Annotated in this window: 58 protein-coding genes, 3 tRNA genes and 4 pseudogenes (1 of these 65 cut by a window edge); 39 read left to right on the top strand and 26 right to left on the bottom strand. The window is 55.9% G+C overall.

Going from position 1 to position 55717, the window contains the following annotated elements; all coding sequences use genetic code 11:
• Window positions 1–339: 339 nt before the first annotated feature.
• Window positions 340–1602 (bottom strand): FliC/FljB family flagellin, encoded by a 1263-nt coding sequence (locus GJV78_RS17385; protein ID WP_155109533.1) that lies wholly within the window; start codon window positions 1600–1602, stop codon window positions 340–342.
• 317 nt (window positions 1603–1919) lie between these two features.
• Here GJV78_RS17385 and fliD point away from each other — a divergent pair, with 317 nt between their 5' ends.
• The 4 genes from fliD to amyA all read left to right on the top strand — a co-directional run bounded on the left by fliD (window position 1920) and on the right by amyA (window position 5683).
• The gene (gene fliD / locus GJV78_RS17390) at window positions 1920–3335 is read left to right on the top strand and encodes a flagellar filament capping protein FliD (protein ID WP_155109534.1); all 1416 of its coding nucleotides are present in this window, start codon (window positions 1920–1922) and stop codon (window positions 3333–3335) included.
• Between the two features lie 9 nt (window positions 3336–3344).
• On the top strand, window positions 3345–3755 hold the full coding sequence (gene fliS, locus GJV78_RS17395) for a flagellar export chaperone FliS (protein WP_155109535.1): 411 nt from the start codon (window positions 3345–3347) through the stop codon (window positions 3753–3755).
• Window positions 3755–4120: a flagellar protein FliT gene (gene fliT, locus GJV78_RS17400; RefSeq protein ID WP_155109536.1), complete on the top strand. Its 366-nt coding sequence runs from the start codon at window positions 3755–3757 to the stop codon at window positions 4118–4120. Before fliS ends, fliT begins: the two co-directional genes overlap by 1 nt.
• Window positions 4121–4195: 75 nt before the next feature.
• On the top strand, window positions 4196–5683 hold the full coding sequence (gene amyA, locus GJV78_RS17405; RefSeq protein WP_155109537.1) for an alpha-amylase: 1488 nt from the start codon (window positions 4196–4198) through the stop codon (window positions 5681–5683).
• A 40-nt stretch (window positions 5684–5723) separates the two neighbouring features.
• On the opposite strand, the gene yedD is transcribed toward amyA, so the two are convergent.
• A complete protein-coding gene (gene yedD / locus GJV78_RS17410) occupies window positions 5724–6137 on the bottom strand; it encodes a lipoprotein YedD (protein ID WP_155109587.1) in 414 nt (137 codons plus the stop codon).
• Between the two features lie 181 nt (window positions 6138–6318).
• Here yedD and yedE point away from each other — a divergent pair, with 181 nt between their 5' ends.
• The gene (gene yedE / locus GJV78_RS17415) at window positions 6319–7524 is read left to right on the top strand and encodes a selenium metabolism membrane protein YedE/FdhT (protein ID WP_155109538.1); all 1206 of its coding nucleotides are present in this window, start codon (window positions 6319–6321) and stop codon (window positions 7522–7524) included.
• The gene (gene yedF / locus GJV78_RS17420) at window positions 7521–7754 is read left to right on the top strand and encodes a sulfurtransferase-like selenium metabolism protein YedF (protein ID WP_155109539.1); all 234 of its coding nucleotides are present in this window, start codon (window positions 7521–7523) and stop codon (window positions 7752–7754) included. Before yedE ends, yedF begins: the two co-directional genes overlap by 4 nt.
• Window positions 7755–7975: 221 nt before the next feature.
• Here the strand turns inward: yedF and GJV78_RS17425 are convergent, their stop codons facing one another.
• Genes GJV78_RS17425 through GJV78_RS17440 form a run of 4 tightly spaced genes read right to left on the bottom strand, consistent with a single transcriptional unit; the run spans window position 7976 to window position 11509 of the window.
• Window positions 7976–8668: a 2'-5' RNA ligase family protein gene (locus GJV78_RS17425; RefSeq protein WP_155109540.1), complete on the bottom strand. Its 693-nt coding sequence runs from the start codon at window positions 8666–8668 to the stop codon at window positions 7976–7978.
• A gap of 47 nt (window positions 8669–8715) precedes the next feature.
• A complete protein-coding gene (locus GJV78_RS17430; RefSeq protein WP_155109541.1) occupies window positions 8716–9426 on the bottom strand; it encodes an MgtC/SapB family protein in 711 nt (236 codons plus the stop codon).
• Between the two features lie 15 nt (window positions 9427–9441).
• A complete protein-coding gene (locus GJV78_RS17435; protein ID WP_155109542.1) occupies window positions 9442–10680 on the bottom strand; it encodes an MFS transporter in 1239 nt (412 codons plus the stop codon).
• Window positions 10681–10693: 13 nt separating this feature from the next.
• Window positions 10694–11509, bottom strand: coding sequence for an MBL fold metallo-hydrolase (locus GJV78_RS17440; RefSeq protein WP_155109543.1), 816 nt, complete (start codon window positions 11507–11509; stop codon window positions 10694–10696).
• 320 nt (window positions 11510–11829) lie between these two features.
• On the opposite strand from GJV78_RS17440, the gene GJV78_RS17445 reads away from it, so the two are divergent.
• On the top strand, window positions 11830–13992 hold the full coding sequence (locus GJV78_RS17445; protein WP_155109544.1) for an extracellular solute-binding protein: 2163 nt from the start codon (window positions 11830–11832) through the stop codon (window positions 13990–13992).
• A gap of 26 nt (window positions 13993–14018) precedes the next feature.
• Here GJV78_RS17445 and GJV78_RS17450 read toward each other — a convergent pair whose 3' ends face one another.
• Window positions 14019–14519 carry a hypothetical protein gene (locus GJV78_RS17450; protein ID WP_155109545.1) on the bottom strand — a complete coding sequence of 167 codons (501 nt, stop codon included), beginning with the start codon at window positions 14517–14519 and terminating at the stop codon, window positions 14019–14021.
• A gap of 172 nt (window positions 14520–14691) precedes the next feature.
• Complete coding sequence (gene fliE / locus GJV78_RS17455) at window positions 14692–15006, bottom strand: flagellar hook-basal body complex protein FliE (protein ID WP_155109546.1); 315 nt, start codon at window positions 15004–15006, stop codon at window positions 14692–14694.
• Window positions 15007–15222: 216 nt separating this feature from the next.
• On the opposite strand from fliE, the gene fliF reads away from it, so the two are divergent.
• The 13 genes from fliF to fliR all read left to right on the top strand — a co-directional run bounded on the left by fliF (window position 15223) and on the right by fliR (window position 25796).
• Complete coding sequence (gene fliF, locus GJV78_RS17460) at window positions 15223–16905, top strand: flagellar basal-body MS-ring/collar protein FliF (RefSeq protein WP_155109547.1); 1683 nt, start codon at window positions 15223–15225, stop codon at window positions 16903–16905.
• Window positions 16898–17896: a flagellar motor switch protein FliG gene (fliG, locus tag GJV78_RS17465; protein ID WP_155109548.1), complete on the top strand. Its 999-nt coding sequence runs from the start codon at window positions 16898–16900 to the stop codon at window positions 17894–17896. The genes fliF and fliG overlap by 8 nt, the downstream gene beginning before the upstream one ends.
• Complete coding sequence (fliH, locus tag GJV78_RS17470; RefSeq protein ID WP_155109549.1) at window positions 17889–18593, top strand: flagellar assembly protein FliH; 705 nt, start codon at window positions 17889–17891, stop codon at window positions 18591–18593. Before fliG ends, fliH begins: the two co-directional genes overlap by 8 nt.
• The gene (gene fliI, locus GJV78_RS17475; RefSeq protein WP_155109550.1) at window positions 18593–19966 is read left to right on the top strand and encodes a flagellar protein export ATPase FliI; all 1374 of its coding nucleotides are present in this window, start codon (window positions 18593–18595) and stop codon (window positions 19964–19966) included. The genes fliH and fliI overlap by 1 nt, the downstream gene beginning before the upstream one ends.
• Before the next feature lie 18 nt (window positions 19967–19984).
• Window positions 19985–20428, top strand: coding sequence for a flagellar export protein FliJ (fliJ, locus tag GJV78_RS17480; protein ID WP_155109551.1), 444 nt, complete (start codon window positions 19985–19987; stop codon window positions 20426–20428).
• Entirely contained in the window at window positions 20425–21606 is a 1182-nt protein-coding gene (gene fliK / locus GJV78_RS17485; protein ID WP_155109552.1) for a flagellar hook length control protein FliK, read from the top strand. Before fliJ ends, fliK begins: the two co-directional genes overlap by 4 nt.
• A gap of 103 nt (window positions 21607–21709) precedes the next feature.
• A complete protein-coding gene (gene fliL / locus GJV78_RS17490; protein ID WP_155109553.1) occupies window positions 21710–22177 on the top strand; it encodes a flagellar basal body-associated protein FliL in 468 nt (155 codons plus the stop codon).
• Between the two features lie 4 nt (window positions 22178–22181).
• Window positions 22182–23186, top strand: coding sequence for a flagellar motor switch protein FliM (gene fliM / locus GJV78_RS17495; RefSeq protein ID WP_155109554.1), 1005 nt, complete (start codon window positions 22182–22184; stop codon window positions 23184–23186).
• Window positions 23183–23596, top strand: coding sequence for a flagellar motor switch protein FliN (gene fliN, locus GJV78_RS17500; RefSeq protein WP_155109555.1), 414 nt, complete (start codon window positions 23183–23185; stop codon window positions 23594–23596). Before fliM ends, fliN begins: the two co-directional genes overlap by 4 nt.
• A gap of 2 nt (window positions 23597–23598) precedes the next feature.
• Window positions 23599–23979, top strand: a complete 381-nt coding sequence (gene fliO / locus GJV78_RS17505) for a flagellar biosynthetic protein FliO (RefSeq protein ID WP_155109556.1) — start codon at window positions 23599–23601, stop codon at window positions 23977–23979.
• Window positions 23979–24716 carry a flagellar type III secretion system pore protein FliP gene (gene fliP / locus GJV78_RS17510; RefSeq protein ID WP_155109557.1) on the top strand — a complete coding sequence of 246 codons (738 nt, stop codon included), beginning with the start codon at window positions 23979–23981 and terminating at the stop codon, window positions 24714–24716. The genes fliO and fliP overlap by 1 nt, the downstream gene beginning before the upstream one ends.
• 9 nt (window positions 24717–24725) lie before the next feature.
• A complete protein-coding gene (gene fliQ, locus GJV78_RS17515) occupies window positions 24726–24995 on the top strand; it encodes a flagellar biosynthesis protein FliQ (protein ID WP_155109558.1) in 270 nt (89 codons plus the stop codon).
• A gap of 6 nt (window positions 24996–25001) precedes the next feature.
• Complete coding sequence (gene fliR, locus GJV78_RS17520; RefSeq protein WP_167519626.1) at window positions 25002–25796, top strand: flagellar biosynthetic protein FliR; 795 nt, start codon at window positions 25002–25004, stop codon at window positions 25794–25796.
• A 3-nt stretch (window positions 25797–25799) separates the two neighbouring features.
• Here fliR and dsrB read toward each other — a convergent pair whose 3' ends face one another.
• The gene (dsrB, locus tag GJV78_RS17525) at window positions 25800–26003 is read right to left on the bottom strand and encodes a protein DsrB (protein WP_155109560.1); all 204 of its coding nucleotides are present in this window, start codon (window positions 26001–26003) and stop codon (window positions 25800–25802) included.
• 85 nt (window positions 26004–26088) lie between these two features.
• On the opposite strand from dsrB, the gene yodD reads away from it, so the two are divergent.
• Complete coding sequence (yodD, locus tag GJV78_RS17530; protein ID WP_155109561.1) at window positions 26089–26316, top strand: YodD family peroxide/acid resistance protein; 228 nt, start codon at window positions 26089–26091, stop codon at window positions 26314–26316.
• Between the two features lie 422 nt (window positions 26317–26738).
• Here yodD and GJV78_RS17535 read toward each other — a convergent pair whose 3' ends face one another.
• Both GJV78_RS17535 and GJV78_RS17540 read right to left on the bottom strand, forming a co-directional pair.
• The gene (locus GJV78_RS17535; RefSeq protein ID WP_155109562.1) at window positions 26739–26921 is read right to left on the bottom strand and encodes a YodC family protein; all 183 of its coding nucleotides are present in this window, start codon (window positions 26919–26921) and stop codon (window positions 26739–26741) included.
• A gap of 315 nt (window positions 26922–27236) precedes the next feature.
• On the bottom strand, window positions 27237–28148 hold the full coding sequence (locus tag GJV78_RS17540) for a DUF808 family protein (RefSeq protein WP_155109563.1): 912 nt from the start codon (window positions 28146–28148) through the stop codon (window positions 27237–27239).
• Between the two features lie 156 nt (window positions 28149–28304).
• Between GJV78_RS17540 and yedA the strand changes: the two genes are divergently transcribed.
• Window positions 28305–29228 (top strand): drug/metabolite exporter YedA, encoded by a 924-nt coding sequence (gene yedA / locus GJV78_RS17545; protein ID WP_155109564.1) that lies wholly within the window; start codon window positions 28305–28307, stop codon window positions 29226–29228.
• Here the strand turns inward: yedA and GJV78_RS17550 are convergent.
• The 4 genes from GJV78_RS17550 to drpB all read right to left on the bottom strand — a co-directional run bounded on the left by GJV78_RS17550 (window position 29216) and on the right by drpB (window position 32234).
• Complete coding sequence (locus GJV78_RS17550) at window positions 29216–29683, bottom strand: very short patch repair endonuclease (RefSeq protein WP_155109565.1); 468 nt, start codon at window positions 29681–29683, stop codon at window positions 29216–29218. The two genes, yedA and GJV78_RS17550, sit on opposite strands and share 13 nt — an antisense overlap.
• Window positions 29664–31097 (bottom strand): DNA cytosine methyltransferase, encoded by a 1434-nt coding sequence (locus GJV78_RS17555; RefSeq protein WP_155109566.1) that lies wholly within the window; start codon window positions 31095–31097, stop codon window positions 29664–29666. The genes GJV78_RS17550 and GJV78_RS17555 overlap by 20 nt, the downstream gene beginning before the upstream one ends.
• A 75-nt stretch (window positions 31098–31172) precedes the next feature.
• Entirely contained in the window at window positions 31173–31868 is a 696-nt protein-coding gene (locus tag GJV78_RS17560; RefSeq protein ID WP_155109567.1) for a phosphohydrolase, read from the bottom strand.
• 90 nt (window positions 31869–31958) lie between these two features.
• On the bottom strand, window positions 31959–32234 hold the full coding sequence (drpB, locus tag GJV78_RS17565; protein WP_155109568.1) for a cell division protein DrpB: 276 nt from the start codon (window positions 32232–32234) through the stop codon (window positions 31959–31961).
• A gap of 613 nt (window positions 32235–32847) precedes the next feature.
• Between drpB and ompC the strand changes: the two genes are divergently transcribed.
• Window positions 32848–33987, top strand: coding sequence for a porin OmpC (gene ompC, locus GJV78_RS17570; protein ID WP_155109569.1), 1140 nt, complete (start codon window positions 32848–32850; stop codon window positions 33985–33987).
• Window positions 33988–34851: 864 nt separating this feature from the next.
• Window positions 34852–35196: an anti-adapter protein IraM gene (gene iraM / locus GJV78_RS17575; protein ID WP_155109588.1), complete on the top strand. Its 345-nt coding sequence runs from the start codon at window positions 34852–34854 to the stop codon at window positions 35194–35196.
• Between the two features lie 353 nt (window positions 35197–35549).
• On the opposite strand, the gene GJV78_RS17580 is transcribed toward iraM, so the two are convergent.
• A tRNA-Ser gene (locus tag GJV78_RS17580) sits at window positions 35550–35639 on the bottom strand.
• A 93-nt stretch (window positions 35640–35732) separates the two neighbouring features.
• On the opposite strand from GJV78_RS17580, the gene mtfA reads away from it, so the two are divergent.
• The 3 genes and pseudogenes from mtfA to GJV78_RS23690 form a co-directional block, all read left to right on the top strand.
• Window positions 35733–36524, top strand: a complete 792-nt coding sequence (gene mtfA, locus GJV78_RS17585; protein ID WP_155109570.1) for a DgsA anti-repressor MtfA — start codon at window positions 35733–35735, stop codon at window positions 36522–36524.
• Between the two features lie 100 nt (window positions 36525–36624).
• Window positions 36625–36700: transfer RNA gene (locus GJV78_RS17590), tRNA-Asn, on the top strand.
• A 157-nt stretch (window positions 36701–36857) separates the two neighbouring features.
• A pseudogene (locus GJV78_RS23690) lies at window positions 36858–36971 on the top strand (Arm DNA-binding domain-containing protein); the annotation flags it as partial.
• A 39-nt stretch (window positions 36972–37010) separates the two neighbouring features.
• Here GJV78_RS23690 and GJV78_RS17595 read toward each other — a convergent pair.
• Entirely contained in the window at window positions 37011–37313 is a 303-nt protein-coding gene (locus GJV78_RS17595) for a helix-turn-helix domain-containing protein (protein WP_155109571.1), read from the bottom strand.
• Window positions 37314–37317: 4 nt separating this feature from the next.
• Window positions 37318–37679, bottom strand: a pseudogene (locus GJV78_RS17600) (type II toxin-antitoxin system RelE/ParE family toxin).
• Between the two features lie 163 nt (window positions 37680–37842).
• Between GJV78_RS17600 and GJV78_RS17605 the strand changes: the two are divergent.
• On the top strand, window positions 37843–38043 hold the full coding sequence (locus tag GJV78_RS17605; protein WP_155109572.1) for a hypothetical protein: 201 nt from the start codon (window positions 37843–37845) through the stop codon (window positions 38041–38043).
• A gap of 47 nt (window positions 38044–38090) precedes the next feature.
• On the opposite strand, the pseudogene GJV78_RS17610 reads toward GJV78_RS17605, so the two are convergent.
• Window positions 38091–38180: pseudogene (locus GJV78_RS17610) on the bottom strand (helix-turn-helix domain-containing protein); the annotation flags it as partial.
• Window positions 38177–38369, bottom strand: a pseudogene (locus GJV78_RS23695) (hypothetical protein); the annotation flags it as partial. The pseudogenes GJV78_RS17610 and GJV78_RS23695, both read right to left, overlap by 4 nt.
• A gap of 94 nt (window positions 38370–38463) precedes the next feature.
• Between GJV78_RS23695 and GJV78_RS17615 the strand changes: the two are divergent.
• On the top strand, window positions 38464–39021 hold the full coding sequence (locus GJV78_RS17615) for a nucleotidyltransferase family protein (RefSeq protein WP_155109573.1): 558 nt from the start codon (window positions 38464–38466) through the stop codon (window positions 39019–39021).
• Between the two features lie 214 nt (window positions 39022–39235).
• Here GJV78_RS17615 and GJV78_RS17620 read toward each other — a convergent pair whose 3' ends face one another.
• Window positions 39236–39475, bottom strand: a complete 240-nt coding sequence (locus tag GJV78_RS17620; RefSeq protein ID WP_155109574.1) for a hypothetical protein — start codon at window positions 39473–39475, stop codon at window positions 39236–39238.
• A gap of 40 nt (window positions 39476–39515) precedes the next feature.
• Between GJV78_RS17620 and GJV78_RS17625 the strand changes: the two genes are divergently transcribed.
• Window positions 39516–39591: transfer RNA gene (locus tag GJV78_RS17625), tRNA-Asn, on the top strand.
• A 165-nt stretch (window positions 39592–39756) separates the two neighbouring features.
• On the top strand, window positions 39757–41019 hold the full coding sequence (locus tag GJV78_RS17630) for a tyrosine-type recombinase/integrase (RefSeq protein WP_155109575.1): 1263 nt from the start codon (window positions 39757–39759) through the stop codon (window positions 41017–41019).
• 78 nt (window positions 41020–41097) lie between these two features.
• On the opposite strand, the gene GJV78_RS17635 is transcribed toward GJV78_RS17630, so the two are convergent.
• Both GJV78_RS17635 and GJV78_RS17640 read right to left on the bottom strand, forming a co-directional pair.
• The gene (locus GJV78_RS17635; RefSeq protein ID WP_024155018.1) at window positions 41098–41358 is read right to left on the bottom strand and encodes a helix-turn-helix domain-containing protein; all 261 of its coding nucleotides are present in this window, start codon (window positions 41356–41358) and stop codon (window positions 41098–41100) included.
• Window positions 41359–41465: 107 nt separating this feature from the next.
• Window positions 41466–41750 (bottom strand): helix-turn-helix domain-containing protein, encoded by a 285-nt coding sequence (locus tag GJV78_RS17640; protein WP_064001135.1) that lies wholly within the window; start codon window positions 41748–41750, stop codon window positions 41466–41468.
• 143 nt (window positions 41751–41893) lie between these two features.
• Here GJV78_RS17640 and GJV78_RS17645 point away from each other — a divergent pair, with 143 nt between their 5' ends.
• Window positions 41894–42121 (top strand): helix-turn-helix domain-containing protein, encoded by a 228-nt coding sequence (locus GJV78_RS17645; RefSeq protein ID WP_063809688.1) that lies wholly within the window; start codon window positions 41894–41896, stop codon window positions 42119–42121.
• 172 nt (window positions 42122–42293) lie between these two features.
• Here the strand turns inward: GJV78_RS17645 and GJV78_RS17650 are convergent, their stop codons facing one another.
• The gene (locus GJV78_RS17650) at window positions 42294–42437 is read right to left on the bottom strand and encodes a hypothetical protein (RefSeq protein WP_153276710.1); all 144 of its coding nucleotides are present in this window, start codon (window positions 42435–42437) and stop codon (window positions 42294–42296) included.
• Between the two features lie 614 nt (window positions 42438–43051).
• Here GJV78_RS17650 and GJV78_RS17655 point away from each other — a divergent pair.
• The 5 genes from GJV78_RS17655 (at window position 43052) to GJV78_RS23700 (ending at window position 50903) form a co-directional block, all read left to right on the top strand.
• Window positions 43052–43936, top strand: a complete 885-nt coding sequence (locus GJV78_RS17655; RefSeq protein ID WP_155109576.1) for an integrase domain-containing protein — start codon at window positions 43052–43054, stop codon at window positions 43934–43936.
• A gap of 136 nt (window positions 43937–44072) precedes the next feature.
• Window positions 44073–49175, top strand: coding sequence for a hypothetical protein (locus GJV78_RS17660; protein WP_155109577.1), 5103 nt, complete (start codon window positions 44073–44075; stop codon window positions 49173–49175).
• Between the two features lie 346 nt (window positions 49176–49521).
• The gene (locus GJV78_RS17665; RefSeq protein WP_155109578.1) at window positions 49522–49830 is read left to right on the top strand and encodes a hypothetical protein; all 309 of its coding nucleotides are present in this window, start codon (window positions 49522–49524) and stop codon (window positions 49828–49830) included.
• The gene (locus GJV78_RS17670; protein ID WP_155109579.1) at window positions 49827–50408 is read left to right on the top strand and encodes an Imm57 family immunity protein; all 582 of its coding nucleotides are present in this window, start codon (window positions 49827–49829) and stop codon (window positions 50406–50408) included. The genes GJV78_RS17665 and GJV78_RS17670 overlap by 4 nt, the downstream gene beginning before the upstream one ends.
• A 147-nt stretch (window positions 50409–50555) precedes the next feature.
• Window positions 50556–50903: a fatty acid desaturase gene (locus GJV78_RS23700; protein WP_330998821.1), complete on the top strand. Its 348-nt coding sequence runs from the start codon at window positions 50556–50558 to the stop codon at window positions 50901–50903.
• 156 nt (window positions 50904–51059) lie between these two features.
• Here GJV78_RS23700 and GJV78_RS24035 read toward each other — a convergent pair whose 3' ends face one another.
• Window positions 51060–51731: a GH3 family domain-containing protein gene (locus tag GJV78_RS24035; protein ID WP_330998822.1), complete on the bottom strand. Its 672-nt coding sequence runs from the start codon at window positions 51729–51731 to the stop codon at window positions 51060–51062.
• Window positions 51732–52208: 477 nt separating this feature from the next.
• On the opposite strand from GJV78_RS24035, the gene shiA reads away from it, so the two are divergent.
• Both shiA and GJV78_RS17690 read left to right on the top strand, forming a co-directional pair.
• On the top strand, window positions 52209–53537 hold the full coding sequence (gene shiA, locus GJV78_RS17685; RefSeq protein ID WP_155109580.1) for a shikimate transporter: 1329 nt from the start codon (window positions 52209–52211) through the stop codon (window positions 53535–53537).
• Window positions 53538–53684: 147 nt separating this feature from the next.
• On the top strand, window positions 53685–55139 hold the full coding sequence (locus GJV78_RS17690) for an AMP nucleosidase (RefSeq protein ID WP_155109581.1): 1455 nt from the start codon (window positions 53685–53687) through the stop codon (window positions 55137–55139).
• A gap of 163 nt (window positions 55140–55302) precedes the next feature.
• On the opposite strand, the gene GJV78_RS17695 is transcribed toward GJV78_RS17690, so the two are convergent.
• On the bottom strand, window positions 55303–55717 hold the 3' portion of the coding sequence (locus GJV78_RS17695) for a hypothetical protein (RefSeq protein ID WP_155109582.1). It continues 308 nt past the right edge of the window; the window shows 415 of its 723 coding nt (coding positions 309–723); its start codon lies off the right edge, out of view; its stop codon occupies window positions 55303–55305.

Here is a 55717-nt window from a genome sequence, read left to right on the forward strand (position 1 = left end):
TCATCAGCGACAGGCTGTTAGTGTTGATTACTGCCATAGTTGAGTTTCCTTAATAACGTGTTTAATTTCAGGCCACTGGCCCACGGCTCCTGCGCCGCTATCCAGATTATCGACAGCCAAAAACGAACCTTTAGCCTTTTTTATCTGAGGCACTTACCCCTCTGCCGGAGCAAACGCCAGGGCGGTAAAAGCACCACGATCGGTAAGAGGTCGAATCAGGCAGGTGTGCGCCCTGCGCGTGAAAAGGGTGGGATGCGGAGGCGCGTCAGGCCGGTGGTGAAGAACAAATAAAAGGCAGCCAGGCTGCCTTTAATGAGATCGAGGGTACTGACCGGGGGATTAACGCAGCAGGGAGAGCATGGTCTGCGGCACCTGGTTGGCCTGCGCCAGCACCGACGTACCGGCCTGCTGCAGGATCTGCGCGCGGGACATATTGGACACTTCCGTCGCGTAGTCAGAATCTTGGATTCGGCTGCGGGCGTCGGTCAGGTTGTTAACCGTGTTGTTCAGGTTGGTGATGGTTGATTCAAAACGGTTCTGGGAGGCACCCAGGATACTGCGCTGGGTGTCAACGGCCTTCAGCGCGGCGTCGATGTCCGCCAGCGGGCTGCCGTCGGTTTCGCCTTTGTTGTTAACGGTGCCGTTCAGCACGTCAAAGCCCTTGGCCGCCACGGTACGCATATTGCCGTTAACCACCGCGCCAGGGACGGCTTCCGCAGCCTTAGTACCCGCAGCCTTAGCAGTGTCAACGGTTCCGGACATTTTGCTTTGTACAGCATTCAGAACAGCGGTAGTTTGTGCCTCTGTCGGCGTGGCTGCGCCGTAATAAGCCGCTAACGCAGTATGATCGGTAGAAGAGAGCGTTGCGGAGGCATCGATACCTGCCGCTTCTTTATAGGCCACTAACGCCGCATCTTTAGCTGCGCCGGCGGCGGCGGAAGTATAGGTTGCATAAGCGGCCTTACCTGCAGTTATCTGATCTGTGTAGGCCTTTTTGCTCGCGGTGTCATACTTACCTTTAGCGTCATCCAGTGCCGCCTGGTTGGTATTAATTGCCGTGCCGGAGGTGCCGTTGTCACCGGCCGCGGCCAGGTTCCAGCCCGCGCTGGAGCCGATTTCAATATTGATCTGCTCGCCGTCTTTCGCGCCCACCTGGAAGTCATAGCTCTGGGCCGTGCCTTCACGGTTATCAAGAATTTTAATACCGTTGAAGTCGGTCTGCTTGGTGACGCGGTTGATCTCCTCCATACGCTGGTTGACTTCCGCCTGGATGGAGTCGATATCGGAGGCGGAGTTGGAGCTGTTCTGCGCCTGCACCGTCAGGTCGCGAACGCGCTGCAGGTTGTTGTTGATTTCGCTCAGCGCGCCTTCCGCGGTCTGGGACAGGGATATCCCGTCGTTGGCGTTACGGGCGGCGACGGACAGGCCGTTGATGTTGGAGGTAAAACGGTTGGCGATCGCCTGGCCGGCGGCGTCATCCTTCGCGCTGTTAATACGCAGACCGGAAGACAAACGCTCAATCGCGGTGCCCAGAGCAGACTGAGATTTATTCAGGTTGTTCTGGGTCATCAGCGACAGGCTGTTAGTGTTGATTACTGCCATAGTTAAGTTTCCTTAATAAAGTTTTAATTTCAGGCCACTGGCCTACGGCTCCTGCGCCGCTATCCAGGTTATCGACTCCCATAAATGAACCTTTAGTTTTTTTTATTTGTCGGCCTCATTCCGGCAGCGCGCCGGTCCCCCGTAGCCGGAAAAGATAAATAAACCTGAATACCGCGCGATCAGAGCGGCACCGAGCCGCGGAATACCCGGCGAAAAAACCTTCTTATTCCGCAATTGGCCGCCATATCTTTTTGCTAAACTTTTCACATTAATTGCCGATACAAGTTCCACGGGTTCTTATTCAAAAGGAAAATGAAATGGCAAGTATTAGTGCTCTTGGAGTCGGCTCAAATCTGGATCTTGGTGCGCTTCTGGACAGCCTGAAGTCCAATGAACAACAAAGGTTGACGCCGCTCACTTCACAGCAGTCCTCTTATAAGGCGCAGCTGACAGCATGGGGCGTGGTAAAGAGCGCGCTGCAAAAAGTGCAAACCGCAAGCGACGCGCTGATGAAGGCCGATAAGATCGCCACCACCTCAGTAACCAGTAAAAATACCGCCTTTACTGCCACCACCGAGGGCGGCGTCCCGGCGGGCAATTATTCAATCGAAGTCATAAAAATGGCGCAGTCCCAGACGCTGACGTCAAAAGAATTTTCCAGCAATAAAGAACAGATTGGCGGCACAACGGCCTCTGACTCGCGCACCATTACCATCACCCAGCCGGGCCAGGACGATCCGATGGTCATCACGCTGACCGACGATGAGACCTCGTTAACCGGCATTCGCGATGCCATCAACAAACAAAACGGCAGCGTTACCGCCTCCATTGTTAAAGCGGATGACGACTCCTACTATTTATCGCTGACCTCCAGAGAGACCGGCGAGGCGAACACCATGACCGTAACGGTGACCGGCGACGATACGCTGAAGCAAAATCTCGCCTACGATCCCAACGCCGCCTCGGGCAACGGGCTGACGCAGACGGTGCAGGCCTCCGATGCGGAAGTCAAAATTAACGACATCACCATCAAGCGCAGCAGCAACACCATTAAGGACGCGCCCGAAGGGCTGACCCTGACGCTGCTGAAAGAGACCGAAGCGGACAAGCCGGAGACCCTGACCCTTACCCGCGATAATACGGCGATGAAAGAGGCGATTCAGAAGTTTGTTGACGCCTACAACTCTTTACAGACCACCATCGCGTCGCAGACCAAGTACACCGCGGTCGATCAGGGGAGCGATAGCCAGGACGCCAGCAACGGCGATCTGATGGGCGACGGCACCCTGCGTACCATTCAGACGCGCCTGCGCTCGATGGTCATTAGCGCCCAGCCGACGGATTACGCCACCCTCTCCTCGCTGGGGATCACTCAGGACGTCAACGGCAAGCTGACCGTGGACAGCACAAAGCTTGATAAGGCCCTGAACGAGAAGCCGGGCAGCGTCACCGAATTTCTGGTCGGCGACGGAAAAGAGAAAGGCTTTGCCGTGCAGACCAGCGCGCTGCTGAAGGAATTCTTAGCGAGCGACGGCACGGTTCAGAGCGCCACGGACGGTATCAATAAGTCGCTAAAGAAGCTGAAAACCCGCATCGATGACACCACGATCAGCATCAATAACACCATCGAGCGCTATAAGAAGCAATTTACACAACTCGATACGCTGGTGAATAAGCTGAATAATACCGGCAACTACTTGAGCCAACAATTTACCGCTATGTCTTCGTCGTAAGGATTTTGCATGTATAGCCGTGCAGGCATTAACGCATATGCGCAAATAGAGGTGGAGAGCGCCGTAATGAGCGCCTCCCCTTATCAACTGGTGAATATGCTTTTTGACGGCGCGCTCAGCGCGCTGAAAAAAGCGCAGATATTACTCGAACAGGGGGATATTCCCGGCAAGGGGAAAGCGCTAACAAAAGCGATCAATATTATTTCGAACGGCTTACAGTCCGGGCTTGACCGTAGCGTCAATCAGGAGTTATGCGACAACCTTGATAATCTTTATGATTACATGGTTCGTCAGCTATTACGGGCAAACTTACATAACGATGCCGCGGCCATAGCTGAAGTTCATGCCCTGCTGAATAACCTTGCGGAAGCATGGAAAGAAATTGATCCCTCCCCTTCAAAAGCACAGGATAAAAAATAATGAGTGCCTCATCATCATCCTTGCAGCAATGGCTACGACTTCGCGCGGCAAGCCAACATATGCTCAGGCTGGTTACTGAAAAAAGATGGGATGAACTGGTTGAGGGAGAAATGGAATATATTCGTCTGGTTGAGGCGCTGGCGCAGAAATCATTCCAGCCGGGCGACCCCTCAACACAGAATCAAATAAAGGAACTGCTCCGGGTCATTATTGATAACGAAAATGAGGTGAAGCGGCTGCTCACGATCCGCATGAACGAGCTGAAGGCGCTTATTCAGAGCGGCAATCAGCAGAAGACGCTGACCTCCGCCTATAGCAACCACTCCGGAATGCTGCTGGTGCCGGACGCGCCAGGCACCCCCTGACAAATTTCCGCATCAGTCGAAAAATCTTCCATACTCCAGAGGTCGAATAACACGACTTCTGGAGCAAGGAAGAAGATGAAAAACCCCACGCTGTTGCAGTGCTTCCACTGGTATTACCCCGACGGCGGCAGGCTGTGGCCTGAACTGGCCGAACGTGCCGACGACCTTAACCATATCGGCATTAATATGGTCTGGCTGCCCCCGGCCTGTAAAGGTGCCTCCGGCGGCGAGTCGGTGGGCTACGACAGCTACGATCTTTTCGACCTCGGCGAGTTCGATCAAAAAGGCTCGGTAGCCACCAAATATGGCGACAAGCAGCAGCTGCTGGCGGCCATTGAGGCGCTGCACAGAAATAAGATCGCCGTTCTGCTCGACGTGGTGGTCAACCATAAGATGGGCGCAGACGAAAAAGAGAGCATCCGCGTACAGCGGGTTAACCCGGACGACCGCACGCAGGTTGCGGAGCAGATCGTCGAATGCGAAGGCTGGACCCGCTACACCTTTCCCGCCCGCGCGGGCCGGTATTCACAGTTTATCTGGGATTTTAAGTGCTTCAGCGGCGTCGATCGTATCGAGAATCCGGACGAAACGGGCATCTTTCGCATCGTAAATGACTATACCGGCGACGGCTGGAACGATCAGGTCGACGATGAGCTGGGCAACTTTGACTACCTGATGGGGGAAAATATTGATTTCCGCAACCGCGCGGTCACCGAGGAGATCAAATACTGGGCCCGCTGGGTAATGGAACAGACCCGCTGCGACGGTTTTCGCCTGGACGCCGTGAAGCACATCCCGGCATGGTTCTACAAAGCGTGGATCGAACACGTACAGGCGGTGGCACCTGAGCCGCTGTTTATCGTGGCGGAGTACTGGTCCCACGAGGTGGACAAGCTGCAGACCTATATCGACCAGGTGGACGGCAAAACTCTGCTTTTCGACGCCCCGCTGCAGATGAAATTTCACGAGGCCTCCCGACTGGGGAGCCGCTACGATCTGCGGCAGATTTTTACCGATACCCTGGTGGAGGCCGATCCGCTTCACGCGGTGACCCTTGTCGCCAACCATGACACCCAGCCGCTGCAGGCGCTCGAAGCCCCCGTTGAGACGTGGTTTAAGCCGCTGGCCTATGCGCTGATCCTGCTGCGGGAGAACGGCGTGCCGTCGGTGTTTTATCCGGATCTGTTCGGCGCGCAGTATGAAGATGTGGATAGCGACGGGGAAACCTGCCGTATTGAAATGCCGGTTATCGAACGACTCGACGCGCTGATCCTCGCCCGCCAGCGCTTTGCCCACGGCGTGCAGACCCTCTATTTCGATCATCCGAACTGCATCGCCTTCAGCCGCAGCGGCACCGCACAGGAGCCGGGCTGCGTGGTGGTGCTCTCCAACGGCGACGCGGGCGAAAAAAAGCTGACCCTTGGCGAGGGCTACGGCGGTAAGGGCTGGCGCGACTTTCTGGGAAACCGCGAGGAGCGGATTGTCACCGATGCAGACGGCACGGCCACCTTTCTGTGCAACGGCGGCAGCGTCAGCGTCTGGGTGATGGAGGAGGCCCTGTAACGATAGCCCCGGCGGCGTCCTTCTGCCGGAGCCTGCGCCGTTACGGCAGCGGCGACGGCAGCGGCGCTTTTTCCAGCACGGCGGCGCACGCCACGGTGGGCTGCGCCACCCGCCGCAGGGTCATGCCGTCATACTCCAGGGTGTTCCCCTCGCGCTCAACCCCATACAGCTCGCGCCTGACCGTCACGTTGGTCAGGTCGCCGGACATGGTGGTGAGCTTGCCCGGCAGCGCGATCACGCGCTGCCACTGGCGGCAGTCGAGGGTATCGCCCTCGCGGGTCACCACCAGGCTGGCTATCGCCTCCGGGCTGACCAGCTTGCGCTGCGGCCCCTGGGTCTGCCAGTAGCCCACCAGCCCGGCCGGAGCCGGCGTTTTGACCACCGCATCATAATTATCCACTTCGGCGCATCCGGCCAGGACCAGCAGCGCGCCGGCGATCGCTAACTTTTTCATCATTCATCCTGCTGCAAAGAAAAAGGAATTGTGTCACTAAAGCCCTGATGTCGCCAGCCTTGCCCCGCTTCTGATTTTTTGATCTGCGTGGGATTACCGTCTGATAACGCCAGGTAAAACGGCCCGACTGGTGTAATATCCCTCCTTCGTTTCACCCCTTCTGAGTTCAGAGGCAAAAACCATGTCATGGCAACAGTTCAAACAGAGCTGGTTAATTACGTTCTGGTCACCTGTCCCCGCGGTTATCGCGGCGGGCATTCTCTCTACCTACTATTTCGGCCTTACCGGCACCTTCTGGGCGGTCACCGGTGAATTTACCCGCTGGGGCGGACAGATCCTGCAGCTGTTCGGCGTGCACGCCGAAGAGTGGGGCTACTACAAGTTGATTCATCTTGAGGGCACGCCCCTGACCCGCATCGACGGCATGATGATCCTCGGCATGTTCGGTGGCTGCCTGGCCGCCGCGCTGTGGGCAAACAACGTTAAGCTGCGGATGCCGCGCAGCCGGGTGCGTATTCTGCAGGCGATCGTCGGCGGCGCGATCGCCGGCTTCGGTGCCCGGCTGGCGATGGGCTGCAACCTGGCGGCGTTCTTTACCGGTATTCCGCAGTTTTCTCTCCACGCCTGGTTCTTTGCGCTGGCGACCGCCATCGGCTCCTGGTTCGGCGCGCGCTTTACCCTGCTGCCGCTGTTCCGTATTCCGGTTAAGATGCAGAAAGTCTCCGCCGCCTCGCCGTTAACCCAGAATCCGGCTCGGGCGCGTCGCCGCTTCCGGCTGGGAATGCTGGTGTTTATCGGGATGCTCGGCTGGGGGCTGCTGACGGCGATGAACCAGCCGAAGCTGGGGCTGGCGATGCTGTTCGGCGTCGGCTTCGGGCTGCTTATTGAGCGCGCGCAGATCTGCTTTACCTCCGCCTTTCGCGATCTGTGGATCACCGGGCGTACCCAGATGGCGAAGGCGATTATCTTCGGGATGGCGGCGAGCGCCATCGGTATTTTCAGCTACGTGCAGCTTGGCGTAGAGGCGAAGATCATGTGGGCCGGCCCGAACGCGGTGATTGGCGGTCTGCTGTTCGGTTTCGGTATCGTGCTGGCGGGCGGTTGCGAAACCGGCTGGATGTACCGCGCGATGGAAGGCCAGGTGCACTACTGGTGGGTCGGGCTGGGCAACGTGCTCGGCTCCACCGTGCTGGCTTTTTTCTGGGACGACTTCGCCCCCTCCCTCGCCACCCGCTGGGATAAGATCAACCTGCTGGACACCTTTGGCCCGCTGGGCGGCCTGCTGGTGACCTATCTGCTGCTGTTCGCCGCGCTGCTGCTGATTATCGGCTGGGAAAAACGCTTTTTTCGCCGCGTCGGGCTGGCGACGGTTAAGGAGACCCTATGAAAAATATCGTTCCTGATTACCGTCTGGATATGGTGGGCGAACCCTGCCCCTACCCGGCGGTCGCCACCCTGGAGGCGATGCCACAGCTGAAAAAAGGCGAGATCCTCGAAGTGGTCAGCGACTGCCCCCAGTCGATTAACACTATTCCGCTGGACGCGCGCAACCACGGCTATACGGTGCTGGATATTCAGCAGGACGGCCCGACCATTCGCTATCTGATCCAGAAGTAGCTCCGCCGCCTTCCGAAGCCCGGTTGCGGAAGGCGCGGCCCCTGCCCGACGGCAAAACCCGCCGCCGTCGGGATTTTCCTCCCGCGCTCCAACGCCCTTTAAGTATGTTGTAACTAATAAGCCGTTGACCGACAATTGCCGCGGGGTGACGCCCGGTGAGAAAGGCCGCGCCGGCCCTCAGTGCCGCCGGTGGCGACGCACGGAGCGCGCGGTCTTTCCGTCTACCCGGCCAGCAGCGCATTCAGCCTGTCGGTTTGCCCGACGTCGTAGCGGGTGGCGAAAGTATCGCCGCCTACCACAAATTTTGCCGCACAGGCCGCGATGGGCGGAAGCGCCACCCGGCCCCGGTTCTCCCCGATATCGGTGAACAGCCGGGCCATATCCGTGCCTGGCGCATCCACCACCAGCCGTCCCAGGGTGATATGGACAATATTTTTATGCAGCGCCCCGGCGATCTTTACCTCCCGGTACACCCTTTCCCGCAAGCTGACGACCTGCGCCGAGTCGCCAACCAGAATCAGGCTGCCGTTGGCCGTCAGCAGCAGACGATCGAAGCGGAAGTCAAAGCCGTTATGGGGACGGACAAGGCGGGCGGTTTCCCTGCACAGCGCCTCCCCCTGCCCCGGCGGCGGGGCCGCCGGGTCGTGCCAGAGGGTCAGCAGCGTTGAGTGCAGCCGACGCCCCGGCTCCATGCGGAGCTGCGGATGCCGTCTGCCCAGCCCGTCGCACAGTTCCCCCACGGCGGCGATAAAGTCTGCGGGAAAAGCGCGGAAGTCAGCGCCGACGGGAATATCGCCCTGGCCGACGTTCAGACTGATATCCACGATCCCCACCTTATTTTTCTGCCGCTCCCAGCCCGCGCCGCCGGCCAGCCGCCGCCGGACGGCGCGGGTAATCACCTCATACTGCGTCATGTCTTGCTCCTTAATATGGCCACCCCGCCGCCCACAGCGGGCACAGCCTAATACGCCATCTGCACCGACTTCACCGAACGGATCCCATGCAGCCAGTCATACAGCTCGTTGACCGCAATCTGCTGATTCAGGGTCAGGCGGAACCAGACCTCCAGGCGATCCTTTTTCATATCGCGGATACGCAGCGCCTCAATCATCTTATTCCCGCCCAGCAGCTGGTCCAGCACGTCGGCCAGGTCGCCCCCCTCCTCCAGCACCAGGCTGACGGTGACTTTACCCGGCTGGCGTCGCGGGCGGGAGCGGAACAGCCCTGGACTGACCTTGATCGCCAGCATCAGCAGCGCGGTGGTCAGCAGCGAGTGAAACCAGAAGCCCGCGCCGCAGGCGATGCCCAGCCCGGCGGAGGCCCAGACGATTGCCGCGGTGGTCAGCCCGGAGATGGCGTCATCATGGCGATGCAGAATAACCCCTGCCCCCAGAAAGCCTACGCCGCTGATAATCTGCGCCGCGAGGCGCATTGGATCGCTGCGGATATTGGGCGAAATACCGGCAAAATACTCGGCGGACTCGATGGAGACGATGGTCAGCATACAGCTTGCCACGGCGAGGGTTACGCAGGTTTTAAAGCCCACCGGCTTGCCCCTGGACTCCCGCTCCAGCCCCATTGCGCCACCCAGCAGCAGCGCCATCGCCATGCGTAATATCACCGAGAGGTGGCCGACGGCCTCCCCAGGCAGCGCCTGCATCAGAGATTCCATATTCCGGCCTTCCCGCTACGGCCGCTCTGCGGCAGGCTGCGCCGCCGGCGATTTTTTGCCGGAAAGATCGTCGCGAAAGAGCAGCCAAAACAGCAGCGACACCACCGCCGCCACTATCGCCGGCCATATCCAGAACATCTGCCACTGGGTCAGCCCCTCCGGCCCCGGCGTCGTGACGGTCTGGTTAAAGAGCTGCCCGCAGACCGTGGAGGCGAACAGTAGCCCCACGCCGTTCGAGACGATAAAGCGCAGGCTCTGCGCCTGGGCCTTGATTTTTTCTCCGGCCTTGCGGTCGACGTAGATATCGGCCACGGTAAAGAAGAAATCCCAGCAGAAGCCCTGCAGCAGCAGGCCGAAAAGCACCCAGTACACGCCGCTGTCAACGGCGGCGCCGGAAAACAGCAGGCTGCGGATCACCCAGCAAACGGCACCGATCAGCAGCGTCACCTTAAAGCCAAGCCGCAGGAGGATCGCCGAGAGCAGGAACATAAAGATCACTTCGCTGGCAATGCCGATCTGCATCATCGTCGCCGCGTTATCAAAGCCCAGCGCTTTAAGGAACACCGGAATATAGGCGGAATAGGCGGTTTTCGGGATCATCAATACCAGAATACTGAGCATCAGCAGGCTGAAGTTGCGATCCCTGAACAGCGCCAGCGCGTCCAGGCACAGGAGATCCCGCAGGGCAAAGGCGCTGCCCTTCGCCTTCGGCGGCGTATTCGGCAGGGTGAAGCAGTACAGCCCCAGCGCCACGCCGGCGGCGGCGGCGATATACCACGTCATGGTATCGCCGGAGTAGCCCAGCTGGCCGATAATAAAGCCGATCGCCATAAAGCCGAAGGTGCCAAATACCCTGATTACCGGGAAATATTTCACCCCGTTAATATGATGAAAGCTGATGCTGTTAGACAGCGCGGTGGTGGGATAAAAAAGGATCCCCACGAGGAATATCATGACCAGGGTCATGGTTTGATCCTGCGCCTCAATAAACTGCGGGGTACTGAAAATTATAGCGGCATTTATTAAATGCAGTATGCCCATTATTTTTTGGGAGGCGAAAAAGCGGTCCGCCACCATGCCGATAAACAGCGGCGAAATAAGGGTCGCCACCCCCAGCAGCCCGTAGGCGGTGCCGATAATATTCGCCATGCCGTATGAGCTGAGCACCAGGCCCATGGTCATATTCCACGCCCCCTGCATGAAATACTGAACAAACATCATAATTAAAAGCCGGGGGGTTTTTATTAATTCCATTATTCTTCCCTCTTTAGTCAATGATAAGTCCGTCCCAGGCAACGGTAACGCCGTGGGGCTGCCAGCGCGCCACCATCTCCTTATGGAGCAGAGCGCTGGTGTGCGAGATATGGGAAAGGATAATGTTGCTGCGGGCGTGCAGGCAGCCCTGGGCGCGCAGCTTCTCCATGGCGGAGAGCACGGTGGCAAACGTCATATGATTATCGCTCCGGCTCTCCTCCTTTGCCCCGTAGGTACACTCCAGCACGGCGGTATCAATGACCCTGTTTTCCAGCCAGCGCCAGGTCTGCTCCGGATACCAGCCGGAATCATGTCCGTAAAACAGCGCCTCGCCCCCTTTTTCGATATACCAGACATAGCACAGCTCCCATTTGGCGTGGTTGGCCAACAGCGGCGTCACCTGAAACGCCCCGCAGTCGACGGTGACAAAGGGAGCCAGGCAGTGGAGCTGAAAGCGGGAGCCGCGGTAGCCGTTAAAGGTCTCCACGCAGCCGCTAATGGCCATGTCGTTGCCGTAAATATTCAGCGGATGCTGCTGGCCGTGGCCAAAGCCCTCCATGCGGTTGGTTAATTCGGCAACGTTAAAATGGTCGGGATGAGTATGGGTAAAAAGCAGATCGGTAATCGCGCAGGCGTCGACGCCGTCGCGCAGTATCTGATGGCTGAAGGTGGGTGCAATATCAATTAACAGCACGTCGTCAATAATCACCGACGAATGGGTACGAACATCCTTCCCCTTTATCTGCCGGACTCGCCGGCAGAGGTCGCAGCGGCAAAACGGGTTGGGTATGCCTTCAGACGCCCCCGAGCCAAGAAAGTGGATTTTCATTGTAATTCATTCCTGTGAAAAGAAGAGAAGCCGTCCGGGTTCGCCCCGGCGCACTAATTTTGGATCGTACCAATCATCTATCACTCGCTATCTTGTGCAATACCGACGACATCAAAAGGTGAGCGCTTTCAAAATTAAATTTTAAATATATTTAAAATTCAATTGATTATAATCTATTGCTTTTTTATATCAGGATAGTAAAGCGGGAAAGGCGAAGATATCTCCGCGTCAAGAATATTGGAACGTTCAAAAAACAAAGCCGTGGTCAGCTTTTCGCGCGAATGCTACTATCGTCTGAAAAAGTGAGCGGTGGTAAAAAGATGGCAACAATCAAGGATATAGCCCGGATGGCCGGCGTTTCGCACGGCACGGTATCGAACGTTCTGAACGGGCGGGGAAACGTCAGCGTAGAAAAAATCGAGGCCGTGCGCCGCGCCGCCAGCGCAATGGGCTATCAGCTTAACGCCCAGGCGCAGTCGCTGCGGGCCAGCAAAAGTAACGACATCGCGCTGGTGCTGCCGGACATTGACGCCACCCCCTGCCACCGTCTGTACAGCGGGATCGCCCGCGCGCTGCCCCCCGGCACGGCCCTGAACCTCTACCTCACCGGCGACCGCCCGGCCAGGGAGCGCGAGATCCTCGCCGCTCTGGCGACCCGCGCGCCGAAAGCCGTCATCGTTGCCTCCTGCCTGGAAGAGGCCGACGACTGGTATCGCGCCCTGCGCCTGCCGCCGCGGCAGATCGCCTTTGTCTGGCGTCGCCCGCGCAATGCCGAAGTCAGCTTCAGCCACGACTTTTTTGCCGCCGGTGAAGAAATTGCCCGGCGCATCGCCGCCGGCAAACATCAGCACGTTGGGGTGCTGTGCGATCCGCTGCACTACGCCTGCGCCGGGCGCTTCGTGGCCGGTATTCGCGCCGCGCTGCCCCCCGACGCGCGCCTGACGATTATTGACTCCCCCGACGAGGAGGCCGATCTCGCGGCCTTCGACTTTTTCAGCGCCGCCCCGCCCGATGCCTTTATCACCCAGGATAACGAAAAGCTGCGCAGCCTGACGCGGGCGCTGGCGCTGGGGCACAGCGGCAGGCCGGGAGCGCTGTACTCGCTCAGCGACAGCGAGCCGCCCGCCGACGCCGTCACCCACTATTACCAGCTGGACTACGGCTATCTGGGCCAGAGGATCGTCAGCGATCTTGAAGAAGATAAGGCGCTCCCCCCGGAGACGCTGCTGGCCAACCGGGGCTTTGCGCTGCCGCCGCTTCCCCCCCGGACCCAGGCCCCGGAGGAGACGCTGAACCTGCTGATCCTCCCCTCGCCGTCGACCCAGGCGCTGAAAAAGCTGCTTCCCCACTTTGCGCGCCAGACCGGCATTCGGGTCAACCTGGCGGTTCACCCCTGGGATGAAGTGTTTACCATCCTCTCCTCGCCAGAGCAGCTTGCCTGGTACGATCTGCTGCGCATCGACGTCGCCTGCCTGCCGTGGTTCGCCCGCCAGCGGCTCAGGCCGCTGGCGGATATTGCCGACGATCTCCCGGCGCTGGCGGCTCCCTTTCCCCCTGCGCTTGTGGAGCAGTTCTGCCGGGTAAATGATGAAACGCTGTGGGCGCTGCCCTTTGACGCCAGCACCCAGCTGCTGTTTTATCGTCGCGATCTGTTCAGCGACCCCACCCTCAGCCGCATGTACTATGAAAAGCACGGCGAAGCGCTGCGCGTGCCCCAGCGCTTCAGCGAATTCGATCGTATCGCCCGCTTCTTTGGCGAACTGCACGAGCCGGGCAATCCACGACGCCCTTCCGGCTCCTCCATTACGCTCGGCAACGCCGGGCTTATCGCCACCGAGTATCTGCTGCGCTACTACGCGGAAGGCGGACGCCTGCTGCATCCCGATCGGCCGCCGTCGCTGGAGCCGGAAAGGGGCGTCGCCGCCCTGGAGGGCTATCTGGCGCAGCTGGACATCGCCAGCCATCTGAAAAAAGAGTGGTGGAGCGCCTCGGTGGAAAGCTTTCGTGACGGCCAGCTGGCGATGCTGATTGTCTACAGCAATCTCTTTAACCCCCTCAGCCAGCGCGGCCGCTTTCCGGCCCCCGGCTTCGCCCCGGTGCCCGGCGCGCAGCCCCAGATCGGCGGCGGCGCGCTGGGGATGTCATGCTACAGCGAGAAAAAAACCCAGGCGGCGCAGTTTTTCCGCTGGCTCTACTCGCCGGAGATCGTACAAAATCTGGTGCTGCTGGGGGGCAACAGTGCGCATCCGTCCGTCTACGCTAACCAGCGCATTCTGCAGCGCTATCCCTGGCTCGATCTGCTGCGCGACGGCGAACGATACGGCAGGCGCGAAAGCCTGGATTATCAGGGTCGCCCCTTCAATCTGCGTCTGGCAGAGAATATTATTGGCCAGGGCGTCAGCCACGCGATCAATAACATCATGCCGCCCGGCCAGGCCATCGCCTTTATCAATCAGCGCCTGCGCAGCGAAACTCAGGGCTAGCGCTGTTTCGCCTGCGGCATCGAGGTTTACTTGCGGATGGCCCGGAGCAGTCTGACAGACCAGGGTCCGGCGTCGCGCATTGCGGAGGAAACGGTGATGGATTTCCCGTTATTCACCAGGGTAACGGGCACCTCCTTCTCCAGACGCCTTTCCCACGCCGATTCAGCGTCCGGCAAACCGGAACAGAGCCTGACCGTCCCGCCGTTAACGTTAAGATCCAGCTCCACAAAGCGCAGACCGGCAATCTCGGGGACGTACAGCCGCAGCTCTCCCTGCTGCGGACGAAGGCCTGTAATATGAAACTTCTTCAGATCGAAAGGCCCTCCTGCACCCGCGTAGGTCACGATCGCATTGACGCGCGGGTCGTCGGCAGCCAGTAACTCTGGCGAACGATAGTCGATATACCCCCGGTTTGGCCCGGTAACCGTGGCGTGATACGTCATTTCCTTAATGGTTTCAAAGGAGGTGAAGTGATATCCGCAGCCGACCAGCAGCAGCGCCAACAGGGTGAACAAAACAGCTCTCATTTTTCTGGCTCCATTCAGCGGCCTGCGACCGATTCGCATACGACGGCGACGAAGAGGATATGGGAACAAAAAGGTGGAGAAAAGGTAAAAAAGCGGAGCCAGACAACGCGCGCCGGCCCCTTGTACAAAAAAACGGCTTTTCCAGAATTATAATTATAGTAATTTCAAAAGGTTAAACCTGCATATTCATCACTTCCTGGTACGCAGAAACCAGCTTATTGCGCACCTGAATGCCCATCTGCATTGATACCGAGGCTTTTTGCAGATTGGTCATTACGTCATTAAGCGCCACCCCCGGCTCGCCGAGCGTAAACTTCTCCGCCTGGACCCGGGCAAAGGTCTGGGTATCGCTGATACGGCCCAGCGCGGCGTTAAGCTGCCCGGCAAAGCTGATGGTCGGCTTTGGCTGCGCTTCCAGCCCCTTTGCCGATGTCGCCGTCGCCTGAAGCTGGCTGATAACCCCTTCAATCCCCTGTATCGCTGCCATTTCTTTCCCCTGGATATTGACTTACCCGACAGAGCCTAACAGCACGTTAATAAAATAAAGGCGTTAAATAACGATAAAAAACCAGGTTATTTATCCCATAGAAAAATTTGAAAGCACAAATAATGAAACCGTTAATTTTTCGAGTTTGCTGACCCGGGAGTAAGTCTTGTTCCACTTTGCAAATAACGCCGTCTGCGATCGGTCACGAGGTGCGAAATGAATGCGACTGCATCAACGGCAACCCCAATGAAACCTCTCGAGTGGCTTCATCGCCTGCGGGCGAATCCCAGAATCCCGCTGATCGTCGCGGGTGCCGCCGCCGTGGCCATCGTGGTCGCCATGGTGCTGTGGGCTAAATCCCCCGACTACCGCACGCTGTTCAGCAACCTTTCCGATCGCGATGGCGGGGCCATCGTCACCCAACTGACCCAGATGAACGTGCCGTACCGCTTTACCGAAGCCACCGGCGCTATCGAAGTTCCGGCGGATAAAGTGCACGAGCTGCGCCTGAAGCTGGCGCAGCAGGGGCTGCCGAAAGGCGGTTCGGTCGGCTTTGAACTGCTGGACCAGGAGAAGTTCGGCATCAGCCAGTTCAGCGAGCAGGTCAACTACCAGCGTGCGCTGGAGGGCGAGCTGGCGCGCACCATTGAGACATTAGGCCCGGTAAAGCGGGCGCGCGTCCACCTGGCGATGCCCAAACCTTCGCTGTTCGTGCGCGAGCAAAAATCCCCTTCCGCTTCGATAACGGTCAACCTGGAGCCGGGTCGGGCGCTGGATGAAGGGCAGATCAGCGCGGTAACGCACCTGGTCTCCAGCGCCGTTGCCGGTCTGCCGCCGGGCAACGTCACCCTGGTCGATCAGGCCGGCCATCTGCTGACCCGCTCCGGCACCAGCAGCCGCGATCTCAACGACGCGCAGCTGAAGTACGCCAGCGACGTGGAGGGGCGCATTCAGCGCCGTATCGAATCGATCCTGTCGCCGATTGTCGGCAACGGCAACGTGCACGCCCAGGTGACCGCCCAGCTCGACTTTGCGAATAAAGAGCAAACTGAGGAGCAGTATCGGCCGAACGGCGATGCCGCCCAGGCGGCGCTGCGCTCACGCCAGATCAACGTCAGCGAACAGAACGGGGCCGGTCAGCCGGGCGGCGTGCCGGGCGCGCTGTCAAACCAGCCCGCACCGCCTAACGCCGCGCCGATCGCCACCCCGCCTGAGGCGTCCCGGAACGGACAAAACGAACAAAACGGCCAGAATCGCCAGCAGCAGACCGCCAGCGGCCCGCGCAGCAGCCAGCGTAACGAAACCAGCAACTACGAGGTGGACCGCACCATTCGCCACACCAAAATGAACGTGGGCGACGTGCAGCGACTCTCCGTGGCCGTGGTGGTGAACTACAAAACGCTGGCGGACGGTAAGCCGCAGCCGCTGAGCGCCGAACAGATGAAGCAGATTGAAAATCTGACCCGCGAGGCGATGGGCTTCTCCGACAGCCGTGGCGATACCCTGAACGTGGTGAACTCGCCGTTTACCGCGGTGGAAGATTCCGTCGGCGAGCTGCCGTTCTGGAAAACCCAGGCCTTTATCGAACAGCTGATCGCCGCCGGCCGCTGGCTGCTGGTCCTGCTGGTCGCCTGGATCCTGTGGCGCAGGGCGGTTCGTCCGCAGCTGATCCGCCGCGCGGAAGAGGTGAAGGCCGCGCAGGAACAGGCGCAGATCCGCCAGGAGACCCAGGAGGCCGTTGAGGTTCGCCTGAGCAAAGACGAACAGCAGCAGCAGCTTCGGGCCAACCAGCGCCTCGGCGCGGAAGTGCTCAGCCAGCGAATCCGCGAAATGTCAGATAACGATCCGCGCGTGGTGGCGCTGGTCATTCGCCAGTGGATGAATAACGATCATGAGTAAGACCCTTACCGGCACCCATAAAAGCGTCATCCTGCTGATGACCATCGGCGAGGACCGCGCGGCGGAGGTGTTCAAGCACCTCTCCCAGCGCGAAGTACAGACCCTGAGCGCGGCGATGGCCAGCGTCAACCAGATCTCTAATAAGCAGTTGACCGAGGTGCTGTCGGAATTTGAGAGAGAGGCCGAGCAGTTCGCCGCCCTCAGCGTCAACGCCAACGAATACCTGCGCTCGGTGCTGGTGAAAGCGCTGGGCGAAGAGCGCGCCGCCAGCCTGCTGGAGGATATTCTCGAAACCCGCGATACCGCCAGCGGCATCGAGACGCTCAACTTTATGGAGCCGCAAAGCGCCGCCGATATTATCCGCGACGAACATCCGCAGATTATCGCCACCATTCTGGTACACCTTAAGCGCAGCCAGGCCGCCGATATTCTGGCGCTGTTCGACGAACGCCTGCGCCATGACGTCATGCTGCGTATCGCCACCTTCGGCGGCGTACAGCCGGTGGCGCTGGCCGAACTGACCGAAGTGCTCAACGGCCTGCTCGACGGTCAGAATCTCAAGCGCAGCAAAATGGGCGGCGTAAGAACCGCGGCGGAAATCATCAACCTGATGAAGACCCAGCAGGAAGAGGCGGTTATTACCGCCGTACGCGAATTCGACGGCGAACTGGCGCAGAAGATCATCGACGAGATGTTCCTGTTCGAGAACCTGGTGGAGGTCGACGATCGCAGCATCCAGCGCCTGCTGCAGGAAGTGGATTCCGAATCGCTGCTGGTGGCCCTGAAGGGGGCGGAACCGCCGCTGCGCGAGAAGTTCCTGCGCAATATGTCCCAGCGCGCCGCCGATATTCTGCGCGACGACCTGGCCAACCGCGGCCCGGTACGCCTGTCGCAGGTGGAAAACGAACAGAAATCGATCCTGCTGATTGTTCGCCGTCTGGCGGAGAGCGGCGAAATGGTCATTGGCGGCGGCGAGGATACCTATGTCTGATGAACTGCCGTGGAAAGTCTGGACCCCGGACGATCTGGCCCCGCCCCTGACCGAGACGGAGCCGACGACGCAGCCCGACGAGCCGATAGAGTTTGTCGATGTACCGGAGCTAAGTGCCGGGGAGCAGCTTGAACAGGAGCTGGCGCAGCTGAAAGTGCAGGCCCACGAGCAGGGCTATAACGCCGGCCTTGCCGAAGGCCGCCAGAAGGGGCACGAGCTGGGCTATCAGGAGGGGCTGGCCAAAGGGCTGGAGCAGGGCCAGACCCAGGCGCAGGCGGAACATGCGCCGCTGCACGCCCGGATGCAGCAGCTGGTGAACGAATTTCAGAACACCCTCGACGCCCTGGACAGCGTTATCGCCTCACGCCTGATGCAGATGGCGCTGGAGGCCGCGCGCCAGGTTATCGGCCAGACGCCGCCGGTGGATAATACCGCCCTGATTAAGCAGATCCAGCTGCTGCTGCAGCAGGAGCCGCTGTTCAGCGGCAAGCCGCAGCTGCGGGTGCACCCGGACGATCTCCAGCGCGTGGAGGAGATGCTCGGTGCCACCTTAAGCCTTCACGGCTGGCGGCTGCGCGGCGATCCGACGCTGCACCACGGCGGCTGCAAGGTCTCCGCCGACGAGGGCGATCTTGACGCCAGCGTCGCCACCCGCTGGCAGGAGCTGTGCCGGCTGGCCGCCCCCGGAGTTATCTGATGACGACGCGACTCACCCGCTGGCTTAACGCGCTGGATAACTTTGAAACGAAAATGGCGCTGCTGCCCTCGGTGCGCCGCTACGGCCGCCTGACCCGCGCCACCGGCCTGGTGCTGGAGGCGACCGGCCTGCAGCTCCCCCTCGGTGCCACCTGCGTTATCGAACGCCTGGAAGGCAACGAAACCTACGAGGTGGAGAGCGAGGTGGTGGGCTTTAACGGCCAGCGCCTGTTCCTGATGCCGCTGGAGGAGGTGGAAGGCATTCTGCCCGGCGCGCGCGTCTACGCCAAAAACATCGCCGGAGAGGGGCTGCAGAGCGGTAAACAGCTGCCTCTCGGCCCCGCCCTGCTCGGCCGCGTGCTGGACGGCAGCGGCAAACCCCTTGACGGCCTCCCCTCCCCCGACACCGGCGAAACCGGCGCGCTGATCACCCAGCCGTTTAACCCCCTACAGCGCACGCCGATTGAGCACGTGCTGGACACCGGCGTGCGGCCAATCAACGCCCTGCTCACCGTTGGCCGCGGCCAGCGCATGGGGCTGTTTGCCGGCTCCGGCGTCGGCAAGAGCGTGCTGCTCGGCATGATGGCGCGCTATACCCGCGCCGACGTGATCGTCGTCGGCCTGATCGGCGAGCGCGGCCGCGAGGTAAAAGACTTTATCGAAAATATTCTCGGTGCCGAAGGGCGGGCGCGCTCGGTGGTGATCGCCGCCCCGGCGGACGTCTCGCCGCTGCTGCGAATGCAGGGGGCCGCCTACGCCACCCGCATTGCCGAAGATTTCCGCGATCGCGGCCAGCACGTGCTGCTGATTATGGATTCACTCACCCGCTACGCGATGGCCCAGCGCGAGATTGCGCTGGCCATCGGCGAACCGCCCGCCACCAAAGGCTATCCGCCGTCGGTCTTCGCCAAGCTGCCGGCGCTGGTGGAGCGCGCCGGCAACGGCATCCACGGCGGCGGCTCAATCACCGCCTTTTATACGGTGCTGACCGAGGGCGACGACCAGCAGGACCCCATTGCCGACTCGGCGCGCGCCATTCTTGACGGCCACGTGGTGCTGTCGCGCCGCCTGGCGGAGGCCGGCCACTATCCGGCCATTGATATAGAAGCGTCAATCAGCCGCGCAATGACGGCGCTGATCGACGAGCAGCACTACGCCCGGGTGCGTCATTTTAAGCAGCTGCTGTCAAGCTTCCAGCGCAACCGCGACCTGGTCAGCGTCGGTGCCTACGCCAAGGGCAGCGATCCGATGCTGGACAAGGCCATCACCCTGTGGCCGCAGCTGGAGGCATTTTTACAGCAGGGTATTTTTGAACGAGCAGACTGGGAAGACTCGCTCCGGGCGCTGGAGCAAATTTTCCCGACGATGGCATAACGCAGGAGGGCAACGGTCATGGCAGAACATGGCGCGCTGGCAACGCTGAAAGATCTTGCTGAAAAAGAGGTGGACGACGCCGCGCTGCTGTTAGGCGAAATGCGTCGCGGGTTCCAGCAGGCGGAAGAGCAGCTGAAAATGCTGCTCGACTACCAGAACGAGTATCAAAACAACCTGAACAACGACATGAGCCAGGGGATTGCCAGCAACCGCTGGCTTAACTACCAGCAGTTTATTCAGACGCTGGAGAAGGCGATCGATCAGCATCGCCAGCAGCTCGGCCAGTGGACGCAGAAGGTTGACCTGGCGCTCAACAGTTGGCGGGAAAAGAAACAGCGCCTGCAGGCCTGGGAAACCCTGCAGGAGCGCCAAAGCGCGGCGGCATATCTGGCTGAAAGCCGCCTGGATCAGAAAAAAATGGATGAATTTGCCCAGCGGGCAGCAATGAGGAAACCAGAATGATCGTTTTGCCCCAACTGGCCGTTACTGACGTCGATACCGCCGGCGGCCTGCCGCACGGCAAAGCGGCGACCTCCGCGCAGGACTTTCTGGCGCTGCTGGCCGGTGCCCTGGGCGCAGGCGAGGCGCAGGACGCCGCGGCCCCGACCCTTGCCGACCTGCAGGCCGCCGCCGGGCGTCCGCTCCCGGAAGCGGCGGCGGATCTCCGGGGCGATACCGCCTCCGCCGCAACGCTGGCCGAACTGCTGGCGACGCGGGACGCCGCGCCGGAGGGAACAGAGCCGGAACTGAACAGCGCCTCCGGGCTGATTTCCACGCTGACCGCCCCGCAGAAAGAGGCCCTGAGCGCGGCCGCCCGCAGCGGCCTGCGGGAGGAGAGCGATCCGCTGACGGAGGAGGATCTCCTCAGCGATCTGAGCGCCCTGTTCGCCATGCTGCCGGGCCAGCCGCCGCTCGCGCCGCCCCCTGGGGAAGCGCCTGCCGCCCAGGGCGGACGCCCGGCGGGAGAGGTGCGGCCAATGGCGCAGAGCGTCGCTGATGCCTTTGCCGACGGCGAAATGAAACACAGCCAGCCCGGACTGGCCCAGCGCGCCGACGCCGCCGCCCCCTTTACGCCGCTGCCCGTCGCCGCCCCGGTGAGGAGCGAGGCAGAAAATCTTCCGTCGCCGTTAACCTCCGGCCCGGCACCGGCCGCCGTTCCGCCGGCGACCCCGCAGCCGCAGACCGTCGCGGCCGCCCCGCTGCTCAGCGCGCCGCTGGGCAGCCACGAATGGCAGCAGTCTCTCAGCCAGCATGTGACCCTGTTTACCCGTCAGGGCCAGCAGAGCGCCGAGCTACGCCTGCATCCGGAGGATCTCGGCCTGGTGCAGATCTCTCTGAAGCTCGACGACAACCAGGCGCAGCTGCAGATGGTTTCCGCCCACAGCCACGTTCGCGCCGCGCTGGAGGCCGCCCTGCCGGTACTGCGCGCTCAGCTGGCGGAGAGCGGTATTCAGCTCGGACAGAGCAGCATCAGCAGCGAAAGCTTTGCCGGGCAGCAGCACGCCTCATCCCAGCAGCAGCAGACGCCGCGCGCGCCGGGGCAGCCGTTGCCCACCGCCGATGACGACGCCGGGCTGGCCGCCCCGGCCTCGCTGCAGGCCGCCGCCAGGGGCCGCGGTGCCGTTGATATCTTCGCCTAACGCCCGAGGTAGCATGATTATCCGCGTCTTTTCCACGCTTTGCCGTGGGAAGGACACGGGATAATCAGGCATACGCTGTATCGAAACAGGAAGCCCGTATCACATGTCTGACTCCGCGATTAGCAAAAAAAGCAAACGCTCAATATGGATCCCGCTGCTGCTGGTGATTACCCTTGCGGCCTGCGCCGCCGCAGGCTACAGCTTCTGGCGTATGCAGCAGCATCCGACGTCCGCCAAAGCCGAGCCGCCTCCCCCGCCGCCGGCACCGGTCTTCTTTCCGCTGGAGACCTTTACCGTTAACCTGGGCGACGCCGATCGCGTGCTGTACATCGGCATCACCCTGCGCGTCAAAGATGAAGCCACCCGCGAGCGCCTGAACGACTATCTGCCGGAAGTGCGCAGCCGTCTGCTGCTGCTCTTTTCCCGCCAGGAGGCGACGGCGCTGGCTACCGAAGAGGGCAAACTGCAGCTGATCGGTGCCATTAAAGAGGCGCTGGCCGAGCCGCTGGTTGCCGGTCAACCGAAGCAGGACGTCACCGACGTTCTGTATACAGCTTTTATTCTGCGGTAGAGACATGGGCGACAGTATTCTTTCTCAGGCTGAAATCGATGCGCTGTTAAACGGCGACAGCGAGACGCAGGACGAACCGACGGCGGGCATTGCCGGCGACAGCGATATTCGCCCTTACGATCCCAATACCCAGCGGCGGGTGGTGCGCGAACGCCTGCAGGCGCTGGAAATCATAAACGAACGCTTCGCGCGCCAGTTCCGCATGGGGCTGTTCAACCTGCTGCGCCGCAGCCCGGATATTACCGTCGGCGCGATCCGCATTCAGCCGTATCACGAGTTTGCCCGCAACCTGCCGGTGCCGACCAACCTGAACCTGATCCACCTGAAGCCGCTGCGCGGCACCGGGCTGGTGGTGTTTTCGCCAAGCCTGGTGTTTATCGCCGTGGATAACCTGTTCGGCGGCGACGGGCGTTTCCCCACCAAGGTTGAGGGGCGCGAGTTCACCCACACCGAGCAGCGCATCATTAACCGGATGCTGAAGCTGGCGCTGGAGGGCTACAGCGACGCCTGGAAGGGCATTAACCCGCTGGAGGTGGAGTACGTCCGCTCTGAAATGCAGGTGAAGTTCACCAACATTACCACCTCGCCGAACGACATCGTGATCAACACGCCGTTTCACGTGGAGATTGGCAACCTGACCGGTGAATTTAATATCTGTCTGCCGTTCAGCATGATTGAGCCGCTGCGGGAGCTGCTGGTCAATCCGCCGCTGGAAAACTCCCGCCATGAGGATCAGAACTGGCGCGACAACCTGGTGCGCCAGGTTCAACACTCCGAGCTGGAGCTGGTGGCCAACTTTGCCGAAGTGCCGCTGCGGCTGTCGCAGATTTTGCAGCTGAAGCCCGGCGACGTGCTGCCCATTGAGAAACCCGATCGCATTATCGCTCATGTGGACGGCGTGCCCGTACTGACCAGCCAGTATGGCACCGTTAACGGTCAGTACGCCCTGCGCGTGGAGCATTTGATCAACCCGATTTTGAATTCGCTGAATGAGGAACAGCCCAAATGAGTGACATGAATAATCCGTCCGATGAGAACACTGGCGCATTGGACGATCTGTGGGCTGATGCGCTGAACGAACAACAAAACACCGCCAGCAAGAGTCCGGCGGAGGCGGTCTTCCAGCAGCTGGGCGGCGGCGACGTCAGCGGTACGCTCCAGGATATCGACCTGATTATGGATATTCCGGTCAAGCTGACCGTGGAGCTGGGACGCACGCGCATGACCATCAAGGAGCTGCTGCGCCTGGCGCAAGGCTCCGTGGTGGCGCTGGAGGGGCTGGCGGGCGAACCGCTGGACATCCTGATCAACGGCTATCTGATAGCCCAGGGAGAGGTGGTGGTGGTCGCCGACAAGTACGGCGTGCGTATTACCGACATCATCACCCCTTCTGAACGTATGCGCCGCCTGAGCCGCTAACGATGAAGACAGAGGCTACGGTACAACATCCCACCGCCGTTCCCGGTGCCCCGCTGGCGCAGGTGAGCGGCGCGCTGCTTGGCATTATTCTGTTGATTCTGGCGGCGGCCTGGGCGGTTAAGCGGCTGGGCTTTAGCGCCAAAGGGAGCCGCGTCCACGGCCTGAAGGTTACCGCCAGCGTCTCGCTGGGGGCGCGCGAGCGGGTAACGATCGTCGAGGTAGACGACGCCCGGCTGGTGCTCGGCGTTACCGCCACCCAGGTCAGCCTGCTCCATACGCTGCCTCCGGCCCCGGCGGCAGAGAACCAGGAGCAGACGCCGGAGGCCCCGGCGGATTTTCAGGCCATGATGAAGAACCTGCTCAAGCGTTCCGGGAGATCCTGATGCGCCGTTTGCTTTCCCTTAGCCTGGCCTGCCTCTGGCTGGCCAGCCCCGCCGCCCTTGCGCAGCTGCCCGGCCTGATAAGTCAGCCGCTGCCCGGCGGCGGCCAGAGCTGGACCCTGCCGGTGCAGACGCTGGTCTTTATCACCTCGCTAACCTTTATTCCCGCCGTTTTACTGATGATGACCAGTTTTACCCGCATCATCATCGTTTTTGGCCTGCTGCGTAACGCCCTCGGCACGCCGTCCGCGCCGCCGAACCAGGTGCTGCTGGGGCTGGCGCTGTTTCTGACCTTTTTTATTATGTCGCCGACCATCGACAAAATTTATGTCGACGCCTGGCAGCCCCTTAGCGAAGAGAAGATTTCGATGCAGGAGGCGCTGGAGAAAGGGGCGCAGCCGCTGCGCGAGTTTATGCTGCGCCAGACCCGCGAAGCCGATCTGGCTCTGTTCGCCAGGCTGGCCAACAGCGGGCCGCTGCAGGGGCCGGAGGCGGTGCCGATGCGCATTCTGCTGCCCGCCTACGTCACCAGCGAGCTGAAAACCGCCTTCCAGATCGGCTTTACCATTTTTATTCCCTTTCTGATCATCGACCTGGTGATCGCCAGCGTGCTGATGGCGCTGGGGATGATGATGGTGCCGCCCGCCACCATCGCCCTGCCGTTCAAGCTGATGCTGTTTGTGCTGGTCGACGGCTGGCAGCTGCTGATCGGCTCGCTGGCGCAAAGCTTTTACAGCTGAGGATGCGTAATGACACCTGAATCGGTCATGATGATGGGCACCGAGGCGATGCGAGTGGCGCTCTCCCTCGCCGCGCCGCTGCTGCTGGTGGCGCTGATCACCGGCCTTATCGTCAGTATCCTGCAGGCCGCCACCCAGATTAACGAAATGACGCTGTCGTTTATTCCGAAGATCGTGGCGGTGTTTACCGCGATTGTCGTCGCCGGGCCGTGGATGCTGAATCTGCTGCTCGACTACGTGCGGACGCTGTTCAGCAATCTTCCCTGGATCATCGGTTAATCGCCCGTGCTGCATCTCACCAGCATTGAATGGATGTCCTGGCTGAACCTTTACTTCTGGCCGCTGCTGCGGGTGCTGGCGCTGGTTTCCACCGCGCCGATCCTCAGCGAGCGCGCAATCCCCAAACGGGTAAAGCTGGGGCTGGGGCTGTTTATTACCATTATCATCGCCCCGCTGCTGCCGTCGTATAATGAGTCGCTCTTTACCCTTAACGCCCTGTGGGTAGCGCTGCAGCAGATCCTGATCGGCATCGCCCTCGGGTTTACCATGCAGTTCGCCTTTGCGGCGGTACGCACCGCCGGGGAGATTATTGGCCTGCAGATGGGGCTTTCTTTCGCCACCTTCGTCGATCCAGGCAGCCATCTGAACATGCCGGTCCTCGCGCGGATTATCGATATGCTGGCGATGCTGCTGTTTCTGGTCTTCAACGGCCATCTGTGGCTGATCTCGCTGCTGACCGACACGTTTTACACCCTGCCCATCGGCGGCAGCCCGGTTAACAGCAACGCTTTTCTGGCGCTCGCCAGGGCCGGTAGCCTGATCTTCGTCAACGGCATTATGCTGGCGCTGCCGGTGATCGCGACGCTGCTGACCCTCAACCTGGCCCTCGGCCTGCTCAACCGGATGGCCCCGCAGCTGTCGGTGTTTGTTATCGGCTTCCCGCTGACCTTAACCATCGGCATGACGCTGATCGCGGCGCTGATGCCGCTGATCGCGCCGTTCTGCGAGCACCTGTTTAGCGAAGTTTTCAACCTGCTGGCCGATATCGTCAGCGAACTTCCGGCGGGAATCTCCCCCTGATGGCTATTCCGCGCGCTCCGGGTCCGCCGGCTCGACAAAAATACCGTCCTGATGGCCCGTCTCATTGAAAAACCAGATGCCGAGCGGGTAATCCTCCAGCGCAACCAGATACATGGTTCCTTCGCTGAACGCTTCAACCGCCAGCACCACGCCGGGCCGGCGAAGGCCGCCGTCCGTCTTAACCGTAACCCGATCGTTTACCTTCATCGCTTTCCTCCTGTGATTTTGTGCCAGTATAGGACACAGCCTACCCTATACTTATCACTGCCACGGTGAAATTAAGGAGCCTGAAATGAAGACCGCAAAAGAGTACAGCGATACCGCCAGGCGTGAAGTGAGCGTCGATGTGGACGCCCTGCTGGCCGCCATTAACGAAATCAGTGAAGGCAAAGTACAGCGCAGCGCGGACGATCCGGATAAGGTCAGCGTCGACGGCCGCGAGTATCATACATGGCATGAATTGGCTGAAGCGTTTGAGCTTGATATTCATGACTTTAGCGTTTCCGAAATCAACCGCTGACGCGGGCGAAAAAAATCCCGCCCCTGTAGCAGGGGCGGGATTAAACTTGCTTATGCAAGAAGCACTTGAAAATTCGTTACACCAGAAAATCTGATGTGCGGACCACCTTATCTGCAATTTTTTTGCCTGACAAGCAAATATTTCTTCTGCAAATGATTAGGGCTATTAATGCTTACCACGCTTATCTACGCCAGCCCGCGCACTGCGCGAATCGACATGGTTCCGGGCGCGCTTTCGCGGCACGAAAAAAGTTTCCAGAAATATTCTACAATCCACGCCCCTTCGTTCCGCGGATCGGAAAAAACGCCCCGCTCTTCCCCCCTCGTCAGGACAATAGCACGTTGCCGTCGCAGGCGAGCAGGCCGCTGCTGAGATACCTGAGGGGTTAGCAAAACGCCCGACGCGGGCCGGGCGCTTTGTTTTCAGGCGCTTTCCTGCTGCCGCTTCTCGTCGAACGGCACTAGCTCATCTTCGCGGAATGCCTCCCGCCTGACGCCAAAACCGTCATACCAGCGACACTCCACCATACCGCTGGAATAGCCGGTGACGATCGTTCGTGGTCCGCCCGCTTTAACGGTAACCACTTCACCGACAGAAAAGAGCATACCGGCCTCCTTTATCAGATATACCCTAAATAATTCGAGTTGCAGGACAAAACGCAGCGCGTTTTGAACAGCCCCGGGGCTGGCCCCGAAGGGGTGAGGCCCCTGGGCCGAATAAAGCCAACGCACATGCAACCTGAAGTATAACGGGTATAAAACGGTTTTACCTTAGACGAGATTGCCCCTTTTTGCGTAATCGCGGCGAAGATAATCAGACTGGGCCTCTTAGCCGTTGGCGAGCGTCGCCGGAACTCACTCAGGCCAGGGTATGCCGAATGCACGGCGAGCCTTCCGGCACCGGACCTGAACACCCCCGGCCTAGTGCGCCGCGCCGCGTACTCTGGCGATCCCTTTCACCAACGCCACCACCACCGCGCCGATAACAAATCCCAGCGCCAGGTTAACCAGCGAAGGCAGAAGCAGCCCGGCGATGGCCCCCTGCCGGTGGGCAAACTGCTCGATGCCGTGATGCAGCGGGCCAATGCCGTGTACCACGATCCCGCCGCCGACCAGAAACATGGCCAGGGTGCCGACCACCGAGAGCACCTTCATCAGCCACGGTGCCATTACCAGCAGGCCCTTACCGACCCCTCTGGCCAGCGCGCTGCTTTTCTCCGCCAGCCAGTAGCCCATATCATCAAGTTTGACGATAATACCGACCAGCCCGTAGACGCCGACGGTCACCAGCAGCGCAATGCCAAACAGGATCACCACCTGGTTAAGCAGCGGCGCTTCGGCGACAATGCCGAGCGTGATGGCGACAATTTCCGCAGAGAGAATAAAATCGGTGCGCACCGCCCCCTTGATTTTATCTTTTTCAAAAGCGCGCGGGTCCTGCGCCGCCAGGGCCTCCAGCCGCTTCTGCCGCTCCGCCGGATCCACTTTCTGCCGGCGGGCCGTCACGGTGTGCAGCACTTTTTCCACCCCTTCAAAGCAGAGAAACGCCCCGCCGAGCATCAGCAGCGGCGTAATGGCCCAGGGAATAAAGGCGCTGATCAGCAGCGCCAGCGGTACAAGGATCGCCTTGTTAACCAGCGAACCTTTCGCCACGCCCCAGACCACCGGCAGCTCGCGGTTCGCCCGCACGCCGGTGACCTGCTGGGCGTTAAGCGACAGATCGTCGCCCAGCACGCCGGCCGTCTTTTTTGCCGCCAGTTTTCCCATAACCGAAATATCGTCCAGCAGCGTGGCGATATCATCCAGCAACGTCAGTAAGCTACTTCCTGCCAAAATGCTTCCCTCATTAATCCACCTGTTAAGCCCTAAGTATGGAGCAAAACCCGCAGCGCTGGAACCAACGGCCGGGAGTGGACCTATATAGCGTTGGCATCGTCGCCGCTTTTGGCGTTTACTCTACGCATCTGGTTACGTTCACCGTGAGGAACTATGCGCTTCAGGCAGTTATTACCGCTTTTCAGCGCGCTGTTTGCGCTGTACATCATCTGGGGCTCCACCTATTTCGTTATCAGGATCGGGGTCGAAAGCTGGCCGCCGTTTATGCTGGCCGGGGTGCGTTTTTTCTTCGCCGGCTCGCTGCTGCTGGCATTTCTGCTGCTGCGCGGCCATCGCCTCCCTCCCCTGCGCCCGCTGCTGAACGCCGCGCTGATCGGCATTCTGCTGCTGGCGGTAGGTAACGGAATGGTTACCGTGGCCGAACATCAGAACGTGCCCTCCGGCATTGCGGCGGTGGTGGTGGCGAGCGTGCCGCTGTTTACCCTCTGCTTCAGCTATTTCTTCGGCATCAAAACCCGCGGGCTGGAGTGGGCGGGGATCGCCATCGGGCTGGCGGGGATCGTGATGCTGAACAGCGGCGGCAGCCTGAGCGGCAATCCGTGGGGGGCGGTACTGATTATGATAGGCTCCATCAGCTGGGCCTTCGGCTCCGTCTACGGCTCGCGTATCACCCTGCCGTCGGGCATGATGGCGGGGGCGATTGAGATGCTGGCGGCGGGCATTGTGCTGCTGTGCGCCTCGCTGCTCTGCGGAGAGCGGCTTACCGCCGTGCCCCCGCTTGCCGGCTTCCTCGCCGTTGGCTATCTGGCGCTGTTCGGCTCCATCATCGCCATCAATGCCTATATGTATCTGATTCGCAACGTCAGCCCGGCGCTGGCCACCAGCTACGCCTACGTCAATCCGGTGGTGGCGGTACTGCTGGGAACCGGGCTGGGGGGCGAACGGCTGACGCTTATCGAATGGCTGTCGCTGGCGACGATTGTTTTCGCCGTGGTGCTGGTCACGCTGGGGAAATATCTGTTTCCGGCCCGGGCGCAGGTGGTTCCCGTCGGGACGAAAAAACGTCACAGTAGATGAATGCCCTGGGTGTCGATCTGCGCCTGCCCGCCGCCGCCGCAGATCCACTCCTCAAGCCGCTCGCCCAGCGCCACGTCGCTGAGCTTCTCCCGCCCGCGCAGGGCGCACTCCCAGACGATGAGCACCCGCCAGCCAAGACGCTGCAGGCGTTCAAGATCCCGGCGGTCCCGCGCGACGTTCTTGCCTATTTTTTCCAGCCAGAATTCCGTGCGCGTCGCCGGTATCTTAAACAGATAGCAGTCGTGACGATGCCAGAAGCAGCCGTGGGCGAAGATTGCGCAGCGATACTCGTCGACAACGAAATCAGGCCGGCCGGGGAGCCCAGCCTCCTGGCAGCGGAAGGTAAATCCCCGCTCGGCCAGCGCGGCGGCGAGGCGCTTTTCGATCGCCGTATCGCGGGTGGCGATAGCGCGCATGTTTTTACTGCGCGTCGCCTTATCGTGAACGTCCGCCATGCTGGCTCTCTTGTTGACGCAGCGCGACGGCCAGACGGATACGGGACGCCAGCAGCCGGGCCACCGCCGCAAAAACGGGCACCACCACGGAGTTACCGAACTGGCGGTAGGCCTGGGTATCCGATACCGGAATGCGGAAGCGGTACTCCTGCGGCGACTCAAAGCCCATCAGCCGCGCGCACTCTCGCGGGGTCAGCCTGCGCGGCCGGTGCTGCTGGTTCTGCGGATCGTCGAAGTTCTGCTCGCCAAGCGCCATATCCCAGCCGCGATCGATGAGGATTTCCGCACCATCTTTGTAGTAGCGTGCCGACAGCGTGCGCGTCACGCAGTGCGGATTGTCCGGGTAAACCATGCCGTAGCCGAAACCGTTGCCCCGGGCCTGATGCTTCTGGGCATAGCGATAGAGATACTTCCACAGCACCGGCGTCAGCACGTATTTGGCCTCTACCGCCGGCTCCAGCAGCTCGGCGAGGGTAGCCCGACGCGCGGGGCAGAGGCTGGCGATATCGCGCAGCGTAAAGTCGGTTTTCAGGTTGAGATCGCGGCGAAATCCCACCAGCACGATGCGCTCCCGATGCTGGGGTAAAAAGTGGCGGCCGTCGATGATTTTCGGATCGTCCGGGCCGTTATCGGCGGCGTCCGCCACGTCGTAGCCCAGCTCGTCCAGAGTTTCCATAATGATGCGAAACGTTTTGCCGCCGTCGTGGCTCTTGAGGTTTTTGACGTTTTCCAGCACGAAAATCGGCGGGCGGCGCGCGTCAAGGATCCGCACCACGTCGAAAAACAGCGTCCCCTGGGTATCGCAGGCAAAACCGTGGGCGCGGCCGAGGGCGTTTTTCTTGGAAACGCCCGCCAGCGAGAAGGGCTGGCAGGGAAAGCCGGCCAGCAGCACGTCATGCTGCGGCACGTGCTGGCGAATATGTTCGGCCGCCTGCTGGTCGTCGATCCCCGCCCGGTGGCTGAGCGTGATATCGCGAATATCCTCATTAAAACGGTGTTCCGCCGGATCGCAGTAGTAGTTAGCCTTATAGGTGCGCACCGCATGTTTATTCCATTCGCTGGTGAAAACGCACTGGCCGCCGATGGCTTCAAATCCGCGCCGGATCCCGCCAATACCGGCGAAAAGATCGATAAAGCGAAAGGCATAATGGGGATGATGCGCCGGGGGGACGGGCAGCAGACTTTGCAGATGCGCCAGCTCGTTCTTGCTTAACCGCCGCCATGCGGTAGCGGTGGTCACCGCCCGCTTCAGGATGGCCGGGCTCCAGTGATGCTCTCCCACGCCGTTAAGCTGGGCTACCAGCGTTTTAACATCATAAATTTCTAGCAGTTTTTCCAGGGTTGCCTGAACCACTGGCGGAGCGTTGTCTGCTGTCAGACTCTGCAAGCCTGTTACTGAAAGTTCTTCCTGCATAGGTTCTACCGGCCAAAAAAGTGAAAAGCGAAAGGTTAACATAAATTGGCGGCAAGTACGTTTCCGCGACGCTCTCTACGCCCCCTGCCCGAACGCCTCCAGCACCGCGCTGTCCAGCGAAACATAGTCGCCGTTCAGTTCCGCGCTAAGTTTCGCCATCCAGGTGACCAGAAAGCGGGCGTTATGCTGCGCCAGCGCTTTTCCCCGCCCGGTTTGCATCGTTTGCGGCAGCGTCAGGAGCTTGGTCTGAAAATGGTCGAGGGCAAACCGTTTGTCGTTAAGCGGCCGCCGCCGGGCGAAGGGATCGTCGGCATCGAACAGCGCCGTGCCCAGCGCGCCGGAGACGGCGAACACGCGCGCCAGGCCAATCGCCCCCAGCGCCTCCAGTCGATCGGCGTCCTGGACGATCTTCGCTTCGAGGGTGGTCGGTGAAATTTGCCCGCTAAAGCTATGCGCTTCTATCGCATGGCCTACCGCCGGCAACCGCGCCTGCGGGAAGGCGGGAAAATGGTTTGACAGGATCCGGCAGGCCTCCTGCGCCGCCAGCGCTGAAGAACAATGGCGCTGCGGATGGTTTTTCGGCAGGCTGACAATATCATGAAAGTAGCAGGCGGCGAGGATCGTCAGCCAGTCGATGTGTTCATCGTCGGAGAGCCGTCGGGCGGTACTCCAGACCCGACGACAGTGAAAAATATCATGGGCCGCGTCGGGCTGCCGGTGGTTATTCCGCAGCCATGTTTCGAACTGCGCCTGCCAGTCCCGTAATGCCATGTCGCCTCCGCTATGTGAAAGAGGGCTACCTTAGCAATTTTCCCGCGCGCCTTCATCCTCGTTTGCCCGCCCCGGGCCGGTTCCGCGATATCATACCCGCTCGCCGCGCGGCCGCGTGTACCAGGCGATGCCGCCGAGAATCAGACCAACCAGCCCCGAGACCAGAAAATCCAGCAGCGCATCAGGCCATATGCCGACGTTCGCCCCAAACTCCACGGCCAGACCGCTGACCTGCACCCCTTCCGTTTCGCCCCGGCTAATGGCCAGCACATAGCGCGCCATTGCCCACAAAAAGTAGCCACAAAAGGCATAAAATACCCATAGCGCCAGTTTGCCGCCCATGCTGCGGCTCGCTTTTTCTTCCATACGGGTAAAACATCGCTCCAGATCTACAATGAAACGGAAATAACAATATTGCATTACTTTTGTGATTACAATCACATTTTAGCGCCCAATGTTACTCCCCTGAACGGTTTTCCACCCTTTCAGAGCGGTAATTGATCCCGGGCAATTTTAACTTATTTTTATATTTTATTAATTAAAAAGTCGGAGAAACGGCTGCGCTTATTTCTGAAAAGCATCGTTACCCCGGCTTCATTACTATTTTTTCACCGACCGGACTCTCTGTGGACTTTACCTTTTGGCTGCTATTTTTCGCCCGCCCACCGCCGGTATTCAAGCCCGTCAAACCAGGCTTTTTGTTATTTTATCCGCTTATTGCCGGCGTATTAACAAACTATAAACAACGCCAATCAAAACCAGCAACTCATTGATAAAATTAAATAAAAACCATGAATACGTCTTGTATATACATACAGATTAAATTATAAAAATCCTCATTGAAACAATTTGAAATATTTTAAATATATTTGTTACATATTTTCTCAAAATAAATTAAACCCGATACAATACTATCCGGTTGAGCCTTTCAGGATAGCTTCAATTATTCATAAAATTTATTATTACAAGGGAATTCATAATGAAAAGAAAAGTACTGGCCATACTTATTCCGGCATTATTCGTTGCCGGTGCGGCAAATGCGGCGGAGATCTACAACAAGAACGGTAATAAGCTGGATCTTTACGGTAAAGTTGACGCACGCCATCTCTTTTCCGACAACGCCGGCGACGATGGTGACGCCACCTTCACCCGGTTAGGGTTTAAAGGTGAAACCCAGATCGGCGACCTGCTCACAGGGTACGGCCAGTGGGAATATGAGTTTAAAGGCAACAACAGCGAAGCAAACGGAACCAAAGGCAACAAAACACGTTTGGCCTTCGCCGGCCTGAAGTTTGGCAACTACGGCTCGTTTGACTACGGCCGCAACTACGGCGTGGTGTACGACGTGGAGTCCTGGACCGATATGCTGCCCGTTTTCGGCGGCGACAGCTACACCCGTACCGACAACTTTATGGTTCAGCGTGCCAGCGGCGTGGCGACATGGCGTAGCGGTGATTTCTTCGGTCTGGTAGAGGGTCTGAACATCGCCCTGCAATACCAGGGAACCAATGAAGACTCTGACAGCCTGTTTGGTCAGGAAGGAACCAATAACGGCCACGGTCTGAAAAAGCAGAACGGCGACGGCTTCGGTATGTCCGCCACCTATGATTTTGGTATGGGTCTCAGCGCCGGTGCCGCCTTCGCCGCATCGGATCGCACCAACAAGCAGCAGTACGGCACCATCGCCGGCGGTGAGAATGCGGAAGTCTGGACCGTCGGTCTGAAGTATGACGCCAATGATTTCTACCTGGCGGCCATGTATGCCGAAACCCGCAATATGACCCCCTTCGGCGACAGCGAAAGCTATTACGCCAATAAAACCCGCAACCTTGAGGTGACCGCCCAGTATCAGTTCGATTTCGGTCTGCGCCCGTCCCTGGGCTACGTGCAGTCAAGGGGGCGCGATTTAGCGGCCAATCTGCCCTCCTGGTATAACCGGTATGACAGCCAGGATCTGGTGAAATATGTCTCCGTTGGGACTTACTACTACTTCAATAAAAACTTTTCCACCTACATCGATTATAAAATCAACCTGCTTGATGAAGACGATAGCTTCTACAAAGCCGTCGGTATTTCTACCGATGACGTAGTCGGCATCGGCATGGTTTATCAGTTCTGATGCAATAGCGCGCTTTCCGGCCCGCCAGCGGCGGGCCGTTTTCTTTTATACCGCCAGCGTTATTCCATTCCGCAGGCGCGATCCGTGGCGATAGCGATTTCGCAGCGTCAGCAGGGGCTGCCCGACGTCGCAAAATAATCCCCCCGACTTAGAGGCTGGCCCACCAGCCGTTATTGGCACAGCCACTCTCTTCAGGCATCACCTGATCTCAACTCTGAAGAAAGCAGGCGTCAGGGTAAATACATACTATTGGGCAAGTATAGAAAATTATCCTTCACCGGTTATGCATTTGCCCTGGCTTATCGCGTTGTATATATCATTATATAAACACCAGATATAACCAGTGAATCTGCCGCTTCATCTTATCGTTAGCGACGGAGTAAAAAGGCGGGATGTACAAAAGCTTCAGGCCTGTTTCCTCTTTGCCCCTTCACTTTTTCATCCTTAAATTTATTCGCGGCCGACGGTCTCCGGCGGCGGCTCGCCTTAGGGAATACCCGACAACGATAAGCACCGTTTTTCTAAAATATCTACGCGCGTTGCACAGAATATTTGCACTACTTCATTCCACCCTTCGGGAAAAATATTATTTAGCCACGCTTAAAAAGCACTTAACCGAATAATTACGGTGAGGACAATTGTGCGGACAGATTGGGCTTCCCCTGACAGCATTAAATATGTTACAAAATGTAACCATAACATCTTAAGTAAAACCATAATCCATTAAAAATTAACAACAATAATGAAAAAGATTAAAAAACCGATCTTTATCAATAGGTTATAAAATGAGATTTTTCTTCTAAACTTACTAGTATCCAACGTAATTTAACTTTTCCCTGGCCGCTTATGAGTAAGGTAGCAATGATGGAATGGAAGGTAGTGGACACACTTATCAGCCCCTCGACCGGAGTTTCTTTTTCGTGCATATGCAATATAAAAAATCTCACCCTAACTCTTTGGTATCAGGCAGATATATTTTTGCCGCCGGGAAGCGTAATTGAGCCTTCTGATCGCGGCGTGCTGATCAATAAAAAATTGCATCCTATTACTGTTTATAACGTAACCAGATTTAATCGCCATTTATGGCAAACGCTGAACGATAATAATCATTGTCCCGGCAACGCAGAAATTAAGCCTGACTATTGTGACTATCCACAGCAATGCATGGTTGCCGCCTGCCCGTTTGGCCTGAGCAAAAAAAACTTTTAGCTTTTCAGCTCATCCGATCCATCACACCAGTATATTCAGCAGGGATACCGCCCGGCCTGAACGCGCTTAGCGGGCGGCTATACCACTGGCATTCAGCGAAGCCGTAAAGCGCTTCCATCCCCTGCCCGGCTTCACATCTTTAGTGCTCATCCCGCACGCGGTTCGCTATGTGTAACACGATCGACTAAGTTGTTGCGAAGAGTGTGAAGCTGGCAGATTAAAAGTGGATGCCCGGCGGAGAGCAACATGGTAAAAATGTCAGCGTCAGAAATGAGAAAGAGAAGCTTTAATGTCGGGATTTATGCAGGGCAAAATCAAGAATTGTTGATAACTGATTAAGTTTGCTAAATGGTTGGCGGAGAGAGGGGGATTTGAACCCCCGGTAGAGTTGCCCCTACTCCGGTTTTCGAGACCGGTCCGTTCAGCCGCTCCGGCATCTCTCCGTTTTGATGGTTGCCATGATGCCAGGTTATTTGGCATTTTAACAGACCCCGACCCCGTAATTTTGTTCAAGTGGCGAGTTTGCGAGCAAAACGATGATAAAGTGGCCCTGGAAAACTGACAGTACCGCACAAAAAGAAGCCTGGCCGTGGGAGGAGGCGCTGTCCATCCCCCTTCTGGTTACCTTATCCGCCCAGGAGCAAGACAGGCTAACCGCGCTGGCGGAACGTTTTTTGCGGCAAAAAAGGCTGGTTGCGCTTCAGGGCTTTGAGTTGACTGCGCTGAGCAGCGCGCGCATTGCGCTGCTCTTTTGCCTGCCGGTGCTGGAGCTGGGCATTGAGTGGCTGGACGGCTTTCACGAAGTGCTGATCTATCCTGCCCCCTTCGTGGTCGATGACGAATGGGAAGACGACATTGGCCTGGTACACAATCAGCGCGTAGTTCAGTCAGGGCAAAGCTGGCAGCAGGGGCCGATTATTTTAAACTGGCTGGATATCCAGGACTCCTTCGACGCCTCCGGCTTCAATCTGATCGTTCATGAAGTCGCCCACAAGCTGGACATGCGCAACGGCGACCGCGCCAGCGGCATTCCGCCGATCCCGCTGCGCGAGGTCACCAGTTGGGAACACGATTTACATGCGGCGATGAATAATATTCAGGATGAAATCGACCTGGTCGGCGAGACCGCCACCAGCATTGACGCCTACGCCGCAAGCGATCCGGCGGAGTGCTTCGCGGTGCTGTCAGAATATTTTTTCAGCGCGCCCGAGCTGTTCGCACCGCGTTTTCCGGCGCTATGGCAGCGTTTCTGCCAGTTTTATCGCCAGGACCCGCTGCGGCGTCTGCGCGATGACCGCGACGAGGAACATCAGACGCCGGTTCATTAAATTTCGCCTCTGGGGATTAATTAACCAGTTGAAATAGTATATTAATTTTAATATTGACACGCCGGAACGAGGTCAGTAACATGCGCTTCGTTCTCACAATTCCTCTGTAGTTCAGTCGGTAGAACGGCGGACTGTTAATCCGTATGTCACTGGTTCGAGTCCAGTCAGAGGAGCCAAATTCTTGTTTCTGTGCGTCTCAGCATGTCTCAATATTTGATTCAAAGAGTTAGCGCAGAAACCCTTCCTAAGGCATAGCTGTTTATCTCTCCGCATCGGAAAAACCTGGTGGTCTGTTTTGGGATCATTTCAGTTCGCTAATGGAGTGACCACCATATGTCCCTGTCCGACGCGAAAATCCGCAGTATCAGGCCTTCTGATAAACCCTTTAAACTGATCGATTCTCAGGGTCTGTATCTGCCTGTCAATCCGGGCACTGCACGCGCCTGGTAGGTAAAAGGGGCGCTCCGGCTCAGGGCGCGTCAGTGTTTACAGTTCAAATCCGTAGTGAGATCCATCAGGTAGTTCAACATCAAGGCGTAGCTTACCGCCGGTCGCTTCAACGTAGCGTTTGAGCGTGGAAAGCTTCAGGTCGCGCCCGGGTTTTTCCATTCCTGCGACGGTAGGTTGCCTGATACCCAGTGTCTGCGCCATTTCGACCTGCGTTTTCTGCACCTTCTCACGCAGTTCGGCAAGGTGAATGTTGAGCAGGATGTCCGTGGCCATCACCTGAGCTTCGGCCACGACTTCAGGTTTTTCATCCGCAATAAGCTGTTCCAGCGTTCTGCCCATCGCGCTACTCCTTCTCTTTTAATGTGTTCAGCCAGTTCGTGAATTCCCGGTCAGCAACAGGGAGCATCTCATCGTAAAAACGTCTTTCATTTCCGGCACAAAGCACAACACCGGTACGGGTCGGATCAAAGGCGAAAAACGCCCGTATCGGATCGACCCGGCTCTGAATACGCAGCTCTTTCATGTTGCTGTAGCGGGAGTATCTGATGGTCTGGACAACCCCGGCCCCTTTTCCCGCAGGACCAACAGTGCAGCAAGCACGCTGGCCCGCTCGGTATCATTGAGCGAGGAAAACCAGCGACCAAACGTATCTGTTGTTTTAATCGTCCACCTGGGACCTCCCGATAAATATAGGTTATAAGCTATATAGCGGTAAAGCGATAAAGGTGATGGTAAAGCATTGGAATGAGGGATTCATGCGTTGCTACTGCAAAGTTGAAGGCGCATTCGGGTGTTTCAGTGAATAACATGCAAGGCATTCACCGTTTTACGACCTGTACCGAAAAACCAGTTCAGGTATTGGTGAAGAGTGACCTTAGCTGCAACGCAATCCGATATTTTCAAAGGTATTGTCGGTAACGGAACGACCAGCCTGAAATCAGGCCGCTTCTTGCAGGTCATGAAGCGTAATGGCAGCCCGGAGGGCCGTTCGTTGCAGAGAGAAGATAATGAGAATGTTGCCGGTGCAGAAAGAGAAAACTGTTTTTACCTGAAAAACTTTTCCCGTTGATTTGATTAAATGCTGAGTTATCGCACATCCCTGACGTTCTCTCGCTCTCCCGCCTGACGCGAAAAAGCTGACAGTGAAGTGCCACGTTTTTTCAGCCCGGCGATAATGTCAGCGGGGTGCCAGTCCGGTTGCATCATGCGGCCACCTCGTCGATAAACTTCACGCCGTCGGCGGTGCGGGGCTGTGAGTTCGGCAGCAAAGTACCAGACCAGTTCACACATTAATCCGGTCAGCGTTCGTTCCATTTTCGGCGGCAACGCTCGTCCCGTTAGAAGTTGCGCCAGCGTAAGCGAATGGTCGCAAAGTAATTCGGAATCAGATTCAAAACGGAGAGGATTTAAGGAGAGAATACCGTCAGTATCCAGCCAGCAGGCGAGCTGTTACTATTTCGCGTACCAGACAAATTCCCCTGGAGAAATCATGAAATATCAGCAGACGCTGCAGAAATTTCTGTCAGACGATCCGCTAAGGATGGAGGCCCTTAAGGCCCTTCGGGCATTAACGTTCAGCGACGGCTGGATCGGTGCCGGGTTTGTACGGGACGCGGTATGGGATCGCCTGCACGGCTACGGGCAAAGAGCCATTACTGGCGATGTTGACGTGGTCTGGTACGACTCTGAGCGCGGGAACCCGGCCTGCGACAACGATCTGGAAGAGAGGCTTAGCCAACAGCATCCGGCGTTTGACTGGTCAGTGAAGAATCAGGCCAGAATGCATCAGCGTAACGGACACGCACCCTATCTCTCTACGGAAAACGCCCTGCGATACTGGCCCGAAACCGCCACCGCTGTGGCGGTCCGTCTGGGAGATACGCACTCTGTCGAGGTTATTGCGCCCTATGGGCTTGAGGATCTGTTTGAACTACGTTTGCGCCCGACGCCTCTGTTTGGGGAGGACAAATGGCCTGTTTTCCGGCAGCGTGTCACCGCAAAGCGGTGGTTGGAACGTTATCCCGGGCTGCAGCTTATTACGCGATAGCCTTTCTGACGCCAGTTTCTGGCGCTCATCCGGCACGGCAATCTTAACGCCTGAACGGCTTCCCGCCCTCTGTTTGCACTGCTGATGACCGCGCGTGGCCATCCAGCGAGGGAAAAGCGAAGCTAATCTGGTAATCCCCGACCATTACCACCGACGCCTATCGAAAGCCCGGCGTTGTACAATGCAATAACCGCCACACATAGTTGCGCTGGAGCTACCCGCGCTTCATTCCGGGCCAGACGGTGTTAGCCTCAAACAGATGCCGGGTATCCGGACGGATCGTTGCCTCCCCCTCCTGCTGGCCGTCCGGCGCTGTTAACCGCCGCCGCGCCTGCCCCACGGCAGGCAGAAACGCCCCAGAATGGGGCGGATCCGGCCGCCTGACGACGGAAAGTTCGCCGCGCTGCTGAATTTGTCGGCAAACGATCGTCAGAGCGCATTCAGGCTTTGACAAGGGCGACGGGCACCGTTATTATGCGCCCCGTTCACACGATTCCTCTGTAGTTCAGTCGGTAGAACGGCGGACTGTTAATCCGTATGTCACTGGTTCGAGTCCAGTCAGAGGAGCCAAATTTTAGTCTTTAGATGTCTCTATGAGTCTCAGGACGTTTAAAAAACAAGAACTTATCTTTACCCGGTTGTCCCAATAGGGATTGCCGGGTTTCTTGACATCCATAGTTTTTGGGGGCTTAATCGGGGGCCTCACGGTTCGTTGAGAAAATGGAGCCCCCACCGATGGCATTAACCGATACCGCTATCCGCAAGATCAAACCCACCGATAAATCCTACAAGCTTACTGACAGTTCAGGACTCTACCTGCTGATCAAACCCAACGGCTCAAAGCTCTGGTACATGAAGTACCGCATCGACGGCAAAGAGAAAAAGCTGGCCTTTGGCCCCTACCCGGATGTCACTCTGTTTAAGGCGCGTCAGCTACGCGATGCCGCACGCGCCAGAGTCCGTGAAGGGGCCGACCCTGCCGCGGATAAGAAGATCGCCCAGCAAAAAAAGAAAAACGGGCATACCTTCCGCCAGATCGCCATGAACTGGCACGCCGATCACCGGCGCTGGTCTGCGCATTATGCCGCGACTATCCAGCGCAGGCTGGAAATGTATGTTTTCCCGGATATCGGGGACAAATTCATCAACCAGATCGTCACGGAAGATTTGCTGTTTACCTTGCGCAAGGTGGAAAGCAAAGGCTTTCTGGAGATCACCGCCCGGCTGAAAAATTACGTCACCGAGATCATGCGCTATGCGGTGAAAAAACAGTTAATCAAATCAAACCCGGCGCTGGATCTGGACGGCGAGTTCACACCGCCGGAGACGCAGCATTACCCGGCCCTGCCCCTTGAGAAGCTGCCTGAACTGTTATCCCGGACGGATAGCTACCCCGGCAGGCTGCTGACACGCTATGCCCTTAAATTATCGCTGCTGTTTTTCGTGCGCTCCAGCGAACTGCGCTTTGCCCGCTGGAGTGAAATCGACTGGCAGCAGAAGTTATGGGTAATCCCGGAAGAACGGGAGCAGATCGAGAACGTCAAATTTTCTCATCGCGGTACAAAAATGAAAACACAGCACATCGTTCCGCTGTCCGATCAGGCTATTGCTGTCTTAAAGCAAATTGAAGCGCTCTCTGGTCATCTGACGTTTATCTTCCCCGGCGAATACGATCAGGATAAATGTATGAGCGACAATACCATTAACAAAGCGTTACGCGTGATGGGCTACGACACCAAAAAAGACATCTGCGGTCACGGCTTCCGGGCAATGGCGTGTAGTGCGCTGAGTGAGTCAGGGCTGTGGAGTAAAGAAGCCATTGAAAAGCAAATGAGCCATCAGGAAAGAAACAGCGTGCGTGCGGCCTATATTCATAAGGCCGAGTATCTGGAAGAGCGGATCGCGATGATGCAGTGGTGGGCGGATTATCTTGATGCGAATATCGACAGGTATATTTCCCCTTATCAGTACGCCGCGCCTCTGAAAAACGTATCGTAATAAAAACACAGCGCTTTAATTTTCCGTTATTAACGGAAAGCCAGCCCTTTGCCCCTGTTCAGGGGCAAAATCATAAATTCAGGATTTACTTTCCCATCGGGAATAGAGATCCAGTACCGCTTCAGCAAAATCATCATCGACCGTATAGAAATAGCACTCCGGTACGTTGAGCACTCTGGCAAATTCGCAAACAAGATCAAAAGTCGGCTTATGGGTGCCGTTCTCATAGTGTGAGAGGCGAGAGTAAGCTGTTGCCTCTTCTATTCCGGCCAGTACCCCCAACTTTTCCTGCGTGAGCTTCGCCCGCTGCCGGGCTTCTTTTAAGCGTTTGGGGATCATCGATAATTACCATCAGTTTGAATTAATAACGGTAATCTTTAGCATTCCTCAAGAATATTTTTCTTTAGAGTTCATAAAGACGAACAAACGCCTGTATACTTTTTGTATTAAGAGCAATTCCCTGCTTTCATATTCCACTGAACAACTTCACCGTCATACAGCTTTAATAGCGCTTCGGCGAAGCTGTCATCCACCGTGTAGAAATAGCATTCAGGAACGTTTAGCACACGGGCGAAAGCACAAACCATTTTAAATGTGGGTTTATGCGTTCCACTTTCATACTGAGAGAGTCTTGAATAGGCAGTGTCTTCGGCAATGCCTGCGCGGACGCCCAACTGCTCCTGGGTAAGGTTGGCCCGTAACCTTGCGGCTTTCAGTCGTTCAGGGATCATATTACGTGTCTTGTTAATACTTACGTTGACACCATCTTTAGCATTCCTTAAGATTCATTATCTTTAGGATTACTAAAGATAGATAAACAAAGGTCGGAAGCAGATCGGCGCTTTCGTTCAGGATGACAGACAGGGAGAAACCGATGGATAAAGACGACTGGCACCCGGCGGACATCATCGCCGGGTTACGGAAGAAAGGAACGTCTCTGGCTGCGGTATCGCGTAGGGCCGGGCTGGCCTCTTCCACGCTGACCAATGCCCTTAACCGCCGCTGGCCTAAAGGTGAAAGGCTGATCGCCGAAGCGTTAGGCGTTGCGCCTGAACAGATCTGGCCATCCCGCTATCGTAAGTCAGAATATCGCCAGAGCTAAACCGGCTCTCCCGATCTTCCGCCAGCTCTGCTGGCGGAAGATCGGGAGAAGACAAGCGAAGCGCGTCAGTTTTCATTCATGAAATGACAAAAAAATCCACAAACAACTCAATTTCCAGAAAAAAGGTTTCCCCTTTTCAATCGCGTAAAACGGTTGTAATCTCCCCCTTGCCTTATGCTGTCTTCGACAGCGCCAATGCTTCATGACCTGAAAGAAGCGCCTGCCTTGTCAGGAGATGGTTGATCCGTTTTACCGGCAGGGCCTCTGCAAAAATGCCGGGCCGCAGATACTGCGGCAGAGGTTGAGAGTTATACACGCTACATCCTTTCACTGCGCCAGTTCACTGGCTATGTTTCCATCCGACCGGAAGTCTCACGATTTCCCGGCTCGTCTGTGCCTGCTGATTATCAGCGCTTTTTATCTGCGCCAGATCTCTGGTCAATGTTGCACTGCGCCGGAAACGATCCGGTAAACCCTGCACCTACTGCTACATCAGCGCCTTTTATTTTACGGGCTGCGGCCTGCATTGCCGCAAGGCTTTGCTGCCGCGTGACCGTAAACCTGCACCAGAATCTACGATCTTTCGCACACTGCACCCGACCAGTGCGTCACTTTCGTCGGCAGAGCGACAAAGTGACGCACAACCACCACACCGCGCCATGCCCCTGTTTTCGGAGTTCCGGCGCTCATTCCCAAATCTGACACGCCTTTTGGGGCCGCTGTCAGCAAGAAAAAGGAGAAAAAGATCGATACCGAGGGGGGCATGATGCCCCGGAGAACTCCTGCTCACGCAGGCAGCCTGTACCGCGTACAGTCTGAAACTCCCTATACCTCAACAAACTGCCACTCCGGTGTGAAGGTATCGTTCTGGCGCAGCCAAAAAGCATACGCCGGAGACTGTTTGTGTTCTCAAAATTAAGGGGGGAGTATATGGGTAAGTTAGGTGGTGAAATGAAGGCGCTGGCGAAACACTGCGGCGGCAGCCATAAAACGGTGAACGATCGTATCCATATCGTGCAGCGTTTCGACCGTCATTTACGGGCGCTGAACGTCCAGATCCAGAGGGTGACACAGATTAAGGTTCGCCACATTGAAAGCTACATTCATGAAAGGCTGGCGCAAGGGATTGGCAAACGCACGCTACAAAATGAAATGGCTTCACTGCGTGCGGTGTTGCAACAGGCCGGACGTAAGCAGGTGGCGGAGCATGAGCGGCTGACGAATAAATCGCTGGGTTTATCTGGTGCATCGCGCAATGGTACGCGACAGGCTATTACGCCAGATCATTACCGCCATGTGCTGGAAATGGCCCGTGTAAAAGATCCGGGATTGGCTGCGGCGCTGGAACTGGCACGACTGATGGGCTTACGTTCACAGGAAGCGGTACAAAGCGTGCAGTCGCTGAAAACGTGGAAACAGGTCATTGAATGTGGCGACACACGCCTAACCGTGGTTTTCGGCACCAAAGGCGGACGGCCCCGCGAAACGGTGATTCTGGATACTGGCGCAGTCAAAAAAGCGCTGGATAATGCACTGGCTATTGCAGAAAGCCGTAATGACCGGCTGATCGACAAGCCGGATCTGAAAAGCGCGATGGACTACTGGCACAACCAGACGGCGCGTATTGGTCTGACTGGCGCATATTCTCCGCATTCCCTCCGTTATGCGTGGGCGCAGGATGCCATTCGTCACTATCTGGCGCAGGGGTTCAGCAGGAAAGAAGCACTGGCGATGGTGGCTATGGATTTGGGGCATGGTGATGGGCGTGGAAGGTATGTGGCGCAGGTGTATGGGCAAACTCTGACTGTAAGTTAAAAACAACAAATGATATGGACACTCACCGTAGATGGACTCTTTTAAACCATCTTATATGACTCTGAGACGTCTGTTAAACTTATAGCGATTCGGTCTGCCCTGGTTGCATGGCATCAATATATGGATGGAAGCCAAGATGAATGAAAATCTAAAAAAACAGAGCAATCCATTTTCAACAGGTGGTGGTGGCGTTAATTTCGAAACTCGTGTGCAAGCAGCGTTTGCATTATCGATTCTTACAGGTTCAAGCGTACCTTGTCTCTCTCAGAGCATGAGAGCAAAACAGATAAGGTTTCAGAACAAATATGATGGCTCAAATACAGATGATTTTGTGATCGTTGCTGAAGACAACGATGGTCAGGAAGGTAAGTTATTTGCTCAAATTAAACATGAAATAACACTGAGTGAATCCCCAGATTCGGTTTTTGCTGAAGTTATCGCCAGTGCTTGGCAGGACTTCAAAAGCGACAATTTCAAAATGGATCACGATGTTATTGTGTTGATTACTGGTCCACTCCAGAAAACAGATATCCATAATACACTTCCAATATTGGAATGGGCGAAATTTGCCTTATCTGCGGAAGATTTTATGAAGAAGGTACAAACAAAAGGGTTCTCAAGCGAAGCAAAGTTGAAGAAAATAGAAAATTTCAGATTGCATTTAAGACACGCAAGCAATATAAGTGAAATTGATGATGCTTTTCTATGGTCATTTTTGAAGTCGTTTCATTTGATTTCTTATGACTTAGATTCTAGTTTTTCTGTTGTAGCTAGTTTACTATGCTCACAAATCCAAAATAACTCAGATGAGGCTCCCCCCCTAGTATTATCAAAAATCATCACAACAATTCAAAATTTTAATCAGAATGCGGGAATACTATCTGAAGAAAATATCCCGCATGATTTAAAAACATTATTTAATAAAGTACATAAAAAGAACATTAAGGATGACATCAGGAAGCTTCAAGAACGTGGCACTTATATTTATACAGGCATATCTAATAGAATTTGTGGCATACATATTAACCGGAACGAACAACTTGCTGAAATTGAAAAAAAATGTCAGGAAAGTCGTTTTGTCTTTGTCACTGGTATTCGAGGTGTTGGAAAACCAGGTATTGTAAAAGATTTTATTTCAACCAAATATAAGGACGTCCCTTTTTTCTACTTGAGAACTGAAGATTTAGACAAAAGCCATCTCAATGATGTATTTACTGCACTTGGCATGAGTTGTAGTTTAGCAGAAATTGCTGGTGAGTTTTCTTTACTAAAAGAAAAGATTCTTATTATTGAGTCAGTGGAAAAAGTACTGGAACTTACTTACCAAAATGCTTTTATTGACTTATTACATTTCATCAAAAATCAGAATGGGTGGACAGTTATTGCCACAGGGCGAGATTATGCTACACAGCAACTAATTTTTAATTATTTACAACCCAGTGGTATTGATTATTGCAACGTAGAGATCAAAGCACTGGAATACCAGCAAGTAAGTGAAATATGTCACAAAATACCAGAGCTGGAAAAATTAATTGAAAATAAAAGACTAACCGACTTATTGAAAGTCCCATTCTTTATTGATGTTGCGGTAAGAGCATTAAAAAATGGTGCTCAATTTCACACCGAAGGAACTGAGAGGGACTTCAGAGAGATTATATGGTCATCAGTTATTGCGAAGGAAACAGATAGAAGAGGCGGGATGCCAGCCAAAAGAAAGCGAACATTTATTGACATAGCTAAACAACGCGCAAAGAAAATGGTCGTGGGTATTCTGGATGACGCTTTTGACCCAGAAATCATTGCAAAGCTTGAAGAAGATAATTTAATTCAACGACATGAGAAACTGAATTTAATCAGTCCAAGTCATGACGTTTTAGAAGACTGGGCTTTAGATATCTTTATTGATAATGAATATGTAGAAAATTTCTTAGTACCCAATAAGTTTTTCGAGCAGATTGGTGATGAGCCTTCCATTAATCGCGCCTATAGATTATGGTTAAGCAGAAACATAAAAGAAAATAAGGAGATTAATGATTTTATCTATAAAGTATTAACGGATGCTTCTATTGCCAGCTATTGGAAAGATGAAACTATAACTGCGATTTTACAAAGTGATGCCGTTAACATTTTTTTAAAAATGTTCAGAACACAACTTTTATCCAATAAAAATTTACTGCTTATTAGAGTATTGTTTATCTTAAGAATGACATGCCAACAGCCGAAAACACTGTATAACCAAGAACTAGAAAAAGAAGAACAAGAAATTTCTAAAACATTATATCTACAGCCTTATGGTATATGCTGGGATGCCTTGATTAATTTCATTTTTGAAAACCAGAATGAACTTGTGAACAGCACATCTATTCATATTATAGAAATGTTGAATTCATGGGTGTCAATTTTAAATATCAATGATAATTATCCTGATATATCCAGAAAAGTAGGTTTATTGGCAATATGGTTACTTGAACCACTCAAGGATTCATATGCTCGCGAAGATGAATATAAAAGAGAAAAAGTTATCAGTTTATTATTAAAATTATCCCCTACTATTGTAGATGAATTTGATCTACTTATGGATAAAGAAGTCTTTATTCCTGATACCTCACACCGCCGATTACATTATGTTGAATATTTAATTAATCAATCATTAATCGGCTTGAATGTTCCTATATTATGCAAGTATCGACCAGATTTTATTGAGCGTCTAGCTCGTCACGAATGGTTACAAGATAATATTGAAGATGATGACAGCATTTTTTATAAACAGACTACGGGTGTAGATCGGTACTTTGGACTAAACAGAGAATCAGATTTTTTTCCTGCTAGTGGTGCTAAAGGTCCTTTTAAATATCTATTACATTTTCATCCTCGTAAAGCTTTAGATTTTATAATTGACTTGTGCAATAAAACGGCAAAAATATATTCTACTTCAGAATTTGCAACCCGCTCTAGTGGCTTTATGTCTGATGAAACTTTAGTCAAAAACGTTGAACTTACACTCAATGACGGTACCGTAGTTACGCAATTTTCTTCTCCACACTTATGGAAGGGTTATAGAGGCCATTCAACGCTACCATATATCCTTCAATGTGCATTAATGGCTTTGGAGAATTGGCTCATTGATGCACTAGATAGCCTTGAAAAAAATGACACTATTGAATGGCTTTTTAATTATATTTTACTATCTAGCAACTCAGTAATGCCAACATCTGTATTGGCATCAGTTGCTACTGGTTTTCCAGACAAAATTAGTAAAGCTGCTTTTCCTATCCTAAGATGCCCTGAGTTTTACAATTTAGATATCCAACGTCTTGTCAATGAACGAGGAGGAAGTGAACAAAACTGGTTCTCGAATATGTTTCATAACGATATCATGAATGACACTTATGTAGAGGAACGACGCATTGCTGCACTTCGTCCTTGGAGAAAAGAAACTCTAGAAAGTTTATTGACTAGGTTACAGCTTAGCGGGAAAAACAATGCCGATACACTAAAAATTGTGGATAGCCTAATTGCGTTATCCTTAGAGAACAACGATGAGAACTTACGTTTTCTAGTACATAGAGCAGATACTAGAACATGGTCATTTACTGCTGATAAAGAGAACAGCCGGATTATTGCGCAAAGCAATCCGGAATTACCGGAAGATCTGCAACAAATTCATGATGAACATAGCGCTACACATACTCAGAACAGTTTAATTAACAAATTATTCTTATGGTCAAGAAAATCATTTGAAGAAAATATCAATAATACATACTTTAATTCTCATACAGAGGCTCTTACCGCTGCAAAATATCTTTTTGATAAATTTCAAAACAATGAAGTTGATAACCCGGTTATGGTAATTGGCACAATCACCAAAACCGCAGCAGTTTGTACACGAGATTTTTTTGAGAACCTTTCCGAAGATGAAAAAAACTGGTGTAAAAAAATAATTATTGAATGCATCATTATGAATGCCGATTGTATTAACGGGTTATCACTTCATGATAAGACAGATAGTTATGGTTCTGGCGCTTGCGCATTTGTTTTACCTAAATTATTCCGCTACGTAAAAAATGATGAAGAACTCAATGAATTAAAATTTACATTAGCAATAGCATTAACCCATGAAAATATTGATATCGGTGAATATGCTGCAAAAGGGGTAAGAGAGTTTCTATGGACTACCCATCCGACCTTGGCCTTCCAATGCATATATGGTGCTACTATGTTTGCGAGGTTTAAAAAAGAAAATATTAACTCACAAAGATTTTATTTATATTCTGATACTGAACTAGCTCAAGCTAAAGCGCATTGGTCTTATTTGATAACCTCTTTTCGTGAAGAGTTCTTTAACACAACCCCACCATTAATTGAAAATATTTCATTAAAAACACATTCATCTTGGCACATTCACCTTCCAATATTGATGATTCCATTTTGCGTTGATAATCCTCTGCTAATTAATTTATACAAGAAAATAGTACATTTTACGTTTGATGAGGAATACAAGAGACATAAAAGTAATCATAACGATGAAACCATCCAACATGACATTAGGAAGCAGATCACCAATTGCTTCGCTGAGCATTTTATACACACAAGAAAAACTGGATTCGGGCCATTTAAGACACTGCTACTTGAAGGATGTTCAACGGCACCACGTATTGTGTACATGACTAAATTACTATTCCACATCGCTATGGAGAAAGCAGAAGACCTAGAGTCTTTATGGGAATTCTGGTTAATGTTAGCGCCAGAAGCACACAAAATTGCGCTAAAAGATGTAAATGAACAGTATTCTGGTATACAGAGTGATCTGAACCAATTACTGCGCGGAATGTTGTATGCAGACACTAGGTGGCAGGGACACGAGAATGAAGCACGCGATATAGCATATGGTTCAGTGCATATACTAGATTTTGCAAAAATATCAGGAAATAACAGCCACGTATTTATGGCGTTATCATCGTTGATTTATCACTTTCATCATATATTTTTCGACGAGGGTATCCATATCCTTGCTGAAAAACTCATCATGAATAGCAAGTTAATTGATAAGCAAATTAATACAGCATTTTATCTAGAAATGGCTATAGGACGATATTTGCAAATTGAAAATCGGGGAATATTGAGTCGTAAAATGTATAATTCCTGTATGACATTATTATCGGGTATTGTCGAGACAGGTTCTGCGAGAGCCTATTATCTCCGGGAAAATCTAATAAGATCACGAAGAGTATTTACCTAAATGGCTTCTTTGTAATGGATTCCCTTGTATGGGGAATCCAATACAGACAAATACCACTATTTATCTGCTGAATCATGCAAAACATGATAGCTATCACATTTTTTAATCAACAATAATACTTGGGGGCTTTATTGAGGGCCTTAGTTCAACTGTAAGAAATAAATTCGTTAAAACTCAATAAGATATCAATATAATTGCATCCAGTCAGAGGAGCCAGTTTAAGAAAAGCAGACGTCCACTGACGTCTGCTTTTTTGCTTTTTATCAATTGATTATCCCCTTCTTCAGCGTCACCCTCGTTCACTAAAACCCCGTCGAACCCATCCCCTGTTACTGGTGAACATGCGGTGACCGCCCCTGACTACCGCCAGTCTTGTCTCGAGCGCATACTTTGGTTTTGCCATAAAAAACTGCGCCTTAGTAAACGCGATGTCCAACTTTTGGCATACAGTCCAGGAGCGCTTTGCCTGCCGGGAAATAATACGAACGCGGTATTTAATGATATTGTGTACGGTTACAAACAACAGCGTCGGCCCGAAGCCTGCGGCGGACCCGGCCCGAAACAGTCTGAAAACCAGAATTTCGCGCAGGATTATATCCACATTATGTACGTTGGCGGCATGTTACAGAAAAAGAATAAGGCGCTCACAGCATGAAAAAATACATTATCTTATTAACACTCACCGTTATTGCGGCCATGAATACCGCGCAGACAGCGGCAGCTAATGCTAAAGTTGAGCGCTATCGCCAGGCCGTGGCGGAATATGATAAAAGCCAGGCGGCGATGGCGAAGGATAATATTGTAATGGCGTTAGCTTATTCTAAAAGCCCCATGTTGAAGGAGCATCGTCGTGGCGGTATGCCCGGTTCTTATGGCTTAGCCGTGATAGATCTGGCGATGCAGGGGCTGGGAGTGAACAGAAGCCCGGCCGCTAATGAGGCACTACTCGATTTGCTTGTCACAACGGCGGATGCCGGAGCCTCGGAAGCGCTGGACTGTGCAATCGTCATTAAGGGCGCTGAAATCGTGCCGCAGTTGGAAAATTTTAACGCTGCAGAGAGGCTGGAAAACTGCCGTTCCGCTTTTTCAGACCTTAAAAAAACGGTATTACGCAATGTCACTGATGTCACCGTTGAGGATATATGCCAGTTCAATACCGCGGGCGTAAAAAAAATCGCCAACAGAGTTGACGATCTTATTCAGGCCATAAAAGCAAAGACCGTTTGCGAATAGCGCGACGCCATCTCCGCTGAGGAAACCGCAAAACATCGCCATTCGCTGCGGCCCGGCGAAGGTCACGCTGCGGACGACTATTTGCGCTTATTCACGCCCTTTCCGCAATAATACGCCCTCGTTTAGCACTGTATTTATGGACAGATCGTGCGGCTTCTCCTTAACACCCTGCTCCTTATTTTCTCTCTGGCCATTACCGCCCTCTGCCTGTGGTTCGCCAGTCATGCGCCGTGGTATGGCATACTCCTCGCGGCCTGGTTTTTTGCACTGATTAACACTATGCCGTTCGCCATTATGCACGAGGCGGTGCACGGGGTGGCCTCCCGCTCTGCATGGGGCAACCGGCTTATCGGCGTGGTGGCGGGCTGGGCGTTTCCCACCTCGTTTCTGCTGCAGCGCCGGGCGCACCTGAACCACCATGATAACACCCGCACCGACGGCGAGCTGTACGATTACTCTCTCGCCCACCGGCCCAGATGGCTGCGCAATATCTGACTCTACGGCAGCAATCTGCTGGGGCTGTGCTATTTCTGCGTCATTCTGGGTAACGCGCTCTGGCTCATCGCGTGGAGATTTTATCGCTCCGACAGGTTCGTTAAAAAGATTGCCCCCGCTCTCGGCTTCGGCGCACAGCTTCCTGAGCTGATTAAGCTACCGCCGCTGGAGGTGTGGTGCGAACTGGCGCTGGCCTTCGGCTACCCCACCGGCACCGGCGGCCAGAGGCATCGGGTTTCCCGCGTCGCCAGGTAGCGGCGATAGCGGGACAGCACCCCGGCGTCGGCGGCGAGATCGTGGCCGCCCTGCCGCCAGACGGTGCCCGGCGATGGTGTCAGCAAGCCAGCCGGTCAACGCCCGGCGAAAGTCGTCGAGGCCGCGCGCGGTATAGGGGATCAGTTTGCCGCCGCTGTGGCTACCGCCGGTTGTCTCAAACGCCAGCGCGGGCGCGGTAAACAGGAGGTTTTGCTCACCGTCGGCAATGCGCTCAATCAGCGGTGCCAGCGCTTCATAGTCAACGATCGGCGCGCGCCGCTGAAAGTCTTCCGTGCAGGCAAACCAGCTCATGCCCGCGCCCGTAGTGGGGATTTTTTTGCAGAAAAAAATCAACTTCGGCCTGCTGCGGCTTGCGGGCGGAATCGCCGCCAGCGCCGGCTGCAGATAGCCATAGTGGGGCGGACACTCCACCACCCCGCGCTGGGGATTGAACAGCGCGCCGAATTTTTCAGCGGCCAGGGTCTGCGCCAGCGCCCGCAGCTCCGGCTCCTCGCGCTGCCAGTGCGGATAGAAGGTTCGGGTAAAGGTCTTCGGGTATTTCCAGGTCCGCACGCCCTTCACCAGCAGCAGCCAGTAGAGCCTGCGCTGGGGATTCTGCCGACGGAGCAGAGCCCCAGCTCCGGTGCAGCACCTGCTGCCGCCAGTGCTCCGGCATCACGATAGTGTCGCCGGAATAGACGATGATATCCCCCTGCCGCCGTGCAAAAGTAAAATTGTTCCGCATTTGGGAATAAAAATCGTTTGCTCTTAGCGTCGGGCGCGGTAGTCTCACTTAGGCTCTATTCCTTGACCATGGGTGAGCATCGCCGACGGATAATCAGTCCCGGTTATTCCAGACGCGCGGCGAATAACGCGGCAGCGGGGCTGAATGGTCCGGGCCAGATAGCGATCGGGAGCACATCTGAATGCCGGACGAGCCGCCTCTCCGGAAGGGCGAGGCGGCAAGAAATGCAGCCTGAAAAGACAGGACAGAGACAGCGCCGCGAATGTAAGCAACCTTACTCCCTTATCAGTACGGACAGGACAACTATGGACTCCACCCTTATCTCCACACCGCCTCAGGAGGTGACGCCTTCGCTTAATCGCGCCCGCCGCGCCGCTCTTGGCAGCTTTGCGGGCGCGGTCGTCGACTGGTACGACTTTCTGCTTTACGGCATCACCGCCGCGCTGGTGTTTAATCATGCATTTTTCCCACAAATCAGCCCGGCGATGGGCACCCTGGCCGCCTTCGCCACCTTCGGCGTCGGCTTTCTGTTTCGCCCGCTCGGCGGGGTGATCTTCGGCCACTTTGGCGATCGGCTCGGGCGTAAACGTATGCTGATGCTGACCGTCTGGATGATGGGCATCGCCACGGCGCTGATTGGCCTTCTCCCCTCCTTTGCCACCATCGGCTGGTGGGCACCGGTGCTGCTGGTAACGCTGCGCGCCGTTCAGGGATTTGCCGTCGGCGGCGAATGGGGCGGCGCGGCCCTGCTGGCGGTTGAAAGCGCGCCGGAAAATAAAAAGGCTTTCTATAGCAGCGGCGTGCAGGTGGGCTACGGCGTCGGGCTGCTGCTCTCCACCGGGCTGGTATCGTTGATCAGTTCCCTGACCACCGACGCGCAGTTTTTGAGCTGGGGCTGGCGCATACCGTTTCTGTTCAGCATCGTGCTGGTGCTGGCCGCGCTGTGGGTGCGCAACGGTATGGAGGAATCGGTAGAATTTGAGCAGCGGCGGCAGGAAGCGCCGCCGCAAAAACAACGGCTGCCGGTGCTGGAGGCGCTGCTTCGCCATCCGGGAGCGTTTCTTAAAATCATCGCCCTGCGCCTCTGCGAGCTGTTGACCATGTACATCGTCACCGCGTTCGCCCTGAACTATTCGACCCAGAACCTCGGGCTGCCCCGGGAGCTGTTCCTTAACATCGGCCTGCTGGTAGGCGGCCTGAGCTGCCTGACCATCCCCTGCTTCGCCTGGCTGGCGGACCGCTTTGGCCGGCGGCGCGTCTATATTACCGGGGCGCTAATCGGCTCGCTCTGCGCCTTCCCGTTCTTTATGGCGCTGGAGGCGCAATCGCTTTTCTGGGTGGTCTTTTTCTCGCTGATGCTGGCGAATATCGCCCACGACATGGTGGTCTGCGTGCAGCAGCCGATGTTCACCAGCATGTTTGGTGCCGGCTACCGCTACAGCGGTGCCGGGGTTGGCTATCAGGTTGCCAGCGTCGTCGGCGGCGGGTTCACCCCGTTTATCGCCGCCGCGCTGGTCACCTTCTTCGACGGCAGCTGGCACAGCGTCGCCATCTATTTGCTGGCAGGCTGCCTGATTTCCGCAGCCACCGCCCTGCTGATGAAAGATCCGCAGCATCCGGACCACGTTCATTAACCGCGCGCGGGCGGCGCGGGGCCTGAACGGCCTTCGCCGCCGCCCGTGACCGGATCGGCAAGCCTGCGTCCAGCCCCCACTGAACGTCATATTTCTGTGACATACTCTATCGCAAGAGCCGTATCTTCGCGGAATAAGGAGACAGAGATGATCAACAAGGCCGCCAGCCTGACCCCCACCGAAGCGCTGGATAAACTGGACGCTTTGTACGAACAGTCGGTAGCCGCGCTGCGCTGCGCAATTGCCCGCTATATTGAAAGCGGCGCACTCCCGGAGGCCGCCGCCCGCAGCAACGGCCTTTTCGTTTATCCCTCGCTGTCGGTCACCTGGGACGGCAGCACGACTCATCCGCCGAAAACCCGCGCTTACGGCCGCTTTACCCACACCGGCAGCTACACCACGACCATTACCCGACCAGGGCTGTTTCGCCGCTACCTGCAGGAGCAGCTGACCCTGCTGTATCAGGACTACGGCGCGCGGATCGTGGTGCAACCGTCGCAGCATGAGATCCCCTATCCCTATGTGATCGACGGTTCAGCGCTAATCCTTGACCGCTCGATGAGCGCCGGTCTGACGCGCCACTTCCCGACCACCGAGCTGTCGCAGATTGGCGATGAAACGGCGGACGGTATCTACCATCCGGCGGAATTCTCTCCGCTATCGCATTTTGACGCCCGGCGGGTGGATTTTTCGCTGGCGCGGCTGCGCCACTATACCGGCACGCCGGTGGAACATTTTCAGCCCTTCGTCCTGTTCACCAACTACACCCGCTACGTGGACGAGTTCGTGCGCTGGGGATGCAGCCAGCTCCTCGATCCGGACAGCCCCTGGATCGCCCTCTCCTGCGCGGGCGGGATCTGGATCACGGCCGAAACCGAGGCTCCCGAAGCGGCGATCTCCGATCTGGCCTGGAAAAAGCATCAGATGCCCGCCTGGCATCTGATCGCCGCCGACGGCCAGGGCATCACCCTGATCAATATTGGCGTCGGCCCGTCCAATGCGAAAACCATTTGCGACCACCTGGCGGTGCTGCGCCCGGACGTCTGGCTGATGATCGGCCACTGCGGCGGCCTGCGGGAAAGCCAGGCGATCGGCGATTACGTGCTGGCCCACGCCTACCTGCGCGACGATCGTGTGCTGGACGCGGTGCTGCCGCCGGACATTCCCATTCCCAGCATCGCCGAAGTGCAGCGCGCGCTGTATGACGCCACCAGGATGGTCAGCGGGATGCCCGGCGAAGAGGTGAAGCAGCGGCTGCGCACCGGCACCGTCGTCACCACCGACGACCGCAACTGGGAGCTGCGCTATTCGGCCTCCGCGCTGCGCTTCAATCTGAGCCGCGCGGTGGCCATCGATATGGAAAGCGCCACCATCGCCGCCCAGGGCTATCGCTTTCGCGTTCCCTACGGCACGCTGCTGTGCGTTTCCGATAAGCCGCTGCACGGCGAGATTAAGCTTCCGGGCCAGGCAAACCGCTTCTATGAGGGGGCGATTTCCGAGCACCTGCAGATTGGCATTCGGGCGATCGAACTGCTGCGCGCCGAGGGCGACCGCCTGCATTCGCGCAAGCTGCGCACCTTCAACGAGCCGCCGTTCCGCTAACACTGGTGGGCGGCGCGTCCGCTAAAAGAGCGCCTCTGAGCCGGGAGAGGCTGGCGTACGATAATTTACGGGTCGCGCTGACGCCTTCGAACTCTACGTTTCCGCGAGGCACAGCGCGGCAGACCAGCGTCATAAATGGGTCAACCGCTCCGCCGGCCTGCGTTTACCAGCCGTTTTTCTTATATTTTTCATTTACGCTAAACTCACCCGCTCCGATATCCAGATCTCCTGCACAGGGCACTCGCCATAGTCCCCAGCTTGCCGTTACGGCCGTCTCGCCGTGGTAGGGGGTCCAGGTACCCATAAACTGATTATTGGCATAGCTGTCCGAGGGGATGTAGGTGTCAGGCCTGATAATGTTTTTTTTATCAACGTAAAAGCTGGCGGCGGCACTCCCCGTAAAACGGCCGCTGTCCGGGACATTTTTATCTTCATCGAACTGATAATCAGCCATGAGCAATGCCTGTTCGACTACCCGATCTGCCATTTCTCCGTCCACGCCCAGGGCAGGCGATTCATAAACGTGAATATGATTAATCGTGATGTGCCCGGTAAAGGGGATTTGCTGGCCCTCACGC

The sequence above is a fragment of the Intestinirhabdus alba genome, assembly GCF_009711095.1.
GTDB classification, from domain to species: Bacteria; Pseudomonadota; Gammaproteobacteria; order Enterobacterales; family Enterobacteriaceae; genus Intestinirhabdus; species Intestinirhabdus alba.

Coding starts and splice junctions, on each gene's coding strand:
- GJV78_RS17385 (WP_155109533.1), bottom strand. CDS start 1,602: ATGGCAGTAATCAACACTAACAGCCTGTCGCTGATGACCCAGAACAAC.
- fliD (WP_155109534.1), top strand. CDS start 1,920: ATGGCAAGTATTAGTGCTCTTGGAGTCGGCTCAAATCTGGATCTTGGT.
- fliS (WP_155109535.1), top strand. CDS start 3,345: ATGTATAGCCGTGCAGGCATTAACGCATATGCGCAAATAGAGGTGGAG.
- fliT (WP_155109536.1), top strand. CDS start 3,755: ATGAGTGCCTCATCATCATCCTTGCAGCAATGGCTACGACTTCGCGCG.
- amyA (WP_155109537.1), top strand. CDS start 4,196: ATGAAAAACCCCACGCTGTTGCAGTGCTTCCACTGGTATTACCCCGAC.
- yedD (WP_155109587.1), bottom strand. CDS start 6,137: ATGAAAAAGTTAGCGATCGCCGGCGCGCTGCTGGTCCTGGCCGGATGC.
- yedE (WP_155109538.1), top strand. CDS start 6,319: ATGTCATGGCAACAGTTCAAACAGAGCTGGTTAATTACGTTCTGGTCA.
- yedF (WP_155109539.1), top strand. CDS start 7,521: ATGAAAAATATCGTTCCTGATTACCGTCTGGATATGGTGGGCGAACCC.
- GJV78_RS17425 (WP_155109540.1), bottom strand. CDS start 8,668: ATGACGCAGTATGAGGTGATTACCCGCGCCGTCCGGCGGCGGCTGGCC.
- GJV78_RS17430 (WP_155109541.1), bottom strand. CDS start 9,426: ATGGAATCTCTGATGCAGGCGCTGCCTGGGGAGGCCGTCGGCCACCTC.
- GJV78_RS17435 (WP_155109542.1), bottom strand. CDS start 10,680: ATGGAATTAATAAAAACCCCCCGGCTTTTAATTATGATGTTTGTTCAG.
- GJV78_RS17440 (WP_155109543.1), bottom strand. CDS start 11,509: ATGAAAATCCACTTTCTTGGCTCGGGGGCGTCTGAAGGCATACCCAAC.
- GJV78_RS17445 (WP_155109544.1), top strand. CDS start 11,830: ATGGCAACAATCAAGGATATAGCCCGGATGGCCGGCGTTTCGCACGGC.
- GJV78_RS17450 (WP_155109545.1), bottom strand. CDS start 14,519: ATGAGAGCTGTTTTGTTCACCCTGTTGGCGCTGCTGCTGGTCGGCTGC.
- fliE (WP_155109546.1), bottom strand. CDS start 15,006: ATGGCAGCGATACAGGGGATTGAAGGGGTTATCAGCCAGCTTCAGGCG.
- fliF (WP_155109547.1), top strand. CDS start 15,223: ATGAATGCGACTGCATCAACGGCAACCCCAATGAAACCTCTCGAGTGG.
- fliG (WP_155109548.1), top strand. CDS start 16,898: ATGAGTAAGACCCTTACCGGCACCCATAAAAGCGTCATCCTGCTGATG.
- fliH (WP_155109549.1), top strand. CDS start 17,889: ATGTCTGATGAACTGCCGTGGAAAGTCTGGACCCCGGACGATCTGGCC.
- fliI (WP_155109550.1), top strand. CDS start 18,593: ATGACGACGCGACTCACCCGCTGGCTTAACGCGCTGGATAACTTTGAA.
- fliJ (WP_155109551.1), top strand. CDS start 19,985: ATGGCAGAACATGGCGCGCTGGCAACGCTGAAAGATCTTGCTGAAAAA.
- fliK (WP_155109552.1), top strand. CDS start 20,425: ATGATCGTTTTGCCCCAACTGGCCGTTACTGACGTCGATACCGCCGGC.
- fliL (WP_155109553.1), top strand. CDS start 21,710: ATGTCTGACTCCGCGATTAGCAAAAAAAGCAAACGCTCAATATGGATC.
- fliM (WP_155109554.1), top strand. CDS start 22,182: ATGGGCGACAGTATTCTTTCTCAGGCTGAAATCGATGCGCTGTTAAAC.
- fliN (WP_155109555.1), top strand. CDS start 23,183: ATGAGTGACATGAATAATCCGTCCGATGAGAACACTGGCGCATTGGAC.
- fliO (WP_155109556.1), top strand. CDS start 23,599: ATGAAGACAGAGGCTACGGTACAACATCCCACCGCCGTTCCCGGTGCC.
- fliP (WP_155109557.1), top strand. CDS start 23,979: ATGCGCCGTTTGCTTTCCCTTAGCCTGGCCTGCCTCTGGCTGGCCAGC.
- fliQ (WP_155109558.1), top strand. CDS start 24,726: ATGACACCTGAATCGGTCATGATGATGGGCACCGAGGCGATGCGAGTG.
- dsrB (WP_155109560.1), bottom strand. CDS start 26,003: ATGAAGGTAAACGATCGGGTTACGGTTAAGACGGACGGCGGCCTTCGC.
- yodD (WP_155109561.1), top strand. CDS start 26,089: ATGAAGACCGCAAAAGAGTACAGCGATACCGCCAGGCGTGAAGTGAGC.
- GJV78_RS17535 (WP_155109562.1), bottom strand. CDS start 26,921: ATGCTCTTTTCTGTCGGTGAAGTGGTTACCGTTAAAGCGGGCGGACCA.
- yedA (WP_155109564.1), top strand. CDS start 28,305: ATGCGCTTCAGGCAGTTATTACCGCTTTTCAGCGCGCTGTTTGCGCTG.
- GJV78_RS17550 (WP_155109565.1), bottom strand. CDS start 29,683: ATGGCGGACGTTCACGATAAGGCGACGCGCAGTAAAAACATGCGCGCT.
- GJV78_RS17555 (WP_155109566.1), bottom strand. CDS start 31,097: ATGCAGGAAGAACTTTCAGTAACAGGCTTGCAGAGTCTGACAGCAGAC.
- GJV78_RS17560 (WP_155109567.1), bottom strand. CDS start 31,868: ATGGCATTACGGGACTGGCAGGCGCAGTTCGAAACATGGCTGCGGAAT.
- drpB (WP_155109568.1), bottom strand. CDS start 32,234: ATGGAAGAAAAAGCGAGCCGCAGCATGGGCGGCAAACTGGCGCTATGG.
- ompC (WP_155109569.1), top strand. CDS start 32,848: ATGAAAAGAAAAGTACTGGCCATACTTATTCCGGCATTATTCGTTGCC.
- iraM (WP_155109588.1), top strand. CDS start 34,852: ATGGAATGGAAGGTAGTGGACACACTTATCAGCCCCTCGACCGGAGTT.
- mtfA (WP_155109570.1), top strand. CDS start 35,733: ATGATAAAGTGGCCCTGGAAAACTGACAGTACCGCACAAAAAGAAGCC.
- GJV78_RS17595 (WP_155109571.1), bottom strand. CDS start 37,313: ATGGGCAGAACGCTGGAACAGCTTATTGCGGATGAAAAACCTGAAGTC.
- GJV78_RS17615 (WP_155109573.1), top strand. CDS start 38,464: ATGAAATATCAGCAGACGCTGCAGAAATTTCTGTCAGACGATCCGCTA.
- GJV78_RS17630 (WP_155109575.1), top strand. CDS start 39,757: ATGGCATTAACCGATACCGCTATCCGCAAGATCAAACCCACCGATAAA.
- GJV78_RS17635 (WP_024155018.1), bottom strand. CDS start 41,358: ATGATCCCCAAACGCTTAAAAGAAGCCCGGCAGCGGGCGAAGCTCACG.
- GJV78_RS17640 (WP_064001135.1), bottom strand. CDS start 41,750: ATGATCCCTGAACGACTGAAAGCCGCAAGGTTACGGGCCAACCTTACC.
- GJV78_RS17645 (WP_063809688.1), top strand. CDS start 41,894: ATGGATAAAGACGACTGGCACCCGGCGGACATCATCGCCGGGTTACGG.
- GJV78_RS17655 (WP_155109576.1), top strand. CDS start 43,052: ATGGGTAAGTTAGGTGGTGAAATGAAGGCGCTGGCGAAACACTGCGGC.
- GJV78_RS17660 (WP_155109577.1), top strand. CDS start 44,073: ATGAATGAAAATCTAAAAAAACAGAGCAATCCATTTTCAACAGGTGGT.
- GJV78_RS17670 (WP_155109579.1), top strand. CDS start 49,827: ATGAAAAAATACATTATCTTATTAACACTCACCGTTATTGCGGCCATG.
- shiA (WP_155109580.1), top strand. CDS start 52,209: ATGGACTCCACCCTTATCTCCACACCGCCTCAGGAGGTGACGCCTTCG.
- GJV78_RS17690 (WP_155109581.1), top strand. CDS start 53,685: ATGATCAACAAGGCCGCCAGCCTGACCCCCACCGAAGCGCTGGATAAA.